This is a genomic window from Leisingera sp. S232 (genome assembly GCF_049800895.1).
Lineage (GTDB): Bacteria > Pseudomonadota > Alphaproteobacteria > Rhodobacterales > Rhodobacteraceae > Leisingera.
Genome location: NZ_JBNAFX010000004.1, coordinates 189,927 through 234,014, shown reverse-complemented (window position 1 = coordinate 234,014; position 44,088 = coordinate 189,927). Strand labels below are relative to the sequence as shown.

Annotated in this window: 45 protein-coding genes and 1 pseudogene (1 of these 46 cut by a window edge); 17 read left to right on the top strand and 29 right to left on the bottom strand. The window is 60.3% G+C overall.

Annotation, left to right across the window (positions count from 1 at the left end; genetic code table 11):
- The 3 genes from tuf to parC all read right to left on the bottom strand — a co-directional run.
- A partial coding sequence (tuf, locus tag ACP151_RS05400) for an elongation factor Tu (protein ID WP_424977833.1) occupies positions 1-1,154 on the bottom strand: 1,154 nt, incomplete at its 3' end.
- Between the two features lie 126 nt (positions 1,155-1,280).
- Positions 1,281-1,880 (bottom strand): hypothetical protein, encoded by a 600-nt coding sequence (locus tag ACP151_RS05395; protein ID WP_424977832.1) that lies wholly within the window; start codon positions 1,878-1,880, stop codon positions 1,281-1,283.
- Between the two features lie 129 nt (positions 1,881-2,009).
- Positions 2,010-4,358 carry a DNA topoisomerase IV subunit A gene (gene parC, locus ACP151_RS05390; protein WP_424977831.1) on the bottom strand — a complete coding sequence of 783 codons (2,349 nt, stop codon included), beginning with the start codon at positions 4,356-4,358 and terminating at the stop codon, positions 2,010-2,012.
- A 233-nt stretch (positions 4,359-4,591) separates the two neighbouring features.
- On the opposite strand from parC, the gene ACP151_RS05385 reads away from it, so the two are divergent.
- The 6 genes from ACP151_RS05385 (at position 4,592) to ACP151_RS05360 (ending at position 8,924) form a co-directional block, all read left to right on the top strand.
- The gene (locus ACP151_RS05385) at positions 4,592-5,230 is read left to right on the top strand and encodes an SH3 domain-containing protein (protein ID WP_424977830.1); all 639 of its coding nucleotides are present in this window, start codon (positions 4,592-4,594) and stop codon (positions 5,228-5,230) included.
- A gap of 34 nt (positions 5,231-5,264) precedes the next feature.
- Entirely contained in the window at positions 5,265-6,095 is an 831-nt protein-coding gene (locus tag ACP151_RS05380) for an SDR family NAD(P)-dependent oxidoreductase (protein ID WP_424977829.1), read from the top strand.
- 65 nt (positions 6,096-6,160) lie between these two features.
- The gene (locus tag ACP151_RS05375; protein ID WP_424977828.1) at positions 6,161-6,364 is read left to right on the top strand and encodes a twin transmembrane helix small protein; all 204 of its coding nucleotides are present in this window, start codon (positions 6,161-6,163) and stop codon (positions 6,362-6,364) included.
- Between the two features lie 6 nt (positions 6,365-6,370).
- Entirely contained in the window at positions 6,371-6,943 is a 573-nt protein-coding gene (locus ACP151_RS05370) for a cob(I)yrinic acid a,c-diamide adenosyltransferase (RefSeq protein ID WP_424977827.1), read from the top strand.
- A gap of 293 nt (positions 6,944-7,236) precedes the next feature.
- Entirely contained in the window at positions 7,237-7,995 is a 759-nt protein-coding gene (locus ACP151_RS05365) for an electron transfer flavoprotein subunit beta/FixA family protein (protein WP_424977826.1), read from the top strand.
- Complete coding sequence (locus ACP151_RS05360; RefSeq protein WP_424977825.1) at positions 7,995-8,924, top strand: electron transfer flavoprotein subunit alpha/FixB family protein; 930 nt, start codon at positions 7,995-7,997, stop codon at positions 8,922-8,924. Before ACP151_RS05365 ends, ACP151_RS05360 begins: the two co-directional genes overlap by 1 nt.
- An 81-nt stretch (positions 8,925-9,005) precedes the next feature.
- On the opposite strand, the gene ACP151_RS05355 is transcribed toward ACP151_RS05360, so the two are convergent.
- Entirely contained in the window at positions 9,006-9,827 is an 822-nt protein-coding gene (locus ACP151_RS05355) for a DUF6473 family protein (RefSeq protein WP_424977824.1), read from the bottom strand.
- Positions 9,828-9,979: 152 nt separating this feature from the next.
- On the opposite strand from ACP151_RS05355, the gene ACP151_RS05350 reads away from it, so the two are divergent.
- The gene (locus ACP151_RS05350) at positions 9,980-10,855 is read left to right on the top strand and encodes a 3-hydroxybutyryl-CoA dehydrogenase (RefSeq protein ID WP_424977823.1); all 876 of its coding nucleotides are present in this window, start codon (positions 9,980-9,982) and stop codon (positions 10,853-10,855) included.
- Between the two features lie 65 nt (positions 10,856-10,920).
- On the opposite strand, the gene ACP151_RS05345 is transcribed toward ACP151_RS05350, so the two are convergent.
- The 7 genes from ACP151_RS05345 to ACP151_RS05315 are packed head-to-tail and all read right to left on the bottom strand — an operon-like array spanning position 10,921 to position 16,328.
- On the bottom strand, positions 10,921-11,817 hold the full coding sequence (locus ACP151_RS05345) for a lysophospholipid acyltransferase family protein (protein WP_424977822.1): 897 nt from the start codon (positions 11,815-11,817) through the stop codon (positions 10,921-10,923).
- Between the two features lie 32 nt (positions 11,818-11,849).
- Entirely contained in the window at positions 11,850-12,119 is a 270-nt protein-coding gene (locus tag ACP151_RS05340; RefSeq protein ID WP_019296580.1) for an HPr family phosphocarrier protein, read from the bottom strand.
- Positions 12,120-12,527 (bottom strand): PTS sugar transporter subunit IIA, encoded by a 408-nt coding sequence (locus tag ACP151_RS05335; RefSeq protein WP_424977821.1) that lies wholly within the window; start codon positions 12,525-12,527, stop codon positions 12,120-12,122.
- A 9-nt stretch (positions 12,528-12,536) separates the two neighbouring features.
- Positions 12,537-13,424, bottom strand: a complete 888-nt coding sequence (gene rapZ / locus ACP151_RS05330) for an RNase adapter RapZ (RefSeq protein WP_424977820.1) — start codon at positions 13,422-13,424, stop codon at positions 12,537-12,539.
- Entirely contained in the window at positions 13,417-13,854 is a 438-nt protein-coding gene (locus ACP151_RS05325; RefSeq protein ID WP_424977819.1) for an HPr kinase/phosphorylase, read from the bottom strand. The genes rapZ and ACP151_RS05325 overlap by 8 nt, the downstream gene beginning before the upstream one ends.
- A gap of 15 nt (positions 13,855-13,869) precedes the next feature.
- Positions 13,870-15,573, bottom strand: coding sequence for a sensor histidine kinase (locus ACP151_RS05320; protein WP_424977818.1), 1,704 nt, complete (start codon positions 15,571-15,573; stop codon positions 13,870-13,872).
- Between the two features lie 50 nt (positions 15,574-15,623).
- Positions 15,624-16,328 carry a response regulator transcription factor gene (locus tag ACP151_RS05315; RefSeq protein ID WP_424977817.1) on the bottom strand — a complete coding sequence of 235 codons (705 nt, stop codon included), beginning with the start codon at positions 16,326-16,328 and terminating at the stop codon, positions 15,624-15,626.
- A 340-nt stretch (positions 16,329-16,668) separates the two neighbouring features.
- Here ACP151_RS05315 and ACP151_RS05310 point away from each other — a divergent pair, with 340 nt between their 5' ends.
- On the top strand, positions 16,669-18,267 hold the full coding sequence (locus ACP151_RS05310; RefSeq protein ID WP_424977816.1) for a phosphoenolpyruvate carboxykinase: 1,599 nt from the start codon (positions 16,669-16,671) through the stop codon (positions 18,265-18,267).
- Positions 18,268-18,420: 153 nt separating this feature from the next.
- On the top strand, positions 18,421-19,104 hold the full coding sequence (locus tag ACP151_RS05305; protein ID WP_424977815.1) for a methyl-accepting chemotaxis protein: 684 nt from the start codon (positions 18,421-18,423) through the stop codon (positions 19,102-19,104).
- Here the strand turns inward: ACP151_RS05305 and dgt are convergent.
- The 3 genes from dgt to ACP151_RS05290 all read right to left on the bottom strand — a co-directional run bounded on the left by dgt (position 19,095) and on the right by ACP151_RS05290 (position 22,208).
- Entirely contained in the window at positions 19,095-20,456 is a 1,362-nt protein-coding gene (dgt, locus tag ACP151_RS05300) for a dGTP triphosphohydrolase (protein ID WP_424977814.1), read from the bottom strand. The two genes, ACP151_RS05305 and dgt, sit on opposite strands and share 10 nt — an antisense overlap.
- Positions 20,457-20,519: 63 nt before the next feature.
- Positions 20,520-21,416 carry a cation diffusion facilitator family transporter gene (locus tag ACP151_RS05295; RefSeq protein ID WP_424977813.1) on the bottom strand — a complete coding sequence of 299 codons (897 nt, stop codon included), beginning with the start codon at positions 21,414-21,416 and terminating at the stop codon, positions 20,520-20,522.
- Between the two features lie 24 nt (positions 21,417-21,440).
- The gene (locus ACP151_RS05290; RefSeq protein ID WP_424977812.1) at positions 21,441-22,208 is read right to left on the bottom strand and encodes a sulfite exporter TauE/SafE family protein; all 768 of its coding nucleotides are present in this window, start codon (positions 22,206-22,208) and stop codon (positions 21,441-21,443) included.
- Positions 22,209-22,352: 144 nt separating this feature from the next.
- Here ACP151_RS05290 and ACP151_RS05285 point away from each other — a divergent pair, with 144 nt between their 5' ends.
- Positions 22,353-24,038 carry an acyl-CoA dehydrogenase family protein gene (locus ACP151_RS05285; RefSeq protein ID WP_424977811.1) on the top strand — a complete coding sequence of 562 codons (1,686 nt, stop codon included), beginning with the start codon at positions 22,353-22,355 and terminating at the stop codon, positions 24,036-24,038.
- Between the two features lie 293 nt (positions 24,039-24,331).
- Complete coding sequence (locus tag ACP151_RS05280) at positions 24,332-24,724, top strand: META domain-containing protein (protein ID WP_424977810.1); 393 nt, start codon at positions 24,332-24,334, stop codon at positions 24,722-24,724.
- On the opposite strand, the gene recO is transcribed toward ACP151_RS05280, so the two are convergent.
- From recO to folK, 12 genes are all read right to left on the bottom strand, one after another.
- Entirely contained in the window at positions 24,708-25,433 is a 726-nt protein-coding gene (recO, locus tag ACP151_RS05275; protein WP_424977840.1) for a DNA repair protein RecO, read from the bottom strand. The two genes, ACP151_RS05280 and recO, sit on opposite strands and share 17 nt — an antisense overlap.
- Before the next feature lie 69 nt (positions 25,434-25,502).
- A complete protein-coding gene (locus ACP151_RS05270) occupies positions 25,503-25,832 on the bottom strand; it encodes a DUF1491 family protein (protein WP_424977809.1) in 330 nt (109 codons plus the stop codon).
- Between the two features lie 88 nt (positions 25,833-25,920).
- Entirely contained in the window at positions 25,921-26,826 is a 906-nt protein-coding gene (gene era, locus ACP151_RS05265) for a GTPase Era (RefSeq protein ID WP_424977808.1), read from the bottom strand.
- A 281-nt stretch (positions 26,827-27,107) separates the two neighbouring features.
- A complete protein-coding gene (gene rnc, locus ACP151_RS05260) occupies positions 27,108-27,785 on the bottom strand; it encodes a ribonuclease III (RefSeq protein ID WP_424977807.1) in 678 nt (225 codons plus the stop codon).
- A complete protein-coding gene (gene lepB / locus ACP151_RS05255; protein ID WP_424977806.1) occupies positions 27,782-28,618 on the bottom strand; it encodes a signal peptidase I in 837 nt (278 codons plus the stop codon). The genes rnc and lepB overlap by 4 nt, the downstream gene beginning before the upstream one ends.
- Before the next feature lie 59 nt (positions 28,619-28,677).
- Positions 28,678-29,109 carry a holo-ACP synthase gene (gene acpS / locus ACP151_RS05250; RefSeq protein ID WP_424977805.1) on the bottom strand — a complete coding sequence of 144 codons (432 nt, stop codon included), beginning with the start codon at positions 29,107-29,109 and terminating at the stop codon, positions 28,678-28,680.
- Complete coding sequence (locus ACP151_RS05245; protein ID WP_424977804.1) at positions 29,106-29,525, bottom strand: ABZJ_00895 family protein; 420 nt, start codon at positions 29,523-29,525, stop codon at positions 29,106-29,108. The genes acpS and ACP151_RS05245 overlap by 4 nt, the downstream gene beginning before the upstream one ends.
- The gene (locus tag ACP151_RS05240; RefSeq protein ID WP_424977803.1) at positions 29,525-30,277 is read right to left on the bottom strand and encodes a pyridoxine 5'-phosphate synthase; all 753 of its coding nucleotides are present in this window, start codon (positions 30,275-30,277) and stop codon (positions 29,525-29,527) included. Before ACP151_RS05240 ends, ACP151_RS05245 begins: the two co-directional genes overlap by 1 nt.
- A gap of 105 nt (positions 30,278-30,382) precedes the next feature.
- Entirely contained in the window at positions 30,383-31,024 is a 642-nt protein-coding gene (locus tag ACP151_RS05235) for a DUF2062 domain-containing protein (protein ID WP_424977802.1), read from the bottom strand.
- A 54-nt stretch (positions 31,025-31,078) separates the two neighbouring features.
- On the bottom strand, positions 31,079-33,211 hold the full coding sequence (locus ACP151_RS05230; protein ID WP_424977801.1) for a RelA/SpoT family protein: 2,133 nt from the start codon (positions 33,209-33,211) through the stop codon (positions 31,079-31,081).
- Between the two features lie 36 nt (positions 33,212-33,247).
- Entirely contained in the window at positions 33,248-33,601 is a 354-nt protein-coding gene (gene rpoZ, locus ACP151_RS05225) for a DNA-directed RNA polymerase subunit omega (RefSeq protein ID WP_424977800.1), read from the bottom strand.
- 93 nt (positions 33,602-33,694) lie between these two features.
- Complete coding sequence (folK, locus tag ACP151_RS05220) at positions 33,695-34,264, bottom strand: 2-amino-4-hydroxy-6-hydroxymethyldihydropteridine diphosphokinase (RefSeq protein ID WP_424977799.1); 570 nt, start codon at positions 34,262-34,264, stop codon at positions 33,695-33,697.
- A 136-nt stretch (positions 34,265-34,400) separates the two neighbouring features.
- Here folK and ACP151_RS05215 point away from each other — a divergent pair, with 136 nt between their 5' ends.
- On the top strand, positions 34,401-34,970 hold the full coding sequence (locus ACP151_RS05215; RefSeq protein WP_019296609.1) for an NYN domain-containing protein: 570 nt from the start codon (positions 34,401-34,403) through the stop codon (positions 34,968-34,970).
- A gap of 230 nt (positions 34,971-35,200) precedes the next feature.
- Entirely contained in the window at positions 35,201-36,151 is a 951-nt protein-coding gene (gene ispH, locus ACP151_RS05210) for a 4-hydroxy-3-methylbut-2-enyl diphosphate reductase (RefSeq protein WP_424977798.1), read from the top strand.
- 61 nt (positions 36,152-36,212) lie between these two features.
- Here the strand turns inward: ispH and ACP151_RS05205 are convergent.
- Together ACP151_RS05205 and ACP151_RS05200 are read right to left on the bottom strand one after the other, a co-directional pair.
- A pseudogene (locus tag ACP151_RS05205) lies at positions 36,213-36,442 on the bottom strand (IS481 family transposase); the annotation flags it as partial.
- A 237-nt stretch (positions 36,443-36,679) separates the two neighbouring features.
- The gene (locus ACP151_RS05200; protein WP_424977797.1) at positions 36,680-37,450 is read right to left on the bottom strand and encodes a FadR/GntR family transcriptional regulator; all 771 of its coding nucleotides are present in this window, start codon (positions 37,448-37,450) and stop codon (positions 36,680-36,682) included.
- Between the two features lie 157 nt (positions 37,451-37,607).
- On the opposite strand from ACP151_RS05200, the gene ACP151_RS05195 reads away from it, so the two are divergent.
- The 4 genes from ACP151_RS05195 (at position 37,608) to ACP151_RS05180 (ending at position 43,531) form a co-directional block, all read left to right on the top strand.
- On the top strand, positions 37,608-38,813 hold the full coding sequence (locus tag ACP151_RS05195; protein ID WP_424977796.1) for a PLP-dependent aminotransferase family protein: 1,206 nt from the start codon (positions 37,608-37,610) through the stop codon (positions 38,811-38,813).
- 314 nt (positions 38,814-39,127) lie between these two features.
- A complete protein-coding gene (locus tag ACP151_RS05190) occupies positions 39,128-42,583 on the top strand; it encodes a chromosome segregation SMC family protein (protein ID WP_424977795.1) in 3,456 nt (1,151 codons plus the stop codon).
- A 65-nt stretch (positions 42,584-42,648) separates the two neighbouring features.
- Positions 42,649-43,116, top strand: coding sequence for a YbjN domain-containing protein (locus tag ACP151_RS05185; RefSeq protein WP_424977794.1), 468 nt, complete (start codon positions 42,649-42,651; stop codon positions 43,114-43,116).
- 70 nt (positions 43,117-43,186) lie between these two features.
- Positions 43,187-43,531 carry a hypothetical protein gene (locus ACP151_RS05180; protein WP_424977793.1) on the top strand — a complete coding sequence of 115 codons (345 nt, stop codon included), beginning with the start codon at positions 43,187-43,189 and terminating at the stop codon, positions 43,529-43,531.
- Here the strand turns inward: ACP151_RS05180 and ACP151_RS05175 are convergent.
- A protein-coding gene (locus ACP151_RS05175) for a lytic murein transglycosylase (RefSeq protein WP_424977792.1) crosses the window boundary here: on the bottom strand, positions 43,528-44,088 show its 3' portion. It continues 609 nt past the right edge of the window; only the last 561 of its 1,170 coding nucleotides appear in the window; its start codon lies beyond the right edge, outside the window; the stop codon is at positions 43,528-43,530. The genes ACP151_RS05180 and ACP151_RS05175 overlap by 4 nt on opposite strands.

Sequence of the window (44,088 nt, the reverse complement as noted above, 5' to 3'; positions counted from 1 at the left end):
ACGCCGGCGCCGACGGTGCGGCCGCCTTCGCGGATCGCGAAGCGCAGGCCGTTTTCCATCGCGATCGGCGCGATCAGCTCAACGTCGAACTTCAGGTTGTCGCCCGGCATCACCATCTCGGTGCCTTCCGGCAGGGTCACGGTGCCGGTCACGTCGGTGGTGCGGAAGTAGAACTGCGGACGGTAGTTCGCGAAGAACGGGGTGTGGCGACCACCTTCTTCTTTGGTGAGGATATAGGCCTCAGCTTCGAACTTGGTGTGCGGCTTCACGGAACCCGGCTTACACAGAACCTGGCCACGCTCAACGCCGTCACGGTCCACACCACGCAGCAGGGCGCCGATGTTGTCGCCTGCTTCACCGCGGTCCAGCAGCTTGCGGAACATTTCCACACCGGTACAGGTGGTGGTGGAAGTGTCACGGATACCAACGATTTCGATCGAGTCGCCAACGTTGATCACGCCACGCTCAACACGGCCGGTCACAACGGTGCCGCGGCCAGAAATCGAGAACACGTCTTCGATCGGCATCAGGAACGGCTGGTCAACAGCGCGCTCAGGGGTGTCGATGTAGTCATCAACAGCCGCCATCAGCTCTTTGATCTTCTCTTCGCCGATTTCCGGCTTGTTGCCTTCCATCGCCGCCAGAGCGGAGCCTGCAACGATCGGAATATCGTCGCCCGGGTACTCGTAGGAAGACAGCAGTTCGCGGATTTCCATTTCGACGAGCTCCAGGAGCTCTTCGTCGTCAACCTGGTCCACTTTGTTCATGAACACGACCATCTTCGGGATGCCAACCTGGCGGCCCAGCAGGATGTGCTCGCGGGTCTGCGGCATCGGGCCGTCAGCTGCGTTCACAACCAGGATCGCGCCGTCCATCTGCGCCGCACCGGTGATCATGTTCTTCACATAGTCAGCGTGGCCGGGGCAGTCGACGTGCGCGTAATGGCGGTTGTCGGTCTCATATTCCACGTGCGCGGTCGAGATGGTGATGCCGCGGGCTTTTTCTTCCGGGGCGCCGTCGATCTGGTCGTAGGCTTTGAAGTCACCAAAGTATTTGGTGATCGCCGCGGTCAGAGTGGTCTTGCCGTGGTCAACGTGGCCGATGGTGCCGATGTTGACGTGCGGTTTATTACGTTCAAACTTTTCCTTAGCCATTGCTTAGGCGCCCTTTTGAAATGAGGGGTCGGATGCGACCCATGTTTCCTCTGCGCCGGCGGATTATTTGGTTTGGGCGGAAAAATCAACCCGTTCCTGCTTGACAGGCAGCGGTTTTCGCGCGCTCTATCCAGCCGGTTGCGTTCCTGCCGCAGCGGCATCCGCACCGCCCGGGGTTTCCGCGGCTGTACGCGGCGCAAACCAACCCTCTGCTTTGTGTTGCTCGGCCATCCATTCCTCTACTTTGTCAGCGATATTGATGGCGAGGCCCTGGATCTGCTCCTGCTTGGTACGGGCGTGGCCGGAGCCAAGCAGGGCGCTTTCGCCAGTTGTGCTTTCAAAGATCTCCATCTGGTGTTTCTTCGCCAGGAATTTCTTTTCCGCCACGTCATAAACAAAGACATTCACCACAACCGCGCTCTTTGGGGAGAACAGCACCGGCACGCCGGGCGGCGCCAGCATAAAGCCCTCAAGTGTCACGGCCACATCGTATTCCTGAGCACCGGAATAGCGGCGCAGGCGGGTATTCAGCGCATCTTCGATTGGTGCGGTCCATTCACTGTGCTCGGCATTGCGCGACAGCGGCCATTGCAACGCCTTTTCGGTGTAAACGTGGGTGACACGGGCCTGGAAGGCGCCCAGATCCTCTGGCGCCTCGTTCAGCTGGGTTTCGCCGCAGGCAGTAAGCAGAGCCAGCGCAGCCAGCATAGAAAGAACGCGGATCATGGAAATCCCCCAAGAGAAATTCGGTCCAGACCAGATAGCCGGGGGCGGCAGGCAGGGTAAAGGGGGACAAACAGCAACCCCCGCGCGGGTGGCGCGGGGGGCACAGGCAGGCAGCATGTTTCTGCTGACTTACTTGAACTTGTAATCTCGCGGGAAACCGTGCGGCGGCCGTTTGCCGACACCTGCCCGTTTACCCAGCCATTGAGTCAGGTCGGCTTCATGGCGGGTCTTACCTCCGCCCATTTCCCATTTCAGCCCCTCATCCCATTTGAAGGTGGTGATGTCGCTGAGGCCGCCGTCCAGTTCCAGCGACCCCTGCTTGCCGCGTGCCATGTTGTATTTCTGCAGGCGCACGCCCTTGCCACGGGTGAGTTCGGGCATTTCCTCGACCGAGAACACCAGCAGCTTGCCGTTTTCAGAAACGATGGCAACGTGGTCACCGTCGACCGGAATACAGATCTTGGCACGCTCGTCATCCTTGACGTTGAGCACTTGCTTGCCGCTGCGGGTTTGGGCAACGATTTCCGACTCAGAGCAGATGAAGCCATTGCCCGCATCGGAGGCGACCAGCAGACGGCCTTCTGGGTTGTGAATCATCAGGTCGACAATCTCTGCCTCATTGGGCAGGTCGACCATCAGGCGCACAGGTTCCCCCATACCGCGGCCACCCGGCAGATTGGCCGCCGACAGGGTATAGAATCGACCGTTGGAGCCAAATACCAGAAGCCGGTCGGTGGTTTCCGCATGGAAAATGAAGCGGGGACCGTCGCCGTCCTTGAATTTGAGCTCGCGCTCCAGGTCGATATGGCCGGTCATCGCCCGGATCCAGCCCATCTGGGAGCAGACCACGGTGATCGGCTCGCGGTCGACCATCGCCTCCAGCGGCACGTCTTCGACCTCGCCTGCTTCGGCAAAAAGGGAGCGGCGGGCGCCGCCTGCATAGTCTTTGCCGAACTGCTTTTTGGTCTCTTTAAGCTGCTCAGAAATGCGGGACCACTGCAGATCTTCCGACCCCAGAAGCTCGACCAGCCCGGCACGTTCTTCGCGAAGCGCATCACGTTCACGGACCAGTTCGATTTCCTCAAGCTTGCGCAAGCTGCGCAGACGCATGTTGAGGATGGCCTCGGCTTGCACCTCTGTCAGCTCACCCGTGCCAGCGGCCGGGGTGATGTACTCGGCCTCAGTGAAGGCGCGGGCGTGGTCCTTGCTCCAGTCCTCGCGGATCAGGGCGGCCTTGGGGTCCTCGTCATAGCGGATGATATCGATCACCCGGTCGAGGTTCAGGAAGGCGATGATGAAGCCTTCGAGCACCTCCAGCCGGTGGTCGATCTTTTCCATCCGGTGGTGCGAGCGGCGCTGCAGCACGTCGCGGCGATGGTCAAGGAAGGCGCGCAGCACCTCCTTCATCGAGCAGACCTTGGGCGTCACGCCGTCAATCAGCACGTTCATGTTAAGGCTGAAACGCGTTTCCAGATCCGAGTTCCGGAACATCATGTTCATCAGAATCTCAGGGTCTACGTTCTTGGACTTGGGTTCCAGGATGATGCGGATGTCATCTGCCGATTCGTCGCGCACGTCGGCGAGGATCGGCACCTTCTTGGTCTGGATCAGCTCGGCGATCTTTTCGATCAGCTTGGATTTCTGAACCTGATAGGGGATTTCGGTGACAACGATCTGCCACTGGCCGCGGCCCAGGTCCTCAACCTCGTGCTTGCAGCGCAGACGGAAGGAACCGCGGCCGGTGCTGTATGCCTTGGCAATGTTTTCCTTGGGCTCGACGATGATTCCGCCGGTGGGAAAATCCGGGCCGGGAACGTAGTTCAAGAGGGTGTCGTCGCGGGCATCCGGGATTTTGATCAGATGCAGGCAGGCATCGATCAGCTCGGCGATGTTGTGCGGCGGGATGTTGGTGGCCATCCCCACCGCGATGCCGGCCGCACCATTGGCCAGGATATTCGGGAAGGTCGCGGGCAGCACCGCCGGTTCGGTCAGGCGGCCATCATAGTTGTCGCGGAAATCGACCGCATTCTCGTTCAGACCTTCCAGCATCGCCTCGGCGACGAAGGTCATCCGTGCTTCGGTGTAGCGCGAGGCCGCCGGGTTGTCTCCGTCGATGTTGCCGAAGTTGCCCTGGCCGTCGACCAGCGGATAGCGGACGTTGAAGTCCTGCGCCAGGCGCGCCATCGCATCATAAATCGCTGCATCGCCGTGGGGATGGAAGTCGCCCATGGTGTCGCCGGAAATCTTGGCCGACTTCAGGAAGCCGCCAGAGGAGCTGAGCCGCAGGCGATTCATCGCATAGAGGATGCGCCGGTGCACCGGCTTCAGCCCGTCACGCGCGTCGGGCAGCGCCCGGTGCATGATGGTGCTGAGTGCATAGGTCAGGTAGCGCTCACCAATCGCACGGCGCAGCGGCTCTAGGATTTCACCCTGTTCAGGGGCAGACGGCATGTCGGGATCTTCTACCAAGTCGTTCATGTACTGGTGATACTTCCGCTGCCGGAATTGGTAAAGCGGGCGGGTGCGAAATTCGCGCATTGCCACACAGCTCTCCAGCGGGCCTGGGGAGAAAAAGCCAGTCTCTCCCCTGTTCCCCAACCGTCAACTTGCCCTAGATAGAGAAGGGTACGGGCAGCAGCGCCGATCACTTAGCACTGGGAAACATTCTTTTTTCATGCAGCTGCCTTTAGTTGGTCTGGGGGGACCAGGTTATGTCGAGATTTGTTCTGGTATCTTTTGCCTTCCTTGGATGGGGGTTTTACGAGTTGAGTGGAGGAGCGGATTTTGAGCCGCCCAAACGGCCGGAGCCTGTTGCCAAGGCCGAACCGGCCGCAGAGACGCACCGGCTGGCAAGAATCACCTCTGTCACGGCACCCACACAGCCGGTATTGACCCGGCGCAGTGCAACTGCGGCCCCTGCCCGACCGGCAGCCGACCCGAACCTGCGCCAGCGCGTGGCCGCCCAGCATCTGGTCAGTGCCTCTGCCGTTCTGGCCTCGACCCAGACAGCGTTTTCGTCAGGATCAGAAGCAGCTCCTCTGCAGCTGGCCTCGCTGGATGGCGGGCTGGCAGCAATCACCGCCGCGCCGGCCTCTTTGGCAATTGAAGAGACCGCGTCTCTCCCCTCTGCCGCGCCAGAGACGTACATCGACCGACGCAGCATACGCGCGTCCCGGGTAAATATGCGCCAGGGGCCTGGCACCAATTACCCTGTCATCATGCGTCTGCTTGGGGGTGAAGAAGTTGTCGTAATTGAAGACAGCGGCACCGGCTGGCTGCATCTGCGGGCGCCTGACAAAGGGATAGTCGGATGGATTGCGGCTTCCCTGGTGAGCAAGAAACGCCCATAACTGCACCGGAGGTTTCCGGGCGAAGGGCGCAAACATGAAAAAAACCATCCTGATTACCGGCTGTTCGTCCGGGATCGGCCTGGATGCCGCGCGCGGCATGCGCGAACGCGGTTGGCGCGTGTTCGCCTCCTGTCGGCAACAGCGCGATTGCGACCGGATGCGGGCCGAAGGTTTCGAGAGCCCGCGAATTGACTATACAGAGCCAGAAAGCATCACCACCGGGCTGGCCGAAGTGCTGGAGGCCACCGGCGGCACGCTGGATGCGCTGTTCAACAACGGAGCTCATGGGCTGCCCGGCGCAGTAGAGGATCTGCCGACCGACGGGCTGCGGGCAATCTTCGAGGCCAATTTCTTTGGCTGGCACGAGCTGACCCGGCAGGTGCTTCCGGTGATGCGGAAACAAGGGCACGGGCGGATTGTGCAGAACTCCTCAATCCTGGGCTTTGTCACATTCCCCTGGCGCGGCGCTTATGTAGCCACGAAATTCGCCCTGGAAGGGCTGACCGACACATTGCGGGTGGAGTTGCGTGGCACCGGCATCCACATGGTGCTCATTGAACCAGGGCCGGTAACGTCGAAGATCCGCGAAAAGTCGATCCCGCATTTCGAGCGCTTCATCAACTGGAAGGCGTCGCCCCTGCGCGAGCTATACGAATCTCGGCTGCTGAAGCGGCTATACGAAAGCAGCGGGCCGGACCGGTTCGAACTGCCTGCCTCAGCCGTCACCGCCAAACTGGCGCATGCCTGCGAGGCCCGCCGCCCGCATCCGCGCTATTACGTGACCACCCCCACCCATATCGCAGGCTTTCTGCGGCGCATTCTGCCGACCCGGGCAATTGACCGCATCCTTGTAAAGCTCGGATAGGGTCGCCATCTGTTTCTGCGCGGGGTAGAGGAGACCCAACGAATTGATCCGCTTTGGGGGACAGGATGAGCAATCCGCTGTATTATCTGGGACTGGCTGCCGTGGCTGCCGTAGTTGTTGCGCTGGTCATTGGCATCGGCGGCTTTGGTAAAGGCGGGGAGTTCAACCGCCGCAATGCAAACAAGATGATGCGGCTGCGCATCCTGTTTCAATTCGTTGCAGTGGTGATCCTGCTGGCCTACGTCTATCTGCAGAGCCAGGGAGGATAAGTGGCGATGGTCGTTTTGAACAAGATTTACACCCGCACCGGTGACAAAGGCGAAACCGCGCTGGGGAATGGCGAGCGGGTGGCCAAGCATTCAGCGCGTGTGAATGCCTATGGCACTTCGGATGAGCTGAACTCATTTGTCGGTGTCGCGCGCCTGGACGCCGAGGACGAAATGGATGCGGCGCTGGCGCGGATCCAGAACGATCTGTTCGACCTGGGCGCCGACCTTTGCCGTCCGGAAATGGAAAAGGACGCAGAGTCTGAATACCCGCCGCTGCGGATTGCGGTGGCACAGGTTGAGCGGCTGGAAGCCGAAATCGACGTGATGAACAAGGATCTGGAAGCCCTGCGCAGCTTTATCCTGCCCGGCGGATCCAAGCTGGCGGCACATCTGCATGTCTGCCGCACCGTGGCGCGGCGCGCCGAACGACTGGCCACCGATCTCAGCACAACTGACGATGTGAACCCGGCGGCGGTGAAATACCTGAACCGCCTCAGCGACTGGTTCTTTGTTGCAGCCCGCACCGCCAACAACGGCGGCAAGGACGACGTTCTGTGGGTGCCTGGCGCTAACCGCTAGGCTCTCTGCCCGGGTATATTTCCAATCTGATTCGCCCTTTGGTGCCGGATTTCAGCGAATCCGGCACCAAACGCGTCATCCAGACCGCCTGCGCCCTGCCATTTCAGCAGGCAGACTTCCCATCGGAAACATTCTTGCAAAAATGATGTTCCAAATGCGCAAACGCGACGTCGGCGTGTGCTAACGTGACGATTTTGCCCTGTTGCAGCCGCACAGCAGTCGGTATCAACGCTGCGAGAGCATCAAAGGGAGTCGCCGGTGGCGGGTCCCGTTTGTGAAGGAGAGAACGCAAAATGAAGGTACTCGTGCCTGTCAAACGCGTGATTGACTATAACGTGAAGGTTCGCGTCAAAGCGGACGGAAGCGGTGTCGATCTCGCCAACGTGAAGATGTCGATGAACCCCTTCGACGAAATCGCTGTCGAAGAAGCCATCCGCCTGAAAGAAGCCGGCAAGGCGGATGAGGTGATTGCGGTTTCGATCGGCGTGAAGCAGGCTCAGGAAACCCTGCGCACCGCGCTGGCCATGGGTGCGGACCGCGCCATCCTGGTGGTAGCTGCCGACGACGTGCACACCGACATCGAGCCGCTGGCCGTTGCAAAAATCCTGACCAAAGTGGTTGAGGAAGAGCAGCCCGGCGTCGTGCTCTGCGGCAAGCAGGCAATCGACAACGACATGAATGCTACCGGCCAGATGCTGTCGGCGCTGCTGGGCTGGTCCCAGGGCACCTTTGCCTCTGAGCTGGACATCGAAGGCGACAGCGCCAAAGTCACCCGTGAGGTCGACGGCGGCCTGCAGACCATCTCTGTGAAGATGCCCGCCATCATCACTGTGGACCTGCGCCTGAACGAGCCGCGCTATGCGTCGCTGCCCAACATCATGAAGGCGAAGAAAAAGCCGCTGGACGAGAAAACTGCCGCCGACTACGGCGTCGACGTCACGCCGCGCCTGGAAATCGTCAAAACCGAAGAACCCGCGGCACGCGCCGCAGGCGTCAAGGTCGGTTCCGTCGACGAGCTGGTTGAGAAACTCAAAGAAGCGGGGGCTGTGTAATGGCTGTTCTTCTCCTTGCTGAAGTGACCGACGGCGCGCTGGCGCTGGACGCAACCGCAAAAGCTGTTGCCGCTGCTGCATCGCTGGGCGACGTGACCGTTCTGGCCGCAGGCGCATCTGCTGCTGCGGCTGGCGAAGAAGCCGCCAAGATCGCAGGCGTTGCCAAGGTTCTGGTTGCTGAGGACGCATCGCTGGGCCACCGCCTGGCAGAACCGACTGCAGCATTGATCGCTGGCCTGGCATCCGACTTCGAACACATCGTTGCCCCGGCCACCACTGATGCGAAAAACGTTCTGCCGCGCGTTGCCGCACTGCTGGACGTGATGGTGATCTCGGACGTCTCCGGCGTTGTCGACGGCAACACCTTCGAGCGCCCGATCTACGCAGGCAACGCGATCCAGACCGTGAAGTCGAACGACTCCAAGAAAGTTGTCTCGATCCGTACCGCGTCCTTTGACGCAGCTGGCGAAGGCGGTTCCGCATCTGTGGAAACCATCTCGGCTGCAGCAAATCCGGGCCTGTCCGAATGGGTCGAAGACAAAGTTGCCGCCTCCGATCGTCCTGAGCTGACCTCGGCTGGCATCGTTGTTTCCGGCGGCCGTGGCGTTGGTTCTGAAGAAGACTTCAAACTGATCGAAGGCCTGGCAGACAAACTGGGTGCCGCCGTTGGCGCTTCCCGCGCCGCCGTCGACTCGGGCTATGCTCCGAACGACTGGCAGGTTGGTCAGACCGGCAAGGTTGTTGCACCGGACCTCTATGTTGCCATCGGCATCTCCGGCGCGATCCAGCATCTGGCTGGCATGAAAGACTCCAAGGTCATCGTGGCGATCAACAAAGACGAAGAAGCACCGATTTTCCAGGTTGCGGACTTCGGCCTGGTTGCCGACCTGTTCGAAGCTGTTCCGGCCCTGACCGAAAAGCTGGGCTAAGCCCGGCTGGACAGCCCACTAAAACGAAAGGCCCGCCACACTGGCGGGCCTTTTTGCTGTGACCATGCAATTGACGAGAGACTAGGGCTGCAGCAGCGGCTCTAGGTCATTGGCCAGTGCTTCTGCAATTTTCAAGTGTTCCCGTGGCCCAATCATGTGCCGGGCAGCGGGCAGTTCCATCGGCCCGAAAATCATTCCGGCGATATCCTGTGCCGCAGCAGCCGAGTCAGCCCTGATCTCGAGGATCCCCTGCACCATAGGGCGCAATGCGTCTGCCATGGTCTTGTCAACCAGCACAGGCTCTTCTTGGAAGCTGGAAGCCGCGTCCAGCACATATCGCAGCCACAAGAGCAGGACACGGCCGTCCAGCTCCCGTATCAGCGTCGTCATCCGGTCGATCCAGCTCCGCTGCAGCTGTTCGCGCACCTGCTCAAACCGGGTGGCCGAGATATCGCGCAAACTGCACAGCAGGTGCTTGTTGAAGTGAAACTCGGTAAAATCGACTTCGGGATACAGAGTTTTCAGGGCGGGTTGGGCTGCCAAAAAACGGTCATTTCGGCGCGGGTGCACCCGGTAGTAGGGGTTAGAGATGTTCTGAGCACCAAGCATCTGCACTACGGTCAGCCCGGCATTGCGGGCAATTTCAATCAAACTGTCATCATAGGCAAAGCTGTCCAGCCCCGCGTTCACGCTGCCCAGGTTGACGCAATCAACGCCCAGCCGGGCCTGCAGCGAGTCGACAAAGGGAAACTCAACGAATCGCCCGTAGACTTCGGTTCCGCCAAGGAAGGCAACATAGGGATCATCCAGGGACCTTCTCGGTCCCCGCACCAGCAGCCTGGAATCCCCATATCTGCATGGTTCCCCCGCGAGCGCGCCTGCGCTCTTGAGTTCATAGCTCATTTCACCACCAATTTTTCACCCGAGACTCACCTTGACGGGCAACCATTGCAAATTCCCTAAAGTGAGAATTTGCCTTAAATCCGGACTTGCTGCCCTTGTGCCAGCCCGTTGCCCGCCAGTAAGGTTGCCGCAGATATTCAGGAGCCTGAGGCATGGAAATTCAGAAGGTTGGAGTGATCGGCGCCGGGCAGATGGGCAATGGCATTGCCCATGTCATGGCACTGGCCGGGTATGACGTGGTGCTGAATGACGTCAGCCAACCGGCGCTGGACAGTGCCATGAGCCTTATTCACAAGAACATGGAACGTCAGGCAAGCAAGGGAAAGATTTCAGACGCAGATGTAAAGGCTGCATTGTCCCGCGTTGTCCCCTCGCTGACGCTTGCAGATGTCGGCGCCACCGACCTGGTCATCGAAGCGGCCACCGAACGGGAAACCGTCAAACAGGCGATCTTTGACGATCTTCTGCCGCACCTGCAGCCGCACACGATCCTGACATCCAACACATCTTCGATATCAATCACCCGGCTGGCCAGCCGTACTGACCGGCCGGAACGCTTCATGGGGTTCCACTTTATGAACCCCGTTCCGGTGATGCAGCTGGTGGAGCTGATCCGCGGCATTGCCACCGATGAGCCGACATTCACGGCATGCCAGGAAGTGGTGGCACGGCTTGGCAAGACATCTGCCAGCGCCGAGGATTTCCCAGCCTTCATCGTCAACCGGATCCTGATGCCAATGATCAACGAAGCGGTCTACACGCTTTATGAGGGCGTGGGCTCCGTAAAGTCGATCGACGAATCGATGAAACTGGGCGCCAACCACCCGATGGGGCCACTGGAGCTGGCGGATTTCATCGGTTTGGATACCTGCCTTGCGATCATGAACGTGCTGCATGACGGGCTGGCGGATACCAAATACCGCCCCTGTCCGCTGCTGACCAAATATGTCGAGGCAGGCTGGCTGGGCCGCAAGACTCAGCGTGGTTTTTACGACTACCGCGGCGAGGCTCCGGTACCGACACGGTAACAGCCTGAAACAAAGACGCGCCCTTCGGGGCGCGTCTTTGTTTCAGGCGATATGTTCAGGCAGGATCAGCTTTGCTTGCCGAGGCTCAGCGTGTGCTCGCGCAGCCAAGCCATGAACCCGCGCGGGTCGGTCTGCAACTGCTTCATCTGCTCGTCAGTGAGCGGTTTCCCGACCACCGGCGCCTGCGGCTTGTTGCAGGAGCGAACGATCTCGTGCAGCAGCAGGCCCTGACGCAGGATCGGGGAAATCTGGCAAGCGATCTGATACCAGCGCGAGTTCGAGCCGGGGTAAAAGATCGGCACAACCCGTGCGCCGGAGCGACGGATCAACTGGGCGGTGAAGACATTCCATTCGCGCTCGACGGCCGGGCCAAACCAGCTGTCCGACGACATTACAACGCCCGACGGGAACAAAGCCACGGCGCCGCCCTCCTTGAGAAACGCCATGGTGTTAGCCCGCATGTCCACCATTTTGCGCTGCGCTTCGGGGTCGTGCGGAAAGGGCACCGGGATCATGAAGGAGGTCGCGGCCTCATCCAGGCCGGTCAAAACCGAGCGGGTCAGAATGCGATAATCCTGGCGGCGGCGGCCGATCAGGTCGGCAAAGATCATGCCGTCGACCATCCCATGCGGGTGGTTGGCGACAAACACCACCGGACCATCAGCTGGAATGTTGTCGATCTGCTCCTGCGGGGTCTGCAGGTCGATGCCCATAGTGTTGAGCGCACCGCGCCAGAACTTCTGACCGCGGTATTCGGCGTTGTTCTTCTCGAACTTGTTGACCATACGCAAAATCGTCAGCTTGCCGGTCAGCCATTCGATGGTCTTGATCGCCAGCGAGGTCCAGCGGTCATCGAAAGAGTTAGCATAGGTCAGCGTGCGGCGGTCATAAACCTCGCCCGTTGTCTGTTCAGCAGTATCCGGCGCGACGCCGGAATTCCTGTCTTGTGCGGTATCCGCCAAAATGCTTTTCCCGTTCCGTTGCCGGCGCGGGCCTAGTAGCCCTCGCCGAACTTGTCGGCCACCAGAGCCTCCAGCGCATGCGCCAGCGCGTCAGCATCAGGCCCTGAAGTCTCGACGTCAATAGTCGTTCCTTTCGAAGCTGCCAACATCAAAAGGCCCATAATACTGTCGCCAGAGGCTGACATTCCGTCTTTCAGCACTTCTGCCGTGGCGTCAAACGCTTCGACCACTTCCACCAGTTTGGCAGAAGCTCGGGCGTGCAGCCCTTTTTCGTTGATGATTTTCAGCGTCTTCAGAGCCATTTAATGTGCCTGCTCCCCGTCAGGGTTTACGTTTTGCGCGTTGATATACTTGCGCCCGGCCTCCATCGCCTGCCGTACCGCATCGGCAACTGGCAAGTGGCGGGATTTTGCCAGTTTGATCAGCATAGGAAGGTTCGCACCATAAAGAATCCGCCGGTCCGCCGGTCCGCAGGCCTTGAGGCTGAGATTAGAAGGTGAACCTCCGAAGAGGTCGGTCACCATGACCACACCTCCGCCGCTGTCCACCTTGTTGGCTGCCGCGCAGATTTCGTCCTGCTTGGCGGCACGGTCATCCTCCGGGCCAATGCCAATGGCCAGCACGCTGGGCTGCGGACCCACAACGTGTTCCACTGCGGCCAGGTACTCCCCTGCCAGTCCGCCATGCGCTACGATCACAATCCCGATCACCCCGGCCTCTCACTTCTTTTGCTGGCCTTGCAGCTCGCGATGTCTAATTGACACTTGCAGGCCGTCCTCCGCAAGGGCCTTGGCCAGCGTTTCCGCCATAGTCACTGATCTGTGCTGGCCGCCGGTGCAGCCAAAGGCGATGGAAAAATGCGATTTGCCTTCGTCCCGATAGGCCGGCAGCAGCAGCCGGGTGAGGTCCAGAACCCGGTCAAAGAACCGATGGAATCTTTCGTCGGCACGGACGTAATCCTGCACTGCTAAATCCTGGCCGTTCAGTGCTCGCAAGCGCGGATCCCAATAGGGATTGGCTAGGAACCGGCAGTCGAACACCATGTCGATGCCGTGCGGCATGCCGCGCTTGTAGGAGAAGCTTTGCACCGACAGTGCCAGGGTGCGACCGCCCGGGGCAAACCAGCGTTCGATTTCAGACTTCAGCTGATGGACATTCATTCCAGATGTTTCCAGCAAGATGTCCGCCCGGTCACGGATTGGCGCCATAAGATCCAGCTCACGGCGCACGCCCTCGCCCGGGGATTCCGCTGGCGCCAGCGGATGGCGGCGGCGGGTTTCCGAATAGCGGCGCAGAAGAACATCAGGCTGTGCGTCTAGGTAGAGCACCGTCAGCTCCAGCTCGCGGCGCCCGGAAAGCATGTCGATCACATCCAGCAGCGCGCCCGGTGAAAAGTCCCGGTTGCGGCTGTCCAGTCCCAGCGCCATCGGGCGTGGCGCTGCGGCAGCGTCGAACAAACCGGGTAGCAAACGCAGAGGCAGGTTGTCGATCGCTTCGAAACCAAGATCCTCAAGCACGTTGATCGCGGTGGTCCGGCCAGCACCGGAAGGGCCCGTAACCAGAACCGCCGGGACTGCCGGGACTGCCTGTTCCCTTTGCTCAGGCATCCGGATCCAGCGCCCCGCATCTGAGATATTGCATCAGGGCCGGAGCGAAATGGGCGCCCTCCACCCGTTTGACGCGTGCCACCTCCTGCCCCAGAAGCAGCGAAGTGTGACGCACTGGCAGGCGGTCAGTCTCTGTCTCGTCCAGGTCCACCAGCACTGTCACCGGCACCGGGCTGCGGATCTGTGCGCGCAACAGCCCTATAGAACGCGCCTCTATCAATCCGCGGATCGGTGCCGGCGCGCTTGCCACCAGTTGGCCGTCCAGCAACTGCACCAGCACCCGGTCGTCGGCGACCAGCTGAGCACCGAAGGCCATGAGCTGCAGCGCCAGCGCAGATTTGCCTTGTCCAGAACTACCTGTGATCATAAGCCCCCGCCCCTCCAGCGCGACGCAGGAGGCATGCAGAATGAGGCTTTGAGAGTCAGACATGGGCTACACCGGAGTTTAGACTGGCAAGCCTACCACAAATCGCGCACCCAGAGGTTCAGAAGTTACATCGGCCTCGGTTGGGCGAATGTTTTCAGCCCAGATCACGCCGCCATGTGCCTCGACAATCTGCTTGGAGATCGCAAGACCAAGGCCGGAGTTATTGCCAAAATGCTCTACCGGGCGCTGAGAATAGAAGCGCTTGAAGATCTTGGAGAGCGCCTGATCGGGGATACCTGGACCGGTGTCTTCGACCACAATCAACACCCGATTGGCGCGGCGGCGCGCCCAGACGCGGATGGCGTCGCCTTCCTCGCAGAAGGATACTGCGTTGGTGATCAAGTTGACAAAGACCTGCGCCAGACGCGCCTCAAGCCCTTGCAGCAGGACAGGCTGGGCGGGCAGATCGGTGATGTAGTCGATGCCCTTGGCACGCGCGTCCTCGCCCAGGTAGTGATTCAGATTGCCAAGCATGGACAGAAGATCGAATTCCTCTTCCTCTTCTTTGACAAGCTCAGCATCCAGTCGCGAGGCATTGGAAATATCACTGACCAAACGGTCGAGACGGCGCACATCATGCTCGATCACATCCATCAGTTTCTGCCGCTGATCGTCACGGCGCACCATCCGCAGAGTGCCCACAGCTGATTGCAGGCTGGCCAGCGGGTTTTTGATTTCATGCGCAACGTCTGCTGCAAATTGTTCATTGCTGTCGATACGGGAGTAGAGCGCCTTAACCATTCCGCGCAATGCACGGCTGAGACGACCGATTTCGTCCGGCCGCGCCGACAGGTCCGGAATGCGAATCCGGCCCGGGTTGGATTTGCGGCTGCCCCGATCACGCCCCAGTTCAGCTGCCTCTGCCAGATCGGCAAGCGGGTTGGCAATGGTAGAGGCCAGCACCAGGCTGAGACCAACGGACACCAGCAGCGCCACAACGAACATTTGCAGGACACGTTCCTGTTCACCGCGCACCAGAGCGTCCACCTCACCAGTGGGTGAAGTCAAAGCGATTACCCCCACGGCGGACCCGTTGTGCATGATCGGCGTGGCCGCAGAAATCACCCGGCTGCCGCTGGTGTCCACCACGGTTTCCACACCTGTTCCACCATTCATCGCCCGGTCAACCAGCCCACTGAGCCGTTCCTCAAGCGCCGGTCCGGAGGCAGAGGCCGGCGCATCGCCGCTATCCGCCAATCGCCAGAGGACCGCGAGCGCATCGCTGATGATGGTACGGCTGCTGTTGTCATTCAGCGTATTCAGCGCATTACTGCGGTCCGCACCCTTGATGCTGGAAATCAGGTTGCCGGTAGTATCAAACACAAAGGCCTCTACTCCGGCTCGCAGGCTCAGGCCTGCCAATGTGCTATCTACCTGAATACCGTCGCCCGCGGCAAAACTCACAGCGCCGGCTGACGGCATCTCGGCTTCGAACACATCACCGGCCAGCATTGCCTCAGAGACCAGAGCGCCGGCGCGCTGCTGCACCAGGCTTTGACGAGAGGAGTTCAGATAGAGAATGCCAGTGGCCAATATGATCAACGCGATCAGATTGAAGGTTATGATCCGGCGTGTCAGCGGCGACCCCTTGAGCGGCAGGAAACCTCGCCGGGCGCGTTTGACCTGCATTTCACGCGTCACCGACTGGTCCGGGGTAACCCAGTCTTCCCCCAGAACCACATCACCGTCCTGCTGGCGTTGCACTGTACTAGTATCGCGCATCCGCTCCGCTCCCTTGGCCGGGGCAAGATCGCCCCGCATAGATGTGCCGCTTATTCTTCATTATAACGGTAACCGATTCCATAAAGGGTCTCGATTGCCGCAAAATCCGAATCTGCGCTGCGCATTTTCTTGCGCAGCCGCTTGATATGGCTGTCGATGGTACGGTCATCCACATAGACCTGATCGTCATAGGCCACATCCATCAGCTGATCACGGCTTTTGACGAAGCCGGGCCGCTGTGCCAGTGCCTGCAAAAGCAGGAATTCCGTCACCGTCAGGGATACATCCTTGCCCTTCCAGCTGACTGCGTGACGCAGCGGGTCCATCCGCAAATTGCCACGCTCCATTACTTTGGCTTCTGGCGAGGCCGTGCCGGCGGCATCGCTGCTGATCGCCTCCTGGCGGCGCAACAGTGCCCGGATCCGTTCTACCAGCAAACGCTGCGAAAACGGCTTCTTGACATAATCGTCGGCCCCCATGCGCAGGCCCAGAACCTCGTCGATCTCATCGTCCTTGGACGTCAGAAAGATCACCGGCATCTGAGACTTCTGTCGCAGTCGCTGCAACAGGTCCATGCCATCCATGCGCGGCATTTTGATATCCAGCACTGCCATATCCGGCAGTTTTTTATTGAAGGCATCCAGTGCGGCCTGCCCATCATTGTAGGTTTCGACCTCAAAGCCCTCGGCTTCAAGTGTCATGGAAACCGATGTCAGGATGTTCCTGTCATCGTCAACCAAAGCAATCTTCGACATCGGAATTGCCCCTAATCTGCTCTGTTATGTTTTGTTTTTAGCATGTTCATCGCCGTTATAGTGCCCCGAATCAATCCCATTTGAAGAATCGGGACGATCTTTGGACACAATTGGGGCAAAAATACCTTAGCGTTCACTGAACAGAGGGGCACATGCCGCGACGCAGAACAATGGTTGCGCTAAACATCGCCTTGATGGCGCTAACTAGATGAAACCGGCCTGTTCACCACCCAAAACGCCATGTTATGACCGCGCTACCGGCAGCGATGCCGTTTCTATTGCCCCACTGGCGCAGCCGCGCAGCCGCGTGCCGCCCGCGCCGCCACAGGAGAAAAAACGCATGACATCTGGACGGGTTAACCCGCAATTCCGCCTCGAAGATCAGGGCATCGAGGGTCTGGGCAATGTCTACTACAACTTCATGGAACCGGCGCTGATCGAAGCCGCATTGCAGCGCGGTGAAGGCACGCTGGGCAATGGCGGCGCATTCCTTGTGACCACCGGTAAATTCACCGGCCGCTCGCCCAAGGACAAACATGTCGTGAAATCTGACAGTGTCCGCGACACCATCTGGTGGGACAATAATGCAGCGATGAGCCCGGAAGGCTTTGATGCGCTCCATGACGACATGCTGGAGCACATGAAAGGCAAGGACTACTTCGTCCAGGATCTGGTTGGCGGCGCCGACCCGGCGCATGCAATCAACGTCCGCATGGTGACTGAGCTGGCCTGGCACAACCTGTTCATCCGCACCATGCTGCGTCGTCCCGACCGCGAAGATCTGGACGATTTCATCGCGGATTTCACTGTCATCAACTGCCCCAGCTTCCAGGCTGACCCCAAGAAGCATGACTGCCGTTCCGAAACCATCATCGCGATGAACTTCGACCGCAAAATGATCCTGATCGGCGGCACCGAATATGCGGGCGAGAACAAGAAATCCGTGTTCACACTGCTGAACTACCTGCTGCCGGAAAAAGGCATCATGCCGATGCACTGTTCCGCCAACCATGCCAAGGGCAACCCGGTTGATACCGCCGTGTTCTTCGGCCTGTCGGGCACTGGCAAGACCACCCTGTCCGCCGACCCGGACCGAGTGCTGATTGGCGATGATGAACATGGCTGGGCCGACAATGGCACCTTCAACTTTGAAGGCGGCTGCTATGCCAAGACCATCAACCTGAATGCCGAGGCAGAGCCGGAAATCTACGCGACCACCTCCAAGTTCGGCACCGTGATCGAGAACATGGTGTTCGATCCGGAGACAAAAGAGCTGGATTTCAACGACGATAGCCTGACTGCCAACATGCGTTGCGCCTATCCGCTGCATTACATCTCCAATGCATCGGAAAGCGCCCGCGGCGGCCACCCAAAGAACATCATCATGCTGACCTGTGATGCCTTTGGCGTTCTGCCTCCGATCGCACGGCTGACCCCGGCGCAGGCAATGTACCATTTCCTGTCGGGCTTCACTTCCAAGGTGGCAGGCACCGAGCGTGGCGTGACTGAGCCGGAACCGACCTTCTCCACTTGCTTTGGCGCGCCCTTCATGCCGCGCCGCCCCGAGGTTTACGGCAACCTGCTGCGCGAGAAGATTGCCCAGCACGGCGCAACCTGCTGGCTGGTCAATACCGGCTGGACCGGCGGTGCCTATGGCACCGGCAGCCGCATGCCGATCAAGGCCACCCGCGCGCTGCTGACTGCGGCGCTGGACGGCTCGTTGGCGGACGCAGAATTCCGCCAGGACGTGAACTTTGGTTTTGACGTGCCGGTCAACGTGCCCGGCGTGCCGGAACTGCTGCTGGATCCGCGCCGCACCTGGGACGACAAAGAGGCCTATGACGCGCAGGCTGCCAAGCTGGTTCAGATGTTCTCTGACAACTTTGGCCAATATCTGCCGTTCATCGACGAAGACGTGAAAGCCGCGGCCATCGGCTAAGCCGCTTTTTTACCATTGTTTTCAAAGCCCCGGCAGCCGCCGGGGCTTTTTCTTTTCACATGGCATTTACTTTGAGGAATTTATTTTTACTGTTGAGGGTGCGCGTCCGACATCGTCAACCGTGTTTAATATTGGTCCTGGAGGTCCGGATATATGAGTGATGAAGCCCTGGCAGTCTTCAACAGCGTTTTCGACTCAGCGAACTCCTTTGTTTACCGATGCGCCAACGATGAACATTTCACCATGAGTTTCATGGCCGGACAGATTGAGCATCTATGCGGGCGTCCGCGGCAGGACATTCTGAACAACGCCAAAGTCTCCTTTGTGGAGATTATGCATGACGAGGACACCAAACAGGCTCTGGCTGCGATCGACGCCGCGATTGAAGAAGGCCAGCCCTGGGACGTGGCCTACCGGCTGTCGCACCCTGACGGCGGCAGCGCCTGGGTCAGGGAACGCGGCAACGCCGTCTATGATGACAAGGGAGAGATGATCTTTCTGGAAGGTCTTGTTGTCGATGCCTCAGCCGAGGTGGAACTGCGCAAGGAACTGGAAGGCACGCTCCAGAAAACCGAAGCGGATAATGCAGAAATCCTGAAACTGGCTGAAAACATCCTGCGCTCGGTGCAAAAGCTTTCAATACTGGCAATCAATGCCGGTATCGAAGCTGCCCGGGCAGGCAAGGCCGGACAGGGGTTTGCGTTTCTGGCGCGTGAGATCAAGGCCCTTGCGGATGAAAATGGCGAATGGGTCAACCGGATCACGGATCAGATGGCGGGGCGCGACAGCTCTGCCCGGGAACGGATCATGCAAGGCAGTGCGCAGGATCAAAACTGAACTGAGCCGGTGATCATCTCCCGGACTTTGACCGCATAGCGGTCTGTCATTCCGGAGACAAAATCCGCAAGTGAATGCATAGCGCTGCAGGCATCCCTGGTATCCCGAAGGTCGAGATCCACTGCACGGATCAATTGTCCCCAATGCGGGAACTGCCTGCCGAAGTCAGCCTGATCCCAGCCACAGGCGGCCAGATCGCTGTAAAGTCCGTGAAAATGATCCAGGATACGGTGCAGTGCCTGCCGACCAGCCACTTCCAGTTCGGTCTTGCGGCGGGCCGCAAAGATGCGCTCGACCGACAGGCGCTGCAGCTCCGCAAAGGCGTCTGCCTTGGATGAAGCACTGATCAGATCCCCATCAAATTCACCGCTCACGATGGCATCATAGTTGTCCATGAAGGCCTGTATTGCTGCGCTGGTGGCCGCGCCGATGGATAGCGCCCGCAACAGCGCAACCCGCTCACCCAATGGCATCGCGGCGTCTTCTTCCCGGTTTGGCTTGCCAGTGATGTCTTCCAGCACCGCAGCCACCTCAGCGCGGTCCAGATCGCCCACCGCCCCCGCATCCTCGATATCCATGATGCGGTAGCAAATGTCGTCCGCGGCCTCGACAAGGAAGGCAAGCGGATGGCGGCGATACCAGCCCGCGCTTTCACGGATCATGCCGGTGGCGGAACAAATCTCATCCAGCAGTACGGTGTCCGCCGCAAAGACACCGAATTTCTTGAGACCTGCATAGGGCGCCGGTCCATCGGCGCAGACAGCATCGCGCACCTGCCGGGTGCAGGGGTATTTCAGAAAAGCACCCAGCGTTGCATAGCTGAGCCGCAGACCGCCCTCGCGCCGGGCCATTTCCAGCCGCCCAGCAATGCGCAACCCCTGGGCGTTGCCCTCGAAATGCGCGAACTCTGCCTGTCGGTCTGCTGGAACCTCGGCCGCCAGCCCCTGGCCTGAGCGGAACTGCGCTGCGAACCAGCCTCCAATGCTGTCTTCGCCAGAGTGACCAAAAGGCGGATTGCCAATGTCGTGCAGAAGACAGGCCGCCTGAACGTGGCCTGCAATACGCAGCACCTGATCCGGAGTGATCCGGCCCGCCTTCAGCAGCGCGTGCCCCACGCCGGCTCCCAGCGAACGACCGACGCTGCATGTTTCCATGCTGTGGATCATCCGATGATGCACGTGGTCATGGCTGTAGAGCGGATGCACCTGGGTCTTCTGAGCCAACCGCCGGAACGGTTCGGAAAACAGGATGCGGTCATAATCCTGCAGATAGGCCTCGCGTCCCGGCTCCTCGGCAAAATCCGGCCGGCACAGCCGCCCCGGGTTCAGCAGCCTATTCCACTCCATCGCCATGTGTCTGCTCCTTTGCCTGTCTGGCGGCGGTTAAACGGCAGCCCGCGGGGAAATGCAAACGCTTCAGCGCGGCTTGATCCCGGCAGGTTCCAGCTTGTGCTCCGGCTCCACGTGAATCACCACCTGCGCTTCCGGCAGGGCGTCCCGGAGGGCAATTTCAATCAGGTCGCAAATGCCATGCGACGCCCGCACCGTCATGGCACCGTCCACGACCATGTGAAATTCGATAAACAGCGCCTGCCCCGCCCGGCGTGTCTTAAGGTCATGCACCTGAAGCGCCCCGGTCGCCATGCGGTGAATAATCTCCTCGATTTTCCTCCGCTCCTCTTCCGGTGCCGCCGTGTCCATCAGGCCGCCGATCGAGGAGGCAATCACCAGCCAGCCTTCCCGCAGGATATTGACGGCCACCAAAAGCGCCAGCAGCGGATCCAGGAAGGCCCAGCCGCTGGCCAATGCCAACACCAGCCCGGCCAGCACCCCGGCTGAGGTCCAGACATCGCTCATCAGATGTCGCCCGCCCGCCGCCAGGGCCGGCGACTTCAGCCGCCCGCCCGCCGCCAGCAGCACCCGTGCCCAGGCCAGGTTCAGGATCATCGCAAGCGCGTTGACCAGCAGGCCTGCTGTGCTCCAGTCTGCCGTGGCCGGGCGTCCAAAGGCGTCCACCGCCGCGTGCAGGATCACCAGCGCGGCGATCACAATCATGATGCCTTCGGCAACCGCCGAGAAATACTCTGCCTTGTGGTGGCCGTAAGGGTGGCCGTCGTCAGCCGGCCGCTGGGCATAGCGCACGGCAAACCAGGCAATCACTGCGCCGCCGATGTTCACGAAGGATTCGAGCGCATCCGACAGCAGCGCCACCGAGCCGGTCAGCATCCAGGCCAAGGCCTTCAGGCCGGTCACCGCCAGCGCGATCAGGATCGACCCTGTCGCCAATTGAGTTGCACTGAAGCGTTGAAACATGCTCTCTCCCCGCTTCTGCACTGTTTACATCAGCAGCCCGCGGCGCAAGAGGTTCAATCCGGCAATCAACAGCACAACAAGTGTGGCCCTGCGGAACAGCACCTGATCGATCCGGTCATGCAACTGGCCGCCGATCCACATGCCTGCCACTGCGGGCACAATCAGAGCCAAAGAGAATGGTGCCGTCTCAGCCCGCATCACCCCTGAACCGACATGGGCCAACAGCAATGCCACGGCGCCAAGACCGTAGATCACTCCCTGCACGCGGATCTGCTCGGTTTTCTCGGTGCCCAATGCAGTCAGATAGGCTACGGTCGGCGGCCCCCAAACTCCGGAAACACCGCCAATCAGACCCGCAATGCCGCCCACCATCGCCTCGCTGCGGCGGGTTGGATTGCCAATCGTAAAGGTCTTTCCCATCAGCTGAATAAAGGCGAAGGCAGTCACCGGGACGCCGATCACCAGCAGCAACGCCTGCTGCGGCAATACCCGCACTGACTGGGCGCTCAGCAGCAGGCACATCAGGCCGATCAGCAGAAATACCCGGAATTTACCGATTGAGGCCAGCGCCGCCTGGGGTCCCTGTCTCAGCGCCTGGATCCCATTGGTCACCAGTGTCGGCAGAATCAGCCCCGCCAGCGCCAGATCAGGTGCCAGGAACATGCTGAGGCCAGAGATAAAGATCATCGGCATTGCAAAACCAACCAGCCCTTTGACGGTGCCAGCCAGCAATGCGATGCCAAATGCCGCAGCCAGATCAGCTGGGGAAATCAGAGAAAACAATGCGCTCATGCCTCTGCTCTACCACATCCGCGTGACGCTGCACTGCAAAATGAACGCGCAAGATTTGATCCAAGCGCCGCACGCATGAGTATTTTTGTTGCGCTGCGCCTGCGAAATGATTTACCACCGGGCGACCGAAGAAGGATCTGATTCATGGCTCATGACGGACAGGACTTGCAGATGAAACCGACACTCATTCCCGACCTGCTGGCACTGACCGGCGCTGCACTGGAACCGCTGGACCAGCTGCTTGAAGCCGCACGCGCCTCTGTAAAGGAAATGGTCAGCAGCGATGGCCGGGTTTCCGGCAAGCTGATCGAGGAAAACCAGGTGGCGGCGCACGGGCTGTCGTGGCTTGCCACTTACGTCTACTCGCTGCGCCAGATGCAGAAATGGGCCGAGAAGCTGGATGGCGAAGGCAAGTTCGGCGAGATGGAGCAGCTGATCCATCAGATCGGCTTTGGCGAGTACCTGTGGCAGGTCTACGGCGGCATCCAGATGAACCAGGGCGAGATCATCCGCCTGCAGGATCTGGGCCTGAGCCAAGATGCGCAGCGTTCCCTGATGGCGCCTGCGGTGATGACACTCTGCGAGCAGGGCAACAGCCAGGCCGCCCGCTCCCGTTTGGTGGAGCTGATGGAGGAGCAGGCAGGGGCCACCATGTTCGGCACTTCCGGCCTGGAAGAAGAGCTGGAGATGATCCGCGACCAGTTCCGCCGCTACGCGGTCGAGAAGGTCGAGCCCCACGCCCATGACTGGCACCTGAAAGACGAGCTGATCCCGCTGAGCGTGATCGAAGAGCTGGCAGAAATGGGTGTTTTCGGCCTGACCATCCCGGAGGAATACGGCGGGTTCGGCCTGTCCAAGGCGTCGATGGTTGTGGTCTCCGAGGAACTGTCGCGCGGCTATATCGGCGTTGGCTCTCTGGGCACCCGTTCCGAGATTGCAGCCGAGCTGATCCTTTGCGGCGGCACCGAGGAACAGAAAGCGAATTGGCTGCCCAAGCTGTCCAGCGCCGAGATCCTGCCTACTGCCGTGTTCACCGAGCCGAACACCGGCTCCGACCTCGGCTCCCTGCGCACCCGCGCGGTGAAGGACGAGAACGGCGATTACAAAGTCACTGGCAACAAGACCTGGATCACCCATGCAGCGCGCACGCATGTGATGACCCTGCTGGCGCGCACCGACCCCAACACTACCGATCACCGCGGGCTGTCGATGTTCCTGGCCGAAAAGACCCCGGGCACCGACGAGCATCCCTTCCCGACCGACGGCATGACCGGCGGCGAGATCGAGGTCCTGGGCTACCGTGGCATGAAGGAATACGAACTTGGTTTCGACAACTTCCATGTGAAGGGCGGGAACCTCTTGGGCGGCGAGGAAAACAAAGGCTTCAAACAGCTGATGGAGACCTTTGAATCGGCCCGTATCCAGACCGCGGCCCGCGCCATCGGCGTGGCACAGTCGGCGCTGGATATCGCCATGCAGTATGCGCAGGAACGCAAGCAGTTCGGCAAGTCGCTGATCAACTTCCCGCGCGTCTCCGGCAAGCTGGCGATGATGGCGGTGGAAATCATGATTGCCCGCCAGCTAACCTATTTCTCGGCCTGGGAAAAAGACCATGGCCACCGCTGCGACCTGGAAGCCGGCATGGCCAAGCTGCTGGGTGCGCGGGTCGCCTGGGCGGCCGCTGACAATGGTTTGCAGATCCATGGCGGCAATGGTTTTGCGATGGAGTACAAGATCTCCCGCGTCCTGTGTGACGCCCGCATTCTCAACATCTTTGAAGGTGCCGCTGAAATTCAGGCTCAGGTCATTGCCCGCCGCCTGTTGGGCTGATTGCGGCCTCCAATAGTGGATGAATTCAAATTCAGGCCCGGCGTCCGCGCCGGGCTTTTGGCTGTAACCAGCCGGCAATTGCTTTGCATGCATCCGGCACGCAACCACCGGACAAGATTTTCAGACCACCCGGACCCGCCCGAAAAGCAGCGGTCTGCCAGACAGATTTCCTCAAAAGAACCTGTTGCTAGAGCCATACAAGAACGTGAACAGCTTCCTGAAATAATGAAGGGGGGTGTGCCGCCCGCGGCTGTGGCATAGAATGTGGTGAAAAGCAGCCTCCGGAGATCCATATGCTGCGTGCAGTTTTGATTGGCTCCCTGCTGCTGTCGGGCGCCTGTAGCACAGACGAAACCCTGTCGGCCTATGGGGCTGATGGAAGGGAATGGCAATTGCGAAGCCTGGACGGTGCCGCATTCACCGCCACCGCCAGCCTGACCTTTCCGGAACCCGGCGAGGCAGCGGGAAAAGCGCCTTGCAACAGCTTTCTCGGCAAGCAAACCGCGCCCTATCCATGGTTTGAGATCAGCCAGCTTGCGGTAACACGCGCCGCCTGCCCGGAACTGGCCGCCGAAGCTGTATTTTTGAAAGCGCTGCAAGAGATGACGCTGGCTGAAGTCTCAGGAGACGTGCTGATCCTTAGCAATGAGGCTGGGCGCGAGATGCTGTTCAAAGACGGCGGCTGAGAAGATCCAGCAAACGTCCGCGCGCCTCTGGCACCGGGTGGTTGCCAAGCGCAGGCGCGAGCCTCGCTGCCAGGAAATGACCCGTGGTGCGCAGGGCCTGAACAATCTCAGCGTCCTCTGCATTCCCCTGGCCAAGCATCACTGGCGGCAGCGGCAGCAACCGGTCCGCCCACTCCCCGGCAGCTTCCTGTGAAACAGCCCGGCCGGTTTTTGGAGAGACATACGCCAGTCCGAACCGGCTGCCGCTCACCGCACAGGCCGTCAGATCGAGCCCAAAACCCATGTCCTCCAAGAGCGCCAGCTCCCAGCGTAGATACGCGAGTGGCCAGAGGGTTTCATTCCCGAGCAGGTCCAGCAGCTGTTCGCTGCGCACATAGAGGTCCGCGTGCGGTTCACGTTCCGGCAGGCAGAAAGCCAAAAGCGCCGTTACAGCATTGAGCCCTGCCAGCGCCAACCGTCCGGAGAGCGCAGCAGCAGCGCGGCTGCGAAGCGGTTCGGCACGAAAGCTGCCCAGATGGTCCTCCAGCCGCGCCCGCCAGGCCACATCCAGCTGTGCACCGGGCTGCAGGACCGGCGCCATCCGGCGGCCTGCCCCTCCACGGACAACGCCGGCGTGGCGGCCGTGGCCTTCTGTAAAGACGTCAATGATGGCTGAGCTTTCACCGTGGCGACGCACCGAAAGCAATATGCCCTGATCACGCCACTCCAACACCAGCCCTCCCTGTCCTGCGCTCTGCCTTATCAGAACCGATAGCCTGACAAGCTGCAAGCCGCAGGGTCACTCCAGACCGGGTTCGTCCAGCAGATGGCGCCCCATCCGGTCCTCGACCTCTATCACCCATAGATCCGGATCAAATGCGCGCTGGCGGCTAATGGAGGCATCAACATCCATTTCTGCACCGGCTGCCAGTTGGTCCCATTTACGATTACCGCTCATCAAGTCATAGGTGCGATGAAAGGCGCGGGCCTGGCCATCAAGCGAGTTGAGCTTCACCAGCACTGCGCCGGCGGTGTCGTCCCCGTGCGAGGTGACAAAAGCCGGGATGTCCTGAAACCGCAAGCGGGCCAGATAGGCATCAACCCAGAACCGGGCAGTGAGGCGGGTCATACTGCGCCTCTGCTGATGTCAGCGCCCAAGGCGAGTAGGGGAGCCTCCGGCGGGAGTATTTCCGGAAAGATGAAAAGGCGGGAAGGCATCAATTGCCGTCTTTGAAGTCGAGGCCCATTTCCGAATAGCGTTCTGCCTCTTCCAGCCAGTTCGGGCGCACCTTGACCTGCAGGAACAAGTGCACTTTGCGGCCCAGGAATTCCTCCAGCTCGGCGCGGGCGGCCTGAGAAACAGACTTGATGGTCTCGCCGCGCTTGCCCAGAACGATCCCTTTGTGGCCGTCACGCATTACATAGATCAGCTGGTCCACGCGGGCGGAGCCGTCTTTGCGTTCTTCCCATTTCTCGGTCTCGACAGTCAGCTGGTAAGGCAGCTCCTGGTGCAGGCGCAGGGTCAGTTTCTCGCGGGTCATCTCGGCTGCGATCATCCGCATCGGCAGATCGGCGATCTGATCTTCGGGGTAGAGCCAGGGGCTTTCTGGCAGTTTGCCTGCCAACCATTGGCGCAAGTCATCAACACCGTAGCCGCGCTCTGCCGAAATCATAAACGTCTCGGCGAAATTGTAACGGCTGTTCAGATCCTGAGTGAGTCCCAGCAGTTTCTCTGATGGCACCTTGTCGATCTTGTTGATCGCCAGCGCCACGGTACGGCCTTCGCCGATTTCCTCCAGCCCTTCCAGGATCTTTTCGACGCCTTCAGTGATGCCCCGATGCGCTTCAACCATCAGCACAACGGCATCAGCGTCCGCAGCGCCGCCCCATGCGGCTGCAACCATTGCGCGGTCCAGGCGGCGGCGCGGTTTAAACAGGCCTGGAGTGTCAACAAACACCAGCTGCGCATCGCCTTCCATCGCCACGCCGCGGATGCGGGCGCGGGTGGTCTGCACCTTGTGAGTCACGATCGAGACCTTTGCCCCGACCATGCGGTTCAGAAGGGTCGATTTGCCCGCATTGGGCTCTCCGATCAGGGCAATGAATCCGGCGCGTGTAGTCATCTGTACTGGTCCTGTTTGCAGAGCAGACCCCTACAGGATTTCACCCAAAGGGGCCAGAGGCGTTTTCATTGGGTGTCAGGCAAGGATGCACAAGCCTGCCCTGTGTCAAAAACCTGTGGCAGATCCGGTGCGACGGTCGCGGCGCCAAGCCCTTCCGCAAGCCAGACCACTCGGCCTGCCAACTTCGCTTTTCGTGAAACACTGGCAGGGCGCAGATCATTGGCATGTGATCAGGCGCCGGAAAACCGGACTGACCAGCCAGATCCGGGCGATCTGACGGATCAGCTGAGCTGTTCCAGCAGTGCCTTGGCCGCAGCCTGTTCAGCCTGTCGTTTGGACCCTGCCGTCGCCTGCGCTTCGGTGCCGTCCTGTAGGCGGGCGGCAATTGTGAAGACCGGTGCGTGGTCCGGCCCGCTGCGCGAAACCTCCACATAGGTCGGCACCTTCTGGCCGCGAGCCTGAGCCCATTCCTGCAAGGAAGTCTTGGCGTCACGCGCGTCGCTTTCGACCTGGTGGATGCGGCTGCCCCACAGGCGGATGATTACCTCTGCGGCTGCGTCAAATCCCGCATCTTTGTAGACCGCAGCGATGACCGCCTCCATCGCATCGCCAAGCAGTGCCTGCTTGCGGCGCCCGCCGGACATCATCTCCGAGCGGCCCAGCTTCAGCACGGCGCCCAGGTCAATTTCCTTGGCAACATCAGCGCAGGCTTCTTTGCGCACCAGCGCATTGAACCGCGGCGCCAGTTGGCCCTCGGTGGCGGTCTTGTCATGCTCCAGCAGCGCAGTGGCCATCACCAGCCCCAGCACCCGGTCTCCCAGAAACTCCAGCCGCTGGTTGTCTTTGCGAGTGGCAGAAGACACAGACGCATGGGTCACGGCACGCTGCAGCAGATCGGGACGGGCGAATTTGTGCCCGATCCGCTCTTCGAATGCGTGCAGCTCCTTGGACAGTTTCACTGGATCCCCTTGAAGAAACGGTTGCTACGCCAGGTCCAGAAGTAGAGCATGGAGCGCCCGGCAGAGGAGAACATGATCCGGTCGGCACGGCCGATCAGGTTTTCATAAGGCACAAACCCGACACCGCCCGCGGTCTGTGGCAACCGGCTGTCCGAGGAATTGTCGCGGTTGTCGCCCATAAAGAAATAATGCCCTTCCGGCACGTGGTAGACACTGGTGTGATCGACCCCTTGGTTGGTGATGTTGAGCACCGTATGCTCAGAGCCGCCCGGCAGGGTTTCGATCTGGCGCGATTTCTTGCAGATGGCGCCCTGGCCGACCGGAGCGTTTTCACAGCGCGGCATTGACCCTTGCGGGCCCTGGCGCTCCATCACTTCCTCAAATGCGCCCGCATCCTGCAGCTTGACCGGTTCACCGTTGATGAACAGCACACCGTTCTTCATCTGGACCGTATCGCCTGGCAGGCCGATCAGCCGCTTGATGAAGTCATGGCCATTCACAGGGTGACGGAACACCGCCACATCGCCACGCTCGGGTTCACTGCCGAGCAGGCGGGTGTTGTCCCCATCCAGAAAACTGCACACATCCTTGGCGTCGATGTTCACCCCGATCGCAGGCAGTCGGAGACTGGGGCAGGAGGCATAGGAATAGCCATAAGCCACCTTGTTGACGAAAAGAAAATCCCCGATCAACAGGGTTTCCTTCATCGATCCGGAGGGAATCCAGAAGGGCTGAAAGAACAAGGTGCGAAAGACACCGGCGATCAGCAGCGCGTAGACAACGGTCTTGATCGTCTCAATGATCGAACTGCTGGTCTTTGCTTTGGCCGTCATCAGGCTCTCCGGTTTGGAAAAAAGGGTCCGGGGCTACATGCGGGGCTGAAGGGGGCAAGTCAAGTTCCGGCAGGCGATTCCGCCGGGTCCGTGTCCGCTCGGCGCGCCTCGATCAGCACAAAGGCCTGTGCCCAGGGATGGTCATCGGTCAATGTTACGTGAATCACCGCCTCATGTCCGGACGGGGTCATCTGCTGCAGGCGCTCTGCCGCCCAGCCGGTCACATGCATCACTGGTTGGCCCGTCGCCAGATTGCTGACGGCCATGTCCTTCCAGGCGATCCCCATACGCAGCCCGGTGCCCAGCGCCTTGGAGCAGGCCTCCTTGGCTGCCCAGCGCTTAGCATAGGTCCCTGCCACATCGCGGCGGCGCTCCGCCTTCTCCTGCTCAGTTTTGGTGAATACCCGGTTGCGGAACCGGTCGCCGAAACGGTCCAGCGTACGCTGGATACGCTCGATATTGGCGAGATCGGTTCCGATTCCCAGGATCATTCTTCCAGCCGTTTCAACCCCAGCTTGATACCATGGCCCAGGAACAGCCGGTTGACCATCAGGATAACACCCAGCAAGACAACGAAAATCCCAGCAACATAGACCAAAGGAATAGTCTCCCGCGCTTCAGCCACCATCGGGCTGTTCCAGTAAAGCGGCAGCTGTATGATGGTGAGCACTGCAACAACCCCGGTCATTGCTGCCGCGCAAATCCATGCATCTCTGCTTGGCAAAGGCGCAGGTGCGACCTGGGCAACCCGCATGCCTTCCACAACCGAGGCCACCATCGGAGGCAGAACCGTTGCCAGACCGGCGGGCATGCCGATGCTGAATTGCGCCAGGAGCACCCCCGCCAGCAGCATCACAACAGAAGCCGCCATCCAGACGAGCCCATAACGGATCAGATTGACCTGCATCACCCCTGCTCCCGCGCTGCATCCATCAGACGGCGCATTTCCTGAACTGCCGGGGTCAGGCCGCGGAAGACCGCCTCGCCGATCAGGAAGTGGCCGATGTTCAGCTCTTTCACCTCTGGAAAGGCCGCAACCGGCTGCACAGTATCATATGTCAAACCATGGCCTGCATGCACCTCCAGTCCCAGAGACGCCCCGTAGGCAGACATCTCCCGCAGGGCTTCCAATTCGCGGTCACGGTCTGCGAACCTGCCGTCCGCATGATAGTCGCAATAGGCACCGGTGTGCAGTTCGATCACCTCTGCACCAATCCGGTGCGCGGCCTCGATTTGCTTCTGGTCGGCAGCGATGAAGATCGACACCCGACAACCCGCGTCTCGCAGCGGGGCAATGAAATGGGCCAGCCGGTTTTCCTCCCGCGCCACTTCCAGCCCGCCCTCGGTGGTGCGCTCTTCGCGCTTTTCCGGCACGATGCAAACCGCGTGCGGTTTGTGGCGCAATGCGATCCGCTGCATTTCTTCGGTCGCTGCCATTTCAAAGTTCAGCGGCACGCTGAGTGCTTCCATCAGCCCATCGATATCGGCATCGGTGATGTGACGGCGGTCTTCGCGCAGATGGGCCGTGATACCGTCGGCGCCGGCTTCCTCAGCCAGTTTCGCCGCCCGGACCGGGTCTGGATATGCGCCACCACGAGCGTTGCGCACAGTGGCGACATGGTCGATGTTGACCCCCAGCCGCAGTTGGTTCTGTGTCATGAGATCTGTGTCATCCAGTTGTAGTCAAAGCTTCTGCTCAAAGACTAGACAGACAGCAAGCAAGAGCAAGCTTGCAAAAGAAATTGGTACAATACGGCGTGCCAATCAGATGTCGGTATCGATCTCGGCGCGTTTCTTGATAGCCTCGAATTTGGCCTTGATCTTGGCTCGGCGGCGCTGCTGGTAAACCCGGATCACCGGCAGGCTGAGCATGTAGCAGACCGTAGCTGAAATCACGCCCGGGATGATTCCACCGATCATATAAGGATAAAACACTTCGTTGTAGAACAAATGCAGCCCTTGCCAGTCGGCCGGACGGTCCCTGAACAGGGCGATCAGATTGTCCTTTAGGTCGCCGCCTGCGGCCAGAAACTTGCCAACCAGGGATTTGTCGACGTCCTGATCGAACTCTGTCCCCAGCAGCCAGTGGCCGGACTGAAGGGACGCAACACCAATCGGAACATAGGTCAGCGGATTGCCAAAGAAAGTGGCGCTGAGCGCTGCCAGGATATTGCCATTCATCGTCCGGGCGATGATGGCTGCGACAAGAAAATGCATCCCGTAGAACGGCGTGAATGTGGTGAACACCCCGGCCCAGATGCCGCGGGCGATGCGCTCAGGCGAATCCGGCAGGCGGCGCACCCGGTGCTTCACGTACAGGAAAGCCCGGCCCCAGCCGCCGCGCGGCCAGAGAAAATCCGTCAGCGCCCGAAGGGGCGGACGTCTGTCCCGGCGCCTGAATACCAAAGCTGTGCGTCCTTCCCAGTTTCCGGCCCAGTTTCCGGCTCAAAGCTCAACGGGTTACCCCGGAAAATGGCGCTCTTCCGGCTTGTCCCGGAACCGCGCCACAGCGGCAACATCGCTTTCCGCCTCAAGCGTCAGCATCAGCGAGTGCAGCTGCTCTGCATCCCGCAGCTCCACATTGATCATAAGCCGGTAAAAGTCTGGTTTCCTGTCAACAAATTCCAGGTCGGAAATATTGGCCTTTTTCTCGCCGATCAATGTGCAAATGCGACCCAAAACCCCGGCATCGTTGCCAATTGTCAGCTCCAGCGTGGTGCCATAGGCCGCCGGATGGGTTCCCCCGTGCCATTGCACGTCCATCCAGCGCTCTGGCTGATCCTCAAATTCGCTCAGCCGGTCGCAATCCGCCGCATGCACCACCACACCGCGGCCGCGGTAGGTTATGCCGATGATGCGCTCTCCGGGCAGAGGCTGGCAACAGGCCGCGCGCTCAAAGCTCTGCCCCGGTTCAAGGCCGATAACGGCGCGACGCGGCGAAATCTCTTCGCCATCGCCCGCAGTCAATTCCGGGTAGACCGATTGTACAACATCATGGGCCGTGATTTCGGCCGCACCCAGGCGCGCCAAAAGCTCAGCCACATCGCTTGCCCGCAACGCACGCGCAGCGGTTTCCAACGCCTTGTCTGTCGCCTTCTTGCCCACATGCTCAAAAGCCGAACGTGCCAGCTCATGCCCCAGTTTCACAAACCGCGCCCGATCCGCCTCGCGCAGGGAGCGACGGATGGCCGTGCGGGCTTTACCGGTGGTGGCGATCTCCAGCCAGCTCAGCTGTGGTGTCTGGCCTTCTGCCGTAATCACATCCACCGACTGCCCATTGCGCAGCCGCGTCCATAGCGGCACCCGAATGCCGTCCACCTTGGCGCCGACACAGGAGCTGCCGATACGGGTGTGAATGGCATAGGCAAAATCGATCGGTGTCGCGCCCTTGGGCAACTTGATCACATCCCCTTTGGGCGTGAAGCAGAACACCTGGTCTGAATACATCTCAAGCTTCACAGCTTCGAGGAACTCGTCGTGATCATCCTCGGCGTCAAACTGCTCGGTCAGCGAAGCGATCCACTTGGCAGGGTCCACTGCAAAGGGGTTTTCGGTGCGTACCCCGTCCCTGTAGGACCAATGCGCTGCCACCCCGGTTTCGGCCACATCATGCATCTGGCGGGTGCGAATTTGCACCTCCACCCGCTTCCCGTCACGGCCCGACACGGTGGTATGAATCGAACGGTAGCCGTTGGATTTCGGCTGGCTGATGTAGTCCTTGAACCGGCCTGGCACCGCCCGCCATCGCTGATGGATGGCGCCCAGCGCACGGTAGGCGTCCTCTTCCGATGTGGTGATCACCCGGAACCCATAGATATCGGACAACCGCGAGAACCCCTGATCCTTCTCCTGCATCTTGCGCCAGATTGAATAGGGCTTCTTGGCGCGACCAAAGACTTCGGCCTCGATATCCGCCTTTTCCAGCTCCAGCCGCATGTCGCCGGTGATCCGGTGGATCACATCGCCAGTTTCCCGCTGCAGCGTCACAAAACGGCGGATGATCGATTGACGCCCTTCCGGGTTCAGCACGCGGAAGGCCAGATCCTCCAGCTCTTCGCGCATCCATTGCATCCCCATGCGGCCAGCCAGCGGCGCATAGATATCCATGGTCTCGCGTGCTTTCTGGGCCTGCTTTTCCGGGCGCATCGCCTTGATGGTGCGCATATTGTGCAGACGGTCGGCAAGCTTGACCAGAATCACCCGCAGGTCCTTGGACATCGCCATGAACAGTTTGCGAAAGTTCTCGGCCTGCTTGGTTTCGCGGCTGGACAGCTGCAGATTGGTCAGCTTGGTGACGCCATCCACCAGCATCGCCACTTCATCGCCGAAGCGGCGGGCGACTTCTTCGTAGTTGGCTTTGGTGTCTTCTATCGTGTCATGCAGCAACGCGGTGATGATCGTTGCGTCATCCAGGCGCTGCTCAGTCAGGATAGCGGCCACGGCCACCGGATGCGTAAAATACGGCTCGCCCGAGTGCCGGAACTGCCCGTCATGCATCTGCTCGCCAAAGTCATACGCTTCGGCGACCCTATCCGCATTTGTCTTGGGATTGTAGTTGCGGACCAGAGCAATCAGGTCATCAGGGGAAATCATGTCCGGTCCGCAGCCTCAAATTCGAAAGCGTACGCCTCAGCCCTGGCCCTGGGCCTCCATCAGCGCGCGCAGCAGTTTCTCTTCCGACATATCGTCATCGGCAGGCTTGTCGTTATCCGCGCCCATCAGAAGAGCCATAGAATCTTCTTCTGGCTCGTCAACCTCGATCTGGGTCTGATTGCTCTCAATCAGGCGTTCGCGCAGATCATCGGCAGTCTGGGTCTCGTCGGCGATTTCGCGCAGGGAGACAACCGGATTTTTGTCGTTGTCGCGCTCGACGGTAATCGGGGCACCAGCCGAAATCTCGCGGGCACGGTGCGCGGCCAGCATCACCAGCTCAAAGCGATTGGGCACTTTATCTACGCAATCTTCAACCGTCACGCGGGCCATCAGCGACTCTCCATTTCATTCCTGGTCCAGAAGGCAGACATTTACGCCCATATCTTTCCCTTGACAAGGGCGGAAAACACCGCATTCCGCGGGTCAGAGCGGGGTAACCGCTGCTATGTCCTGTTCCGGCAGCTGTGCCAGCATCTCGGTTACGGATTTCTGCAGAACCGGGTGGCACCAGCGCGGCGCGATATCGGCCAGCGGCACCAGAACAAAGGCGCGATCCTGGATGCGCGGATGCGGCAGGATCAGCTGGCCCGGCGCCTCTTGCATTTGCTGTTCCAACGGCAATCCCTGCCAGCGGGCATACCCCGCCGCATCCGGCAGCACCGCGCCGCCGAAATCCACCAAATCCAAATCCAGCGTCCGCATGCCCCAGCGCTGCGCCCGCACCCTGGCAAACTGCGCCTCAATATCATGCAGGCGCGCCAGCAGATCACTGGCAGACAATGCAGTTTCCACTGAAACCGCTGCGTTCACATAATCCGGCCCGGCACCAGCAGGGAAACAGGGGGTCTGAAAGAAGCGGGACACACTGCGCAGGGCGATATCCCCTGACTGCAGCGCCCCGATTGCCTTTGCCAAGGTGATCTGAGGCGCATCAGCGTCAGCGGGCAGGTTGCCGCCAAGTGCAATCAGCGCCGATTTACAGTTTACGGCCATCTTTGACCCTATTCAAACGGACAGTATACTTGCGGCACATGACAAATAACTTACATTAAGTCTACCCGTTTCGCCGATTTCAAGCATTCACTCACGGAACCCCCGGCCGAGGCGGAGATACCGGAAGGAAAATTTGATGTTTTACAAGGACGAACGGCTCGCGCTGTTCATAGACGGGTCAAACCTCTACGCTGCTGCCAAGGCGCTGGGGTTTGATATCGACTATAAGCTATTGCGGCAGGAATTCATGCGCCGCGGCAAGCTTCTGCGGGCTTTTTATTACACCGCCCTGTTGGAGAATGACGAATATTCGCCGATCCGGCCGCTTGTCGACTGGCTGCACTATAACGGGTTCACCATGGTCACCAAACCGGCCAAGGAATACACCGACAGCATGGGCCGCCGCAAAGTCAAAGGCAACATGGACATTGAGCTTACTGTCGATGCCATGGAGCTGGCGCCGCGGGTGGACCATATTGTGCTGTTCTCAGGTGATGGGGACTTTCGCCCGCTCATTGCCAGTCTGCAGCGCCAGGGTGTGCGGGTTTCGGTGGTCTCGACCATCCGCAGCCAGCCGCCGATGATTTCTGACGACCTGCGCCGCCAGGCTGACAATTTCATCGAACTGGAAGAGCTGCGCGACGTGATCGGCCGCCCGCCGCGCGAGCAAAGCGAACCGCGTTCCGCCACCGCCGCACACGGCTGAGCCGGGACCGCAGGGAAAGAACCGGAACAGCCACCTGATGGGGCGGTGACTGTTCCGGAACGAATGGCTGCCCGCCTCCCTCACAGGTCGGCATGCCTGGATTGTCGCACGCCTATTATTGAGCACGCGGCACTCCACTGCATCCCTGCGCGTTGCTGCCATGCCCGGGCTTATCCGGTACTGGACCTTGCCGCCTGAAGCGCTTACCTCTGGCGCGCAAGGAGACGCATATGACCAAGCCAGCCCTGACCCTCTACCTTGCCGCACCGCGCGGCTTCTGCGCAGGCGTGGACCGCGCCATCAAGATCGTCGAAATGGCTATCGGAAAATGGGGGGCGCCGGTCTATGTGCGCCATGAAATAGTACACAACAAATTCGTGGTCGATTCCCTGCGCGAAAAAGGTGCCGTATTTGTCGAAGAGCTGAACGAGTGCCCCGATGATCGACCAGTCATCTTTTCTGCTCACGGCGTGCCGAAGTCAGTGCCTGCAGCGGCCCAAGCACGGGAGATGGTCTATGTGGACGCCACCTGCCCGCTTGTCTCCAAGGTGCATATCGAAGCACAACGCCACGCCGAAGCCGGCTTGCAAATGATCATGATCGGCCACAAGGGGCACCCTGAAACCATCGGCACAATGGGCCAGCTGCCCGATGGCGAAGTGCTGCTGGTGGAAACCGCCGCCGACGTGGCCACAGTAGAAGTGCGCGACCCCGAACGCCTCGCCTATGTCACCCAGACCACATTGTCAGTCGATGACACCAAAGGCATCGTTGCAGCACTCGAAGACCGCTTCCCCAATATCATCGGCCCGCACAAGGAAGACATCTGTTATGCCACCACCAACCGCCAAGAGGCGGTGAAATCGGTGGCTCCTAAGGCCGACGCGCTTTTGGTGGTCGGCGCGCCGAACTCCTCAAACTCTCGCCGTCTTGTCGAGGTCGGGGCCAAGAACGGTTGCGACTACGCCCAGCTGGTTCAGCGGGCAGATAACATCGACTGGCGTGCGCTGGACGGCATCCGCTCCGTTGCCATCACCGCCGGTGCCTCAGCCCCAGAACTGCTGGTCAACGAGGTGATCGACGCCTTCCGCGAACGCTATGAGGTGACAGTCGAAGTGGTTGAAACCGCCGTGGAAACGGTTGAATTCAAGGTCCCCCGCGTATTGCGTCAGCCGGCGTAACTGGCGGCCTGCTGAAAACAATCCAGGTTACGGAATTTGCGCCTGATGCGAACCATTCGCGTTAAGGATTCAGTCCCGGCATCTGGTGGATCAGGTCCGGAATGAAACGATCTGGCTCTAACGTCCAGATTCTGCAGATGTACTCATAAGGCGTCAGTCCGATGGCTGTCTTCAAGCGACGTGCAAAGCTGTCGGCGTCCTGGCAGTCCGCGAGGTGCCTGCGAAGCTGCTTGTGGTTTACCTAGTGATACGTTTGACCGTGGCGTCCTTGATCGTGTGGGTCATGCTCTCAAAAGCCGCTGGGTTCAGAACGGCATATATGACTTCATCACCCGCTCACGAAGCGGCGTTGTTCTCCCCTCTGTCATTGGAACCTCCTCTGTCGACTGAGAGAGCCCCAATCGTCAGGCAGGTTTGGCCACGCAAAAAATCGATCCGCTCAGATCAGCGCGCAACACCAGAAACAAACGCCATTACCGCACCAGCGGATTCGTCCAAATCCCGCGGGTCAGTCATATACCCAACCCCTCACCCCTTCCCGTTTTCATGCTCCAGCCGCTGCTTTGCGATCTCGGCGTTGCGCTCTGCGCGCTGGTGGTCGGTGAGCGCCTGTTTCACATAGTCCAGATGGGCCTCGACCGCGGCACGGGCTTGTTGCGGGTCGCGGGCCTGCAGGGCAGCATTGATGGCGCGGTGCTGCTCCAAGAGCGCCTCATAGGTGGTGTGCTGCTGGAACATGATCCGGCGGTTGTAGAACACGCCTTCGCGCAGCAGATCAAACATCGATCGCATCATATGCAGCATGACGACGTTGTGGCTGGCATCCATGATGGCGGAGTGGAACTGGGCATCAAGCTTGGCCGCTTCCTCGGACTCGGCCGGATTGCCGGCCGCTTCCATCTTGTCAAGGATTGCCTGGATCACCTTCAGATCATAGTCGGAGCCGAACCGAGCGGCGCGCTCCGCAGCGAGCCCTTCCATGTCGCGGCGAAAGGAGAGGTAGTCGAACACGGCCTCGTCATGGGTGGCGAACAATTGGATCAAGGCGGGGGAGAAGGCAGAGCCCAGAACATCGGCCACAAATACACCGGAGCCTGCCTTGGAGGCCAGCAAGCCGCGCGCCTGCAGCTCGCCGATGGCATCGCGCAACGACGGGCGCGAGACGCCGAGCCGCTCGGCCAGTTCCCGTTCGGCAGGCAGCCGTTCACCGGGCGATAGTATCCCGCGCAGGATCAGCTGCTCGATCTGCTTGACGACAGAGGCAGAGAGTTTTTCGGGTTGAACTTTGTGGAAAGGCATCTGGTCGCTCTGGCAGATTGGTCAATTTATATGACCACGCCAGTCAGCCAGCTGCAAGGTTTCGCGGCTTCACGATGGCTGCAATAATAGGTCAGCATTATTGACTTTTCTTTAGGCCCGTTTACCGTGGACCGATCACTTTGGTCAGGAGGAAGCCATGCATCTGGAACAGATTTTTGCCACCCGCAACAGCCGGATGAAGGCGTCCGAAATCCGTGAGCTGCTGAAGCTGCTGGATCAGCCGGACATCATTTCCTTTGCCGGCGGCATCCCGGACCCGGCGCTGTTCCCGGCAGATGAATTCGCCAAAGCGTTCAAGGCTGCGCTGACGCCCGAGCGGCAAGCACAGGCGCTGCAGTATTCCGTCAGCGAAGGCTATCTGCCACTGCGCCAGTGGATTGTGCAGGAGATGGCAAAGATCGGCATTGTTTGCGATTCAGATAATGTGCTGATCACCTCGGGCTCGCAGCAGGCGCTGGATTATCTGGGCAAGCTGTTCCTGTCGCCGGGGGATACCGCGCTGGTCGGCTGGCCGACCTACTTGGGTGCGCTGGCTGCCTTCAATGCTTATGAGCCACGCTATGATCAGCTGTCTTTGAATGGCAACAGGACGACAGAAAGTTACACAGAGGGTGCGGCAGAAACCGGCGCGGTGAAATTTGCCTATCTGTCGCCTGACTTTGCCAATCCAACAGGAGAGACGCTGGACCGGGAGGGGCGTCTGAGGCTTTTGGCACTGGCCGCGGAACTGGATTGCGCCGTCATCGAAGATGCGGCGTATCAGTCGCTGCGCTATGATGGTGAACCGGTGCTGCCGGTTCTGGCTCTGGAGCTGCAGCAGAAGGGCTCTATCGAGGATTGCCGGACCGTCTATTGCGGCTCCTTCAGCAAGACGTTGTCACCGGGTTTGAGGCTGGGATGGGCGGTGGCCGCCAAACCGGTGATCTCGCAGATGGTACTGTTGAAGCAGGCGGCTGATTTGCACACTTCAACCATCAACCAGATGGCAGTGCATGGCGTTGCGGAGGGCTGTTTCGACAAGCATGTCGAACAGTTGCGCGCGGTCTATCAGCGCCGCCGCGATGTGATGCTGGCGGCACTGAAAGATCACATGCCTAAAGATGTGAGCTGGACCCGGCCAGAGGGTGGAATGTTTGTCTGGATTACCCTGCCCAAAGGCATGGACGGCGCGAAGGTGCTGGCCCGGTCACTGGAGACCGAGAGAGTGGCCTTTGTTCCTGGCCAGGCGTTTTTCGCCGATGGCAGCGGCGGGAATACAATCCGGCTGAGCTTCTCCAATTCCGACCATACGGCAATTGAGGAAGGAATTGCCCGGCTGGGGCGGCTGTTAGGGTCAATCTAGGCGTTCACGTGCATAAACCGTGCCGTTGGTGCCAGGAAATGAGGGTCGCAGAGGCTAGCGCGGGGGCAATTGTGTCGCCCCATGGGGGCGGGTCGGCCCGGTCTGGCCTGTGACCGGGTGGGACAGGACAGCAAAGTGACCCTGCGCAGTCGGCGTTCACGCACGGCTAAGCAGAACACCGCCGGAAACCGTAGGTTATCCACAAGATATAGTGGAGATTGTGGCGAATTCGTCCCGATTTGGGGGTGCGCAGCGTTGACTCAACGGATAGGAACCGCTGAACTTTCTCGATACGGAATCATGAAGGGGCAGCTTTGCGGTTTTCCAAGCTCAGGCTGAACGGCTTCAAAAGCTTTGTTGATCCTACCGAACTGATCATTGCCGATGGGCTGACAGGGGTTGTGGGTCCAAACGGTTGCGGCAAATCCAATCTTCTGGAGGCATTGCGCTGGGTGATGGGGGAAACCCGCGCCAAGGCGATGCGCGGCGGCGGCATGGAAGATGTGATCTTTGCCGGCACCTCCTCGCGACCGGCACGCAATTTTGCCGAAGTCAGCCTGAATATCGACAATTCGGAGCGGCTGGCGCCCTCGGGCTTCAATGAGGCGGATACGCTGGAGATTGTACGCCGCATCACCCGCGATGTTGGCAGCGCCTACAAATCCAACGGTAAAGACGTGCGGGCGCGCGATGTGCAGATGCTGTTTGCGGATGCCTCGACCGGGGCCCATTCGCCAGCGTTGGTGCGACAGGGGCAGATCGCTGAGCTGATCAACGCCAAGCCCAAGGCGCGGCGGCGTATCTTGGAAGAGGCCGCAGGGATTTCCGGCCTCTATCAGCGCCGTCACGAGGCGGAGCTGAAGCTGAAGAACACCGAGGCCAACCTGCTGCGCGTTGATGACGTGATAGAGCAGCTGGCGGCGCAGCTGGCTCAGCTGGCGAAACAGGCACGGCAGGCGCAGCGTTACCGCGAGATCGGTGAAAACCTGCGGCTGGCCGAAGGTATGCTGCTCTATCGCCGCTGGCGCGAAGCGGATGAGGCGCGGCTGGCCTCCGAGGATGAGCTGCGTGTACGGGTCGAGCAGGCTGCCAAGGCGGAGGCGCTGGTGCGCGCGGCGGCAGCACAGCGCGGCACATTTGAGGAAAAACTGCCGCCCCTGCGTGAGGAGGAAGCCATTGCGGCAGCCATCTTGCAGCGGCTGGTGGTGCAGCGTGACTCGCTGGGTGATCAGGAGGCACAGGCGCGCCAGACCATCGAACGTCTCAGCAACCGAATTGCGCAGCTGGGCAATGACATTGAGCGTGAGACCGGCCTGAACAAGGACGCAGGCGAAACCATCGAGCGGCTGGAGTGGGAGCAGCGTGAGCTGTCCAAGGCAGGCGATGGCCATGACGGAAAGCTGACAGAGGCTGCAGAACTTGCACGCGATGCAGGTTCGATCCTGCAGGCACGCGAGGATCATTTGGCGCAAGTGACTGAGGATGTGGCCCGTCTCGCTGCCCGTCACCAGTCAGCGCAGCGTGCGGTTGAGGACTGTCAGCGTGCGCTGGGGCGCTCTGAGGACGAGGCAGGAAAAGCGCGCGCTGCACAAGGCGAGTCGCAGCAAGCACTGGGGCTGGCAGCGGAGAAATTCGAAGCTGCAGTGGTGGCTGAGGAAGAGGCGCGCGAGGCCTCGGAATTGGCTGAGGAAGCGCTGGAAGCAGCTGATGAGACCCGCACCGAGACCCAGGCCCGCGAGGCAGAGGCACGTTCGCAGCGGTCTGAGGCAGAGGGCGAACTGGGCGCGTTGCGCGCTGAAGCGACGGCGCTGGCCAAGCTGGTGGAGCGCGACACCGCCGAAGGCGGCCAGGTTCTGGATGAGCTGACGGTGGCTCCGGGGTATGAAAAGGCCCTGGGAGCGGCGCTGGCCGATGACCTGCGCGCGCCGCTGGCAGATGCGGACGGGCCAACCGGTTGGGTTGCTCTGTCTGGGTATGACAGTGATGCGCCACTGCCAGATGGTGTGCAGCCCCTGGCACTGTTCGTCTCCGGCCCCGATGCTTTGTCGCGCAGGGTGGCGCAAATCGGCCTGGTGGATGGCGATGCGGCCGCAGGCCTTCAGGCCCAGCTGCGCCCAGGCCAACGGCTGGTGACGATCGAAGGCGATTTGTGGCGCTGGGACGGCTACCGCGCCTGGGCCGAAGATGCGCCAAGTGCCGCAGCGCTGCGACTGGAACAGCTGAACAAGCTGGAGGCGCTGAAACAGGAAATGGAGCGCGTCAGCGCCACGGCAGACGGCGCCCGTGCGGCACATGAAATGCTGCTGCAAAAGCTGGAAGAGGTGACGCTGGCCGACCAGAACGCGCGGCAGGCGCGCCGGGTGGCAGACCAGCGGGTGGCGGATGCTGCCCGGGCGTTGAGCCGCGCCGAGGCTGACCGCAACCTGGCCGAGGGCAAGCTGGAGACGCTCGGCATTGCCGTGTCACGCCATGAGGAAGACGCGCTAAACGCGCGTTTGCAGCTGACAGAGGCTGAAAAGGCGCTGGGGGATCTTGGCGATCTGGACCAGGCCCGCACTTCTGTGGAAGACATCAAACAGTCGGTGGAGGCAGCGCGGATCACCATGCTGACGCATCGCTCCAGCCATGACGAACTGCGTCGCGAAGGCGAGGCGCGCACCAAGCGCGCACAGGAGGTGACCAAGGAACTGTCCGGCTGGCGCCATCGTCTGGAAAGCGCAGAGGCGCGGATCGAGGAATTGGCCGAGCGCCGCGAGACCTCGCAGGAGGAACTGGAGGAGGCTGGTGCGGTTCCGGCGGAGATCGCCGAAAAACGCGAAGAGCTGAATGAGGCAATCGCTGAGGCGGAAAGCCGCAAATCAGCCGCAACCGAGACGCTGATTGCGGCTGAGGCGGAACTGCGCGAAGCGGTCCACAAGGAGCGCGAATGCGAGCGGCTGGCCTCTGAGGCACGCGAGGCAAGGGCGCGGTCCGAGGCACGCAGCGATGCCGCCAAGGATGCGGTGACCCAGGCGGCAGGCCGGATCATCGAGGCGCAGCAGATTACCCCGCAAGCACTGCTGGAGAAGCTGGGCGTGTCGCCGGATGAAATGCCTGCCTCGGACGATCTGGAACACGACGTGGACCGCTACAAGCGGCAGCGTGATGCCCTGGGCGCCGTGAACCTGCGCGCCGAAGAAGACGCCCGCGGGGTGCAGAACGAGCATGACACGCTGGTGGCTGAGAAGCTTGATCTGGAAGGGGCGGTAAAGACCCTGCGCGACGGGATTGCCAGCCTCAACCGCGAAGGCAGAGAGCGGCTGCTGACGGCGTTCGAACAGGTGAACAGCAGCTTTGCCATGCTGTTTACCCATCTGTTCGGCGGCGGCGAGGCCAATCTGGTGATGGTCGAAAGCGATGACCCGCTGGACGCAGGGCTTGAGATCATGTGCCAGCCGCCGGGCAAGAAGCTGTCGACGCTGTCGCTGCTCTCAGGCGGCGAGCAGACCCTGACCGCAATGGCGCTGATCTTTGCGGTGTTCCTGTCGAACCCGGCGCCGATATGCGTGCTGGACGAGGTCGACGCCCCCCTGGATGATGCCAATGTGACCCGCTTCTGTGATCTGCTGGACGAGATGTGCCGTCAGACCGATACCCGCTTCCTGATCATCACCCACCATGCGGTGACGATGGCGCGTATGGACCGGCTGTTTGGCGTCACCATGCAGGAAAAAGGCGTCAGCCAGCTGGTTTCGGTTGACCTCAAGAAGGCAGAGGCGATGGTGGCGTGAGCTCCGGCTCAGAGGGGATCTGAGCCGTGGCCTGTTTGCAAAGACTAAGTTTTGTGGAGTGACAGATGAAATTTCAGAAAGCAATTGCCGTAGCTGCGGTGCTGACACTGCCGACGGCCGCTATGGCGCAGAATGTGGTGGCCAAGACTGGCGAAAGCGTCGCCAACTTCTTCAAAGACGAAGGTGCCAATGTCGAAGTGACCACTGACAGCGTCGGCGATCCGAACCTGAAGGTCGAATACTACGGCAACGATTTCTCAGTTTACTATTACGGTTGTGAAGACAATACCAACTGTGATGCGATCCAGTTCTTCTCCGGCTACCAGACCGATGGAAGCGTGCGGCTGTCCAAGATCAACGAATGGAATACCAACAACCGCTTTGCCCGTGCCTATGTATCCGAGGAAGGCTCTGCCCGGATCGAAATGGACGTGCTGCTGGGGAACAGCGGCATAACGTCGGATGACTTCGCTCTGGCTGTCGGCAAGTGGAACCGGGCGATGCAGGACTTCGAGGAATTCATCGACTGGTAACTGCGCCTGTCACCTGATCGTGACAGCGCGCTGCAGCAGCAACCGCTAAGGTAGGGGCATGAGATGGATCATGCCCCTTTTCCTTTGTTTTGCAGCGGCCGGTGCCGCGGCAGAAAATTGGCAGCTGCGCCCAGGTGATACTCCGTTTGCACAGGCGGAGCTGCAGGCGCTTCCGGGGCAATCTTTCCAGTTTTTTGACGGCGGCGAGTCGCAGTACGGGCGCAACGGCGCCTACGCCTATACATATTCAGCTGAGAACGGCGGCGGCACCGCCTGGGGCACTTACCGGATTGCCCGCGACGGCAGTATCTGCGTGGATTTCACCAATGGCTTCAACCGCTGCGACCTGTATGTGCGCAACGGTGCCCGGGTGATCCTGGTCACCCAGAAAGGAGAGCGGTTTCCTGTCCGCTAAAGCTTCTTGAGCAGTGCCGGCGTAGGCCAGGCATCGGCAGGCAGGCCGAGCCGTTTTTGCTCTTTTTGCACAGCGACGCGGGTGCGGGCGCCGAGAATGCCGTCAATGTTGCCTACATTATGGCCGCGGGCCTGCAGTTTCTGCTGTAGCTGTTTCATTTGCGCGCTGGTCAGGCCGCTGTCAGGAGCACCTGCATCATAGACATCTGCCCCTTGCAGCCGATTGGCAAAATACGCAGCCGTCAGCACATAGGTGAAGCTTTGATTCCACTCAAAGTAGACGTCAAAATTCGGGTAGGCGAGAAAGGCCGGGCCCTTGTGGCCCTGCGGCAGCAGCAAAGAGGCGCGCATGGTGCCTTCGGGCAGGCTGCCATCCCGCGCCGCAACGCCCAGCTTACGCCATTGTGCCACGGATTTCTTTTGGGCCGTACCGCTGAGCGACAAGTCCAGGTCTTCGGGGATGGTGACTTCCTGCAGCCAAGGCTGACCTGCCTGCCAGCCAAGGTGAGACAGCATCCGTGCCCCTGACATCAGCGCATCGGGGGCAGAAGTCTTGAG

Coding starts and splice junctions, on each gene's coding strand:
- ACP151_RS05395 (WP_424977832.1), bottom strand. CDS start 1,880: ATGATCCGCGTTCTTTCTATGCTGGCTGCGCTGGCTCTGCTTACTGCC.
- parC (WP_424977831.1), bottom strand. CDS start 4,358: ATGAACGACTTGGTAGAAGATCCCGACATGCCGTCTGCCCCTGAACAG.
- ACP151_RS05385 (WP_424977830.1), top strand. CDS start 4,592: ATGTCGAGATTTGTTCTGGTATCTTTTGCCTTCCTTGGATGGGGGTTT.
- ACP151_RS05380 (WP_424977829.1), top strand. CDS start 5,265: ATGAAAAAAACCATCCTGATTACCGGCTGTTCGTCCGGGATCGGCCTG.
- ACP151_RS05375 (WP_424977828.1), top strand. CDS start 6,161: ATGAGCAATCCGCTGTATTATCTGGGACTGGCTGCCGTGGCTGCCGTA.
- ACP151_RS05370 (WP_424977827.1), top strand. CDS start 6,371: ATGGTCGTTTTGAACAAGATTTACACCCGCACCGGTGACAAAGGCGAA.
- ACP151_RS05365 (WP_424977826.1), top strand. CDS start 7,237: ATGAAGGTACTCGTGCCTGTCAAACGCGTGATTGACTATAACGTGAAG.
- ACP151_RS05360 (WP_424977825.1), top strand. CDS start 7,995: ATGGCTGTTCTTCTCCTTGCTGAAGTGACCGACGGCGCGCTGGCGCTG.
- ACP151_RS05355 (WP_424977824.1), bottom strand. CDS start 9,827: ATGAGCTATGAACTCAAGAGCGCAGGCGCGCTCGCGGGGGAACCATGC.
- ACP151_RS05350 (WP_424977823.1), top strand. CDS start 9,980: ATGGAAATTCAGAAGGTTGGAGTGATCGGCGCCGGGCAGATGGGCAAT.
- ACP151_RS05340 (WP_019296580.1), bottom strand. CDS start 12,119: ATGGCTCTGAAGACGCTGAAAATCATCAACGAAAAAGGGCTGCACGCC.
- rapZ (WP_424977820.1), bottom strand. CDS start 13,424: ATGCCTGAGCAAAGGGAACAGGCAGTCCCGGCAGTCCCGGCGGTTCTG.
- ACP151_RS05325 (WP_424977819.1), bottom strand. CDS start 13,854: ATGTCTGACTCTCAAAGCCTCATTCTGCATGCCTCCTGCGTCGCGCTG.
- ACP151_RS05320 (WP_424977818.1), bottom strand. CDS start 15,573: ATGCGCGATACTAGTACAGTGCAACGCCAGCAGGACGGTGATGTGGTT.
- ACP151_RS05315 (WP_424977817.1), bottom strand. CDS start 16,328: ATGTCGAAGATTGCTTTGGTTGACGATGACAGGAACATCCTGACATCG.
- ACP151_RS05310 (WP_424977816.1), top strand. CDS start 16,669: ATGACATCTGGACGGGTTAACCCGCAATTCCGCCTCGAAGATCAGGGC.
- ACP151_RS05305 (WP_424977815.1), top strand. CDS start 18,421: ATGAGTGATGAAGCCCTGGCAGTCTTCAACAGCGTTTTCGACTCAGCG.
- dgt (WP_424977814.1), bottom strand. CDS start 20,456: ATGGCGATGGAGTGGAATAGGCTGCTGAACCCGGGGCGGCTGTGCCGG.
- ACP151_RS05295 (WP_424977813.1), bottom strand. CDS start 21,416: ATGTTTCAACGCTTCAGTGCAACTCAATTGGCGACAGGGTCGATCCTG.
- ACP151_RS05290 (WP_424977812.1), bottom strand. CDS start 22,208: ATGAGCGCATTGTTTTCTCTGATTTCCCCAGCTGATCTGGCTGCGGCA.
- ACP151_RS05285 (WP_424977811.1), top strand. CDS start 22,353: ATGGCTCATGACGGACAGGACTTGCAGATGAAACCGACACTCATTCCC.
- ACP151_RS05280 (WP_424977810.1), top strand. CDS start 24,332: ATGCTGCGTGCAGTTTTGATTGGCTCCCTGCTGCTGTCGGGCGCCTGT.
- ACP151_RS05270 (WP_424977809.1), bottom strand. CDS start 25,832: ATGACCCGCCTCACTGCCCGGTTCTGGGTTGATGCCTATCTGGCCCGC.
- era (WP_424977808.1), bottom strand. CDS start 26,826: ATGACTACACGCGCCGGATTCATTGCCCTGATCGGAGAGCCCAATGCG.
- lepB (WP_424977806.1), bottom strand. CDS start 28,618: ATGACGGCCAAAGCAAAGACCAGCAGTTCGATCATTGAGACGATCAAG.
- acpS (WP_424977805.1), bottom strand. CDS start 29,109: ATGATCCTGGGAATCGGAACCGATCTCGCCAATATCGAGCGTATCCAG.
- ACP151_RS05245 (WP_424977804.1), bottom strand. CDS start 29,525: ATGCAGGTCAATCTGATCCGTTATGGGCTCGTCTGGATGGCGGCTTCT.
- ACP151_RS05240 (WP_424977803.1), bottom strand. CDS start 30,277: ATGACACAGAACCAACTGCGGCTGGGGGTCAACATCGACCATGTCGCC.
- ACP151_RS05230 (WP_424977801.1), bottom strand. CDS start 33,211: ATGATTTCCCCTGATGACCTGATTGCTCTGGTCCGCAACTACAATCCC.
- rpoZ (WP_424977800.1), bottom strand. CDS start 33,601: ATGGCCCGCGTGACGGTTGAAGATTGCGTAGATAAAGTGCCCAATCGC.
- folK (WP_424977799.1), bottom strand. CDS start 34,264: ATGGCCGTAAACTGTAAATCGGCGCTGATTGCACTTGGCGGCAACCTG.
- ACP151_RS05215 (WP_019296609.1), top strand. CDS start 34,401: ATGTTTTACAAGGACGAACGGCTCGCGCTGTTCATAGACGGGTCAAAC.
- ispH (WP_424977798.1), top strand. CDS start 35,201: ATGACCAAGCCAGCCCTGACCCTCTACCTTGCCGCACCGCGCGGCTTC.
- ACP151_RS05200 (WP_424977797.1), bottom strand. CDS start 37,450: ATGCCTTTCCACAAAGTTCAACCCGAAAAACTCTCTGCCTCTGTCGTC.
- ACP151_RS05195 (WP_424977796.1), top strand. CDS start 37,608: ATGCATCTGGAACAGATTTTTGCCACCCGCAACAGCCGGATGAAGGCG.
- ACP151_RS05185 (WP_424977794.1), top strand. CDS start 42,649: ATGAAATTTCAGAAAGCAATTGCCGTAGCTGCGGTGCTGACACTGCCG.
- ACP151_RS05180 (WP_424977793.1), top strand. CDS start 43,187: ATGCCCCTTTTCCTTTGTTTTGCAGCGGCCGGTGCCGCGGCAGAAAAT.